The 57,671-nt window shown below is 34.5% G+C and carries 40 protein-coding genes and 1 other RNA gene (1 of these 41 only partly in view); 22 read left to right on the top strand and 19 right to left on the bottom strand.

Annotation, left to right across the window (positions count from 1 at the left end; all coding sequences use genetic code 11):
• Positions 1-17: 17 nt before the first annotated feature.
• Positions 18-2,204, top strand: a complete 2,187-nt coding sequence (locus EV145_RS20155; RefSeq protein WP_133526990.1) for a response regulator — start codon at positions 18-20, stop codon at positions 2,202-2,204.
• Here EV145_RS20155 and EV145_RS20150 read toward each other — a convergent pair.
• Both EV145_RS20150 and EV145_RS20145 read right to left on the bottom strand, forming a co-directional pair.
• The gene (locus EV145_RS20150) at positions 2,201-3,448 is read right to left on the bottom strand and encodes a DEAD/DEAH box helicase (RefSeq protein ID WP_133526989.1); all 1,248 of its coding nucleotides are present in this window, start codon (positions 3,446-3,448) and stop codon (positions 2,201-2,203) included. The genes EV145_RS20155 and EV145_RS20150 overlap by 4 nt on opposite strands.
• Before the next feature lie 125 nt (positions 3,449-3,573).
• Positions 3,574-4,620 (bottom strand): formimidoylglutamase, encoded by a 1,047-nt coding sequence (locus tag EV145_RS20145; protein ID WP_133526988.1) that lies wholly within the window; start codon positions 4,618-4,620, stop codon positions 3,574-3,576.
• A gap of 97 nt (positions 4,621-4,717) precedes the next feature.
• Here EV145_RS20145 and EV145_RS20140 point away from each other — a divergent pair, with 97 nt between their 5' ends.
• The gene (locus EV145_RS20140) at positions 4,718-5,596 is read left to right on the top strand and encodes a hypothetical protein (RefSeq protein WP_133526987.1); all 879 of its coding nucleotides are present in this window, start codon (positions 4,718-4,720) and stop codon (positions 5,594-5,596) included.
• 75 nt (positions 5,597-5,671) lie between these two features.
• Here EV145_RS20140 and hutI read toward each other — a convergent pair whose 3' ends face one another.
• Both hutI and EV145_RS20130 read right to left on the bottom strand, forming a co-directional pair.
• Positions 5,672-6,910 carry an imidazolonepropionase gene (hutI, locus tag EV145_RS20135; protein ID WP_133526986.1) on the bottom strand — a complete coding sequence of 413 codons (1,239 nt, stop codon included), beginning with the start codon at positions 6,908-6,910 and terminating at the stop codon, positions 5,672-5,674.
• A gap of 138 nt (positions 6,911-7,048) precedes the next feature.
• The gene (locus EV145_RS20130; RefSeq protein ID WP_133526985.1) at positions 7,049-8,101 is read right to left on the bottom strand and encodes a glutaminyl-peptide cyclotransferase; all 1,053 of its coding nucleotides are present in this window, start codon (positions 8,099-8,101) and stop codon (positions 7,049-7,051) included.
• An 88-nt stretch (positions 8,102-8,189) separates the two neighbouring features.
• Between EV145_RS20130 and ffs the strand changes: the two genes are divergently transcribed.
• The 5 genes from ffs to EV145_RS20105 all read left to right on the top strand — a co-directional run bounded on the left by ffs (position 8,190) and on the right by EV145_RS20105 (position 11,797).
• Positions 8,190-8,287: signal recognition particle sRNA small type (gene ffs / locus EV145_RS20125), an RNA gene on the top strand.
• Positions 8,288-8,487: 200 nt separating this feature from the next.
• Complete coding sequence (locus tag EV145_RS20120) at positions 8,488-9,291, top strand: SDR family oxidoreductase (protein WP_133526984.1); 804 nt, start codon at positions 8,488-8,490, stop codon at positions 9,289-9,291.
• A gap of 17 nt (positions 9,292-9,308) precedes the next feature.
• Positions 9,309-10,382, top strand: coding sequence for a hypothetical protein (locus EV145_RS20115; RefSeq protein WP_133526983.1), 1,074 nt, complete (start codon positions 9,309-9,311; stop codon positions 10,380-10,382).
• Between the two features lie 170 nt (positions 10,383-10,552).
• Entirely contained in the window at positions 10,553-11,209 is a 657-nt protein-coding gene (gene fsa / locus EV145_RS20110; RefSeq protein WP_133526982.1) for a fructose-6-phosphate aldolase, read from the top strand.
• Between the two features lie 90 nt (positions 11,210-11,299).
• Positions 11,300-11,797 carry a hypothetical protein gene (locus EV145_RS20105; protein WP_133526981.1) on the top strand — a complete coding sequence of 166 codons (498 nt, stop codon included), beginning with the start codon at positions 11,300-11,302 and terminating at the stop codon, positions 11,795-11,797.
• A 73-nt stretch (positions 11,798-11,870) separates the two neighbouring features.
• On the opposite strand, the gene EV145_RS20100 is transcribed toward EV145_RS20105, so the two are convergent.
• The 3 genes from EV145_RS20100 to EV145_RS20090 form a co-directional block, all read right to left on the bottom strand.
• Positions 11,871-13,325 (bottom strand): MFS transporter, encoded by a 1,455-nt coding sequence (locus EV145_RS20100; RefSeq protein ID WP_133526980.1) that lies wholly within the window; start codon positions 13,323-13,325, stop codon positions 11,871-11,873.
• A 177-nt stretch (positions 13,326-13,502) separates the two neighbouring features.
• Positions 13,503-14,204 (bottom strand): LytR/AlgR family response regulator transcription factor, encoded by a 702-nt coding sequence (locus EV145_RS20095; protein WP_133526979.1) that lies wholly within the window; start codon positions 14,202-14,204, stop codon positions 13,503-13,505.
• On the bottom strand, positions 14,194-14,988 hold the full coding sequence (locus tag EV145_RS20090) for a sensor histidine kinase (protein WP_243739295.1): 795 nt from the start codon (positions 14,986-14,988) through the stop codon (positions 14,194-14,196). The genes EV145_RS20095 and EV145_RS20090 overlap by 11 nt, the downstream gene beginning before the upstream one ends.
• 528 nt (positions 14,989-15,516) lie before the next feature.
• Between EV145_RS20090 and EV145_RS20085 the strand changes: the two genes are divergently transcribed.
• From EV145_RS20085 to EV145_RS20055, 7 genes are all read left to right on the top strand, one after another.
• Positions 15,517-18,705 (top strand): SusC/RagA family TonB-linked outer membrane protein, encoded by a 3,189-nt coding sequence (locus tag EV145_RS20085; protein ID WP_133526977.1) that lies wholly within the window; start codon positions 15,517-15,519, stop codon positions 18,703-18,705.
• A gap of 11 nt (positions 18,706-18,716) precedes the next feature.
• Positions 18,717-20,231: a SusD/RagB family nutrient-binding outer membrane lipoprotein gene (locus EV145_RS20080; protein WP_133526976.1), complete on the top strand. Its 1,515-nt coding sequence runs from the start codon at positions 18,717-18,719 to the stop codon at positions 20,229-20,231.
• A 93-nt stretch (positions 20,232-20,324) separates the two neighbouring features.
• On the top strand, positions 20,325-21,347 hold the full coding sequence (locus EV145_RS20075) for a glycosyl hydrolase family 18 protein (protein ID WP_133526975.1): 1,023 nt from the start codon (positions 20,325-20,327) through the stop codon (positions 21,345-21,347).
• A 357-nt stretch (positions 21,348-21,704) separates the two neighbouring features.
• Complete coding sequence (locus EV145_RS20070; RefSeq protein ID WP_133526974.1) at positions 21,705-24,740, top strand: SusC/RagA family TonB-linked outer membrane protein; 3,036 nt, start codon at positions 21,705-21,707, stop codon at positions 24,738-24,740.
• Positions 24,741-24,893: 153 nt separating this feature from the next.
• Entirely contained in the window at positions 24,894-26,477 is a 1,584-nt protein-coding gene (locus EV145_RS20065; RefSeq protein WP_133526973.1) for a SusD/RagB family nutrient-binding outer membrane lipoprotein, read from the top strand.
• 118 nt (positions 26,478-26,595) lie between these two features.
• Positions 26,596-28,536 (top strand): glucosamine-6-phosphate deaminase, encoded by a 1,941-nt coding sequence (gene nagB / locus EV145_RS20060; RefSeq protein WP_133526972.1) that lies wholly within the window; start codon positions 26,596-26,598, stop codon positions 28,534-28,536.
• A gap of 158 nt (positions 28,537-28,694) precedes the next feature.
• Positions 28,695-30,761 carry a beta-N-acetylhexosaminidase gene (locus tag EV145_RS20055; protein ID WP_133526971.1) on the top strand — a complete coding sequence of 689 codons (2,067 nt, stop codon included), beginning with the start codon at positions 28,695-28,697 and terminating at the stop codon, positions 30,759-30,761.
• 292 nt (positions 30,762-31,053) lie between these two features.
• On the opposite strand, the gene EV145_RS20050 is transcribed toward EV145_RS20055, so the two are convergent.
• The gene (locus EV145_RS20050; protein WP_133526970.1) at positions 31,054-31,980 is read right to left on the bottom strand and encodes a WG repeat-containing protein; all 927 of its coding nucleotides are present in this window, start codon (positions 31,978-31,980) and stop codon (positions 31,054-31,056) included.
• 117 nt (positions 31,981-32,097) lie between these two features.
• Here EV145_RS20050 and EV145_RS20045 point away from each other — a divergent pair, with 117 nt between their 5' ends.
• Positions 32,098-32,871: a TlpA family protein disulfide reductase gene (locus EV145_RS20045; RefSeq protein WP_133526969.1), complete on the top strand. Its 774-nt coding sequence runs from the start codon at positions 32,098-32,100 to the stop codon at positions 32,869-32,871.
• Between the two features lie 313 nt (positions 32,872-33,184).
• Positions 33,185-34,804, top strand: coding sequence for an ABC-F family ATP-binding cassette domain-containing protein (locus EV145_RS20040; RefSeq protein ID WP_133526968.1), 1,620 nt, complete (start codon positions 33,185-33,187; stop codon positions 34,802-34,804).
• A gap of 130 nt (positions 34,805-34,934) precedes the next feature.
• Here EV145_RS20040 and EV145_RS22495 read toward each other — a convergent pair whose 3' ends face one another.
• The 8 genes from EV145_RS22495 to EV145_RS20005 all read right to left on the bottom strand — a co-directional run bounded on the left by EV145_RS22495 (position 34,935) and on the right by EV145_RS20005 (position 40,385).
• The gene (locus EV145_RS22495; protein ID WP_166638495.1) at positions 34,935-35,108 is read right to left on the bottom strand and encodes a hypothetical protein; all 174 of its coding nucleotides are present in this window, start codon (positions 35,106-35,108) and stop codon (positions 34,935-34,937) included.
• A gap of 79 nt (positions 35,109-35,187) precedes the next feature.
• On the bottom strand, positions 35,188-35,586 hold the full coding sequence (locus tag EV145_RS20035) for a hypothetical protein (RefSeq protein WP_133526967.1): 399 nt from the start codon (positions 35,584-35,586) through the stop codon (positions 35,188-35,190).
• Positions 35,587-36,060, bottom strand: a complete 474-nt coding sequence (locus EV145_RS20030; RefSeq protein ID WP_133526966.1) for a hypothetical protein — start codon at positions 36,058-36,060, stop codon at positions 35,587-35,589.
• A gap of 63 nt (positions 36,061-36,123) precedes the next feature.
• Entirely contained in the window at positions 36,124-36,765 is a 642-nt protein-coding gene (locus EV145_RS20025; RefSeq protein ID WP_133526965.1) for a class I SAM-dependent methyltransferase, read from the bottom strand.
• Complete coding sequence (locus EV145_RS20020) at positions 36,740-37,300, bottom strand: hypothetical protein (protein ID WP_133526964.1); 561 nt, start codon at positions 37,298-37,300, stop codon at positions 36,740-36,742. Before EV145_RS20020 ends, EV145_RS20025 begins: the two co-directional genes overlap by 26 nt.
• 59 nt (positions 37,301-37,359) lie before the next feature.
• Positions 37,360-37,953, bottom strand: a complete 594-nt coding sequence (locus EV145_RS20015; protein ID WP_133526963.1) for a dihydrofolate reductase family protein — start codon at positions 37,951-37,953, stop codon at positions 37,360-37,362.
• A gap of 45 nt (positions 37,954-37,998) precedes the next feature.
• Positions 37,999-39,246, bottom strand: a complete 1,248-nt coding sequence (locus EV145_RS20010) for a hypothetical protein (protein ID WP_133526962.1) — start codon at positions 39,244-39,246, stop codon at positions 37,999-38,001.
• Positions 39,247-39,308: 62 nt separating this feature from the next.
• A complete protein-coding gene (locus EV145_RS20005; RefSeq protein WP_133526961.1) occupies positions 39,309-40,385 on the bottom strand; it encodes a topoisomerase II in 1,077 nt (358 codons plus the stop codon).
• Between the two features lie 265 nt (positions 40,386-40,650).
• On the opposite strand from EV145_RS20005, the gene pyrR reads away from it, so the two are divergent.
• From pyrR to EV145_RS19975, 6 genes are all read left to right on the top strand, one after another.
• A complete protein-coding gene (pyrR, locus tag EV145_RS20000) occupies positions 40,651-41,190 on the top strand; it encodes a bifunctional pyr operon transcriptional regulator/uracil phosphoribosyltransferase PyrR (RefSeq protein ID WP_133526960.1) in 540 nt (179 codons plus the stop codon).
• A 98-nt stretch (positions 41,191-41,288) separates the two neighbouring features.
• Positions 41,289-42,215 (top strand): aspartate carbamoyltransferase catalytic subunit, encoded by a 927-nt coding sequence (locus tag EV145_RS19995; RefSeq protein WP_007805228.1) that lies wholly within the window; start codon positions 41,289-41,291, stop codon positions 42,213-42,215.
• Between the two features lie 120 nt (positions 42,216-42,335).
• Positions 42,336-42,668, top strand: coding sequence for a ribonuclease Z (locus EV145_RS19990; RefSeq protein WP_133526959.1), 333 nt, complete (start codon positions 42,336-42,338; stop codon positions 42,666-42,668).
• A gap of 98 nt (positions 42,669-42,766) precedes the next feature.
• Positions 42,767-43,672, top strand: a complete 906-nt coding sequence (locus EV145_RS19985; RefSeq protein ID WP_133526958.1) for a ribonuclease Z — start codon at positions 42,767-42,769, stop codon at positions 43,670-43,672.
• 157 nt (positions 43,673-43,829) lie between these two features.
• Positions 43,830-44,474, top strand: a complete 645-nt coding sequence (gene pdxH, locus EV145_RS19980) for a pyridoxamine 5'-phosphate oxidase (RefSeq protein ID WP_133526957.1) — start codon at positions 43,830-43,832, stop codon at positions 44,472-44,474.
• A 175-nt stretch (positions 44,475-44,649) separates the two neighbouring features.
• Positions 44,650-45,153 carry a CAP domain-containing protein gene (locus tag EV145_RS19975; RefSeq protein WP_166638494.1) on the top strand — a complete coding sequence of 168 codons (504 nt, stop codon included), beginning with the start codon at positions 44,650-44,652 and terminating at the stop codon, positions 45,151-45,153.
• Positions 45,154-45,286: 133 nt separating this feature from the next.
• On the opposite strand, the gene EV145_RS19970 is transcribed toward EV145_RS19975, so the two are convergent.
• The 3 genes from EV145_RS19970 to EV145_RS19960 form a co-directional block, all read right to left on the bottom strand.
• Positions 45,287-47,227, bottom strand: coding sequence for an OmpA family protein (locus EV145_RS19970; RefSeq protein WP_133526956.1), 1,941 nt, complete (start codon positions 47,225-47,227; stop codon positions 45,287-45,289).
• Between the two features lie 11 nt (positions 47,228-47,238).
• On the bottom strand, positions 47,239-48,156 hold the full coding sequence (locus EV145_RS19965) for a type IX secretion system membrane protein PorP/SprF (RefSeq protein ID WP_133526955.1): 918 nt from the start codon (positions 48,154-48,156) through the stop codon (positions 47,239-47,241).
• A gap of 149 nt (positions 48,157-48,305) precedes the next feature.
• Positions 48,306-57,671 carry the 3' portion of a gliding motility-associated C-terminal domain-containing protein gene (locus EV145_RS19960; protein ID WP_133526954.1) on the bottom strand. It continues 1,653 nt past the right edge of the window, so 9,366 of the gene's 11,019 nt are visible here — the last part of the coding sequence; its start codon lies off the right edge, out of view — the gene reads right to left on this strand; its stop codon occupies positions 48,306-48,308.

Below are 57,671 nucleotides of genomic sequence, written 5' to 3'. Positions count from 1 at the left end.
GGTAAAACTAGCCGTTTATGCCCCGAATGCGGATTTTTCTTCTTCTGATCGTTTTTCTGAATTGTGGTATCAGTTCAGCATTGGCACAGTCTGAACCCATCTCGGATGCTAAAATTAATAAGCTTGTCAAAGAAGCTTGGGATGATTTTAAGGAATCAAATTTCGAAAAATCATTAATTACTTCGCGCGTTGCTTTAAATTACGCCACATCTTCAAAAAATAACTACTTAATATCAAAAGCTTATAAAATAATTGCAGGCAACTACAGTGAATTGTCAGAATTTGATAAAGCCGTTTTTTTCTACAATAAAAGTTTGTTTTATGCTAATAAAACAAATAATGATTCATTAAAATATAGCCTTCATAACAACTTAGGAAATATTTATTGTTTCGAAAAAAAGCAGTTCGATAAAGGAATTTCATATTATAAAAAATCAATAGCATATAGTTTAAAAATTAATGCTATCGATCAGGTTTATTTTACGAATGTAAATATTGCTTGGGCTTATTTTGATGTTGGAAAGTTTAAAGAAGGGTATCCTTATTTAAAATTTGTTGGCAATAATATTGAAAAATATGGTGATGCATCAACTGAGATTGTCGTCAATATGCTCAACGGAATGTATTCGTCTTTCAAAAATGAAAATGATACTGCAAATGCTTATTTTTTGAGTGCCATTGCGGCTGGAAAAAACAGTGAGGAAAGGTCAGATTTGTCATATGCACATTTGGAATATTCTAAGTTTTTGATGAAAATCAAAAAATATAAGGAAGCATATGAAAACCTTACTTTATATAATCAAATTACAGAAGAACTATATAGTCAGGAAAAACTGAAAAAAGCTTCTATTGCAGGTTTTAATCTTGAATTGGACGAGTATAAAAGGCAGATTGATAAAATTGAGAATGAAAAAATCTCCCAATATCAAAGTCTTAAAAAATCCCGAATTATTGTAATTCTGTTTGTGCTGGTTTCTCTTATTCTGCTGATTTTGATTATTACTTTAGTTAAAAATATCAGATTCAAAAAGAAACACAATTTAGAGCTTTTAAAAGCCAAAGAAATAGCTGAAGAAGCTTCCTTGTTAAAAACACAGTTTATTTCAACGATAAGCCATGAATTACGTACACCGCTTTATGGAGTGGTTGGTATTACAAATATGCTTTTAGAAGAACATAAGGAATTATCAAGAAGCCAGCATTTAAGTTCGCTGAAATTTTCGGCTAGATATTTATTGTCGCTTGTAAATGATATTTTGCAGATTAATAAAATTGAAGAAAATAAAGTAGTATTAGAAAATCTGACATTCAATATTTCTGATGAAATTATGATGATCAAAAATTCGCTTTCTTTTTTATCTCAAAAAAATAATAACAAGATCAATATTGATATCGATCCAGATATTCCTGAATATTTAATTGGCGATAAACTCAGACTAGCTCAAATTTTGATGAACTTAGTCAGCAATGCTTTGAAATTTACAAAGAATGGAGAAGTTGAAGTGAAGGTTGATCTTTTGAAGACAGAAGGAAAAAATCATTTCTTAAGTTTTCTTATAAAAGATAATGGTATCGGAATTGCAACCGTTGATCAAAATAAGATTTTTGAAAAATTTGTTCAGGTTGGGAGGAAAGATGAGGATTATCAAGGAACTGGTTTAGGTTTGAGTATTGTTAAACGATTATTAGGCTTATTTGGCAGTACAATTACACTAGAAAGCGATTTGGGTCAAGGAACTTCTTTTTCGTTTGTTATTCCGTTTGAACATGATCCAGAGAAAACAAAAAAAATAATAGCTGAAATTGAGGTTGATTTGACCTCAAATGAAGTTCATAAAATTTTAATTGTAGAAGATAATCTTATCAATCAGCTGGTTACGAAGAAAATTATTGAGAAAAATAATTATATCTGTAAAGTGGTTGATGATGGTTTTGGCGCGTTGGAGATTTTAGAAAAAGAGACTTTTGATCTTATTTTAATGGACATTAATATGCCATTAATGAACGGATTTGAAACCAGTAAAAGAATTCGATTACAGAATATCAAAACGCCAATTGTTGCTTTAACTGCTTTTGATAAAGACGAAATAACAGATGAGGCAATTTCATCTGGAATAAATGATATTATTATTAAACCGTTTGAACCTGTTAAGCTGTTTAAAATTATTAGTTACTTAATAGAAGAAGCTAAAAACGCTGGTTAATACCAGCGTTTTTTATTTTGCTTAGAAGCATTTGATTTTCTTGATTTGTGCCCTCCTCCGCTTCGGTTCGAATTTTTTGGTTTCTCGCCAGCTTCGGGACTTCCAGAATGCCATTGATACGGATGTTCTGTAATTATTTTGACATCAACTTTGATAAGTTTCTTGATGTCTTTCCAGTAAGGCTCTTCATCTTTGCCACAAAATGAAATTGCAATTCCGCCATTTCCTGCACGGCCCGTACGACCAATTCGGTGCACATAGGTTTCAGGAATATTCGGCAAATCAAAATTAATTACATAAGGCAATTGTTCAATGTCAATTCCTCTTGCAGCGATATCTGTAGCAACAAGAACACCAACTTCTTTATTTTTAAAAGCATCTAAAACGCGCTGTCTTGCATTTTGCGATTTGTCCCCGTGAATAGCCTCAGCAGGAATATCTTTTTTGCGAAGAGCTTTTACAACATTGTCAGCACCATGTTTTGTTCTTGAAAAAACAAGTACGTTTGATAAATTTTCTTCTTTAATTAAATGATAAAGCAAATTTCTTTTTTCTGTTTTATCAACAAAATAAATACGCTGTTCTACATTTTCGGCCGTTGAGGATACTGGAGAAACTTCTACTTTTTCAGGATCTTTTAAAAACATTTCGGCTAATTCGCGAATAGCAATCGGCATTGTTGCAGAAAATAGTAAGGTTTGGCGATTTTTTGGCGTTAATTTTACGATCTTTTTTACATCGTTAATAAAACCCATATCCAACATTTGATCGGCTTCGTCTAAAACCAAAGTATGCAGATGGTCAAGATCTAGAAATCCTTGTTTGTGCAAATCCAACAATCTTCCTGGAGTTGCCACCAAAATATCAACTCCTTTTTTTAAGGTTTCAACTTGAGGATTTTGCGAAACGCCTCCAAAAATGGTTAATTGTGTTAAGTTGGTATATTTGGCATAAGTGTCAAAACTTTCTCCAATTTGTACTGCAAGTTCGCGCGTTGGCGTAACTATAAGCGCACGAATTTGTTTGGCTTTTTTTGATGAACCTACAATTCGGTGTAATTGATGTATAATTGGGATAGCAAATGCTGCTGTTTTTCCAGTTCCTGTTTGTGCGCACCCAATTAAATCTCGTCCTGACAAAACGATCGGGATAGATTGTTCCTGAATTGGAGTAGGGTTTAGATAGCCTTCTTCAAATACGGCTTTTTGTATACTTTTTGAGAGTGATAAATCTTCGAATAACATATCTTAGGTATTAAGAATTTAGTTTTAAGCACTAAAAATTCTGTGCAAAGATAGGTTTAATCGGTCAATCCTTTATTTGAATCTTGTATTATTTGAAAAATGTGTGGTTTTAAGCCAGTTGAGCTTCAGTTAGATTTTTCTTTTTCGTTATTTGCTTTTATGAAATCAGTAATCAGATAGCCAATCAATTTTCCAATTAAATTATTATTTGGAGAATCGGCTAAATCTGGAGCGCCTTCGCAAATATGAAGATAAGCGGCATTTTTATTCTGACCAAAAAAGGACACAAACTGACGCAGTTCTTCTACCGAAAATCCACTTATTGTCATGGCACTGCTGGCAATGTTTGGGATAGCATCTAAATCAATTTCAATTCCAAAAGAATCATTTTTAATAAACTCTAGAGCCAAAGCCATTTCTCGGGTAAAATCTTTTTCCTTTCGGATATTTACACTGTCGTATGTATTATAACGTACACGATCTTCTAGTTTTTTGATAACATCCAAAACGCTTTTTGAAGTGTAATTTTCGTGTAATCCGAAGATGAAATATTTTTTAAGGAAACCCTCTTCATATGCGTATGAAAATCCATTGCCGCTATGACGGCCTTCAAGAATTCTGAAATCGGAATGCGCGTCAAAGTTGATTGCATTGATAGGTTTTCCTTTGGCAAGAGCCGAACCTTTAATATTTCCGTATGCATTATTATGGCCTCCGCCAATGATAATTGGAGTTTTTCCGGCTTTTATGATTGTGAATATAATATGTGAAACTTCTTTGTCTATTTTTTCAACCAGCTGGCTCAATTTTGAGCGGTCGTCAATGTCGTTAAAATCTAGATTTTCAACATCACGCATTTCCTGCGAAACATTTATTTGACCTAAAACAATTATTTGGCTGCCTTTTGAAAAACGATTGTGCTGAATATTGGCAATGCTTTTTATGGCACTTTCCCACGCCGATGCAGCGCCAGGACGGCCGTAATTTGCACGCACGCCAATATCTTCAGGAATTCCTAAAAGTACATATTTAGCCTCGCTTTCGGTCAAGAATTTTACTTTGTCGGCTTCTTTTGGAATGACAATCATCTTCTCGCCAAATTTAATTTCACCACTTCGGTGGTTGGTAACTTTAGCTAAATCATTAATAGTAAAAGGAATTAATTTCTCCATATAAAAAAAATATTGCTCAAAAATAATATAATTGTGACAACTTACGTTATTACGATATATTAATTCTTAAATTTGTTAATAAAGAAAATTATTAAATATGGAAAACCCAAAGAACAACAACTCAAGTCTAAAAGCGGTAATCGCTGTTTTAGCAGTCCTACTGATTGGTAGTTTAGTGTATATTTTTAAATTGTCTTCTGATACAGAAGTAGTTAAAACTGAGCTTACCACTACAATGACAGAAAAAGAATCTGTTATGAAAGATTTACAAGAATTGAAAGCAACTTATGATGCTGCAATTGCTGAAAATACTTCAATGTCTGATGAATTGATTCAAGAGAGAGATAAAGTAGTAGCTCTTATGGATGATTTGAATAAATCAAAAGGAGATGTCTCTAAATACAGATCTCAAGTTCAGGCGATGCAGGGCAAAATGAAAACTTTAGTTGCTGAAAATGATGAGTTGAAAAAACAAAATGGTGTTTTAACAAATCAGAGAGATAGTACTATTGTAGTATTAGGAGAGTCTAAAAAGTACAACGAAGTATTAGTAGGTCAAAACGAAGAATTGGCTAAAACTGTTGAAAAAGGATCTAAATTATCTGTTTTAAATACTAAAACTATTGCTTATAAAGTAAAAGGTTCTGGTAAACAAATTGAAACTGATAAAGCAAGCCGTGCTGATGTATTGAAAGTAAGTTTTACAATTGCTGAAAATTCAATCGCAAAATCTGGTGACAAAACGTATTATGTTCAAGTTATTGATAGCAAAAACAATGTTTTGGGCGAGAAGAAAACTGAAAATTTTGGTGATAACTCTTTAACTTACAGTTTTAAAACTACAGTAAAATACGAAAATAAAACAGTTCAGGTTTCTGAAGATTTACTTGGTAAAGATTTTGAAAAAGGTGCTTATTTTATCAATGTATTTGATAACGATGAATTAGTTTCTAAAACTAGCTTCAACTTAAGATAATATTTGCCAAAGGATAATACCACTTTGATATTAAAGGTCTGTGAGTTTTCACAGACCTTTTTTTATGGATAATTTTTATTCTAAAATTTTGCCGTCAAGAAAAACACTTTCAATTAAATTACTGCCAAAAGCATACGGAATTTGGTAATAAGAAGAAATTGGTTTTGTCAAAATTAAATTAGCCTTTTTGCCTTTTGTAATACTTCCATGAGTTTCTGAAAGCCCCATTGCATATGCGCCATTGATTGTTGCGGCGTTTATTGCTTCTTCTGGCGTCATTTTCATTTTGATGCAAGCTGTAGCAACGACAAAGTTCATATTTCCGGATGGAGTAGAGCCCGGATTGAAATCTGTGGCTAATGCTAGAGGTAATCCCGCTTTTATCATTTCACGAGCCGGCGTGTACGGAATGCTTAAAAAATAAGAACATGATGGCAATGCAACAGGCATTGTTTCTGTGCCTTTTAAGGCTTCAATGTCTTCTGGGTTCATTATTTCAAGATGATCGACAGAAAGAGCGTTAAATTTGATTCCTGACTGAATACCTCCAATAGAATTAAATTGGTTTACATGAATTTTTGGTTTTAAACCAAATTGAATTCCGGCTTCCATAATTTTTTCTGTTTCTTCAAGAGAAAAATAACCAGTTTCGCAGAAAACATCAACATAATCGGCTAGTTTGTTTTTGGTAATTTCTGGAAGCATTTTCGTGATGATTTCGTCAATATAGCCTGTTTTGTTTTCTTTATAGTGCGTAGGGAAAGCATGTGCGCCTAGAAAAGTAGCTTTTATTGCAATCGGATAATTTTCGGCCAGTTTTTTTATAACACGAAGCATTTTTAATTCGCCTTCAACTGTTAATCCGTATCCTGATTTTATTTCGACTGCGCCAGTTCCTAAATGCATTACTTCTTCTAAACGAATTTTAGATTGCTTGTAAATTTCTTCTTCAGACGTTTCGTTTAGTTTTTTAGCTGAGTTTAAAATACCGCCGCCGCGATTGGCAATTTCTTCATAAGATAATCCGTTGATGCGGTCGACAAATTCCTGCTCGCGATTTCCTGCATATACAATATGCGTGTGGCTGTCACACCAAGAAGGTAAAACTACTCTTCCGGTCGCGTCTATAATTTTATCTGCTTTGATTTCTGGAAGATTTTCCATTGTTCCAAAATCTTCAATCAAATTATCTTTTAGGAATAAAAAGGCATTTTTTATTGTAGGAAGTTGTGCCATTTCAGCTCCTGAAACTTTAGAAATTGAAGTTTCACGTACTTGAAGCAGTTCCTGTATGTTTGTAATTAATGTTGTCATTATTGGTATTGTTATAAAACACAAATTTGCTTCGCCTGTTCCCATACGGTCGAGTCACAAATTATCACGAACTAATCCGTGAAATCTGTGTCAAGATATTGGAATTTGGAATTTAAAAATTTGAATATTGCTTTATTGTTATTCTGAAACTGTAATTTCAAACATTTTGCTCCAGTTTTTACCAGTAACAAAAATAGTTTTTGTTTTAGGATTGTAAGCTATTCCGTTTAGAACATCATCTTTAGTGATATCGGTCATAAACTTGCGTAAGCCTGACATATCTAAAATTCCTTCAACTGCTCCAGAAGTAGGATTTACAACTGCAATGGCGTCTTTGAACCATACATTTGAATAGATTTTGCCATCTATCCATTCAATTTCATTAACAGCTTTAATTTTAGATTCTCCTGAATAAACGTTGATATAATCAATCATTTTTTGAGTTGAAGGATCAACTTTCCAAATTTTTTCAGTTCCATCGGTTTGATAAATGTATTTTCCGTCATTTGTCATTCCCCAGCCTTCAATATCTTTTTCGTAATCAAAAGTTTTTTCGAGTTTTAATGTTTTAGCATTATAGATAAACCCTTTTTTATTTTTGTACGTTAACTGAAATAATTTACCATTTATAAAGGTGATTCCTTCTCCAAAATATTGTTGGTCAAGATCAATTTGCTTGAAAATTTTTCCAGTTTTGTAATCGTATTTTTTTATGAATGAAGCACCTTCTTGTCCTGTGCTTTCATATAAAGTATCATTATAGAATTCGAAGCCTTCTGTGAAAGATTTTTTATCGTGTGCGTAAGTATTTACAACTTTATACTTTAATAATTTCGGTTGAATATCAGAAACTAATTCAATTCTTTTGGTCGCATCTGATGAATCTGAACCAAAATAAACAACAGCTTTTAAGTATTGGTAGCCTAGTTTTTGATCTTTTAATTCAAATTTAAATTTTTCAGCAGCTTTTGTGCTTCCCACTTTTTTGTCATTTACAAAGTAGGCAATGCTATCGATTTCTTTCGATTTTGGGTTTAAAATTCCAATTGAAATGGCTTCTTTTTGCGTAAAATGCGCTGGAAAAGCAGTATCATCAATATTAAATAAAGAATTTTCACCTTTATTTTTATCTCCACATCCAATTAATGTGATTCCTAATAAAATGACAGTTAGGAAGTTATATTTTTTCATAGTTTAAAATTTGAATAAGCCAATATACGACGATATTTTTATAGCAACAAAGCTCTTGCAAAAATATAAAAAGATTGTATATTTGCACCGGCAAGTCCTACACGACCAGCTCCTGCAGACTCCCCCAGGATGGGAACATAGCAAGGGTACGTGGTTGAGCGGTGCGATGTAGGTCGCTTGCCATTTTTTTTAATCTGAATTTTTATTCAGATTTTTTTTTAGAATTAATTTAAATGTAGTCTTCCTTCGGGAGGATTTTTTTATTTTTGGAACTTTCCTAGAGTGAGAAGTTATATGTTAGAGGTAAAATGTTTTTAACTACTGCATTAGTTTCTATTTTATGATACATCATATTTAACTTATAATATTTAACATCTAACCAGCAAATGAGTAAAGTCGTTTTAATTACCGGAGGATCCTCAGGGATTGGAAAATCAATTGGAGAATTTTTACACAAAAAAGGTTTTGTAGTTTATGGAACCAGCAGGAATCCTGAAAAAGTGCTGAATTCTATTTTTCCATTAGTGGCTTTAGATGTTCGAAATGCCGATTCTATTAAAACTGCCGTTTCAAAAATCATTGAAATCTCAGGACGATTAGATATTGTCATCAATAATGCTGGCGTTGGAATTACTGGTCCTTTAGAAGAAATTCCGATGGAGGAAATCAAAAATAATTTTGAAACCAATTTTTTTGGACCAATTGAGGTAATGAAAGCGGTTTTGCCACAAATGCGTGAGCAAAAATCGGGTTTGATTATAAATATTACTTCGATTGCCGCTTATATGGGATTGCCTTATAGAAGTGTTTATTCGGCTTCAAAAGGAGCTTTGGAGTTAATTACTGAGGCTTTGAGAATGGAAGTAAAGCAATTTGGAGTTGAAATTACAAACGTTGCTCCGGGAGATTTTGCAACCAATATCGCATCAGGACGTTATCATGCGCCAGTTATAAAAGGTTCTGCTTATGAAAAAGTGTACGGAGATACGCTTGCAACAATGAATGAGCATGTTGATGCAGGAAGCAACCCAAATGAAATGGCCGAAGCTATTTACAAAATCATTCAAAAAGACAAGCCTAAAGTGCATTATAAAGTAGGTGTTTTTATGCAGAAGTTTTCGATTGTTTTGAAACGTGCACTTCCGGATAAAGTGTACGAGAAAATGTTAATGAACCACTATAAATTATAAAATTATTTAACCCCAAAATGAAATACCTTTTACTGCTTGTTACGATTGCTTTTTGTTCTTGCTCTCCAAAAATCAGAACTTCTGTTGCTGAAAAACATGAAAAATTAAATGAAACTGATAAAGTTGTCGTTTTTAATGCTAAATCGGAGCTTCCTTCAACTTATAGCAAAATTGGAACTACAAAAATTGGAGACACTGGTTTTACTACAAATTGTGATTTAAATACAGTGCTTGAAAAGGCAAAAAGCGAAGCTCGTAAAAATGGTGCTAATGCGTTATTGATTACAGAACATTTGTATCCTAGTACATTTGGTAGTACTTGCCATCGAATTAATGCTGATTTGCTGCGTATTGAAAATACTGCTGATTATAATCAGCCTAAAATTACGAAAGATACTGTTCAGCCAATTTCGAGTTCGAAAGTTGTTACAGCTAATGAGGTTGTTTATGGTCCGGGTTATGGGTTTAAAACTTCTAAATTTTTAATAACAGCTAATGTTGGACAAAGTTTTAGAGTTGCTTCGTCGCCAGACGGATTAAATTCGGAGCAAAAAGAGTATTATAGAAAATTAAAATCGGGATTGAGTTATGATGTAAGTGCTTATTATCTTAAAGAAGGCAAAAGAGGATTTGGTTTGAAATATAACGTTTATAAATCTTCAGGGACAATTTATGACCAGATAGTTACTATTGGAGATGGATCAAATGTTCAAGGAGATTTTAGTGATGATATCACAATTTCGTTTATTGGACCTTCTTTTATAATGACTGAAGATCAGCGTGCGAGAGTTGGTGAGGCCAATTTGGAGTTAGCGATAGGATATTTGGCTTATAAAAATAATGCTGGCGTTGCTGGTTATCCGGTAAAAATAACAGGGTCTAATTTGGGTATGATTGCCGGAATGGGATATCATTTTAGAATAACGCCTCATTTTTTATTAGGACCGCAGGTTAGTTTCGTTGGTGGAACATTGAAGAAATTAAAGTATACGTATGCAGATGGTACGACATATACTGAGAAGCTTGATAAAGAAGAATTAGAAAATTTATGGCGAATTGATTTGGCTATTGGTGCTAAGTTTAGATTCTAAGTTGTAATTTTGCAGCTGAGTTTGCGTGAGGGATAGAAGCTAACTACCGAAGTAGTGCGTATAGCCCGACCTTATTTGCAGAAGGCGCGTATAAGCTGCTTGCTGAGTGCGCCTTTTGTAAATAAGGTCACGCCCTGATAATGTTCAACACAATTATAAATATATAAATTATGAAATTTTTTATTGATACAGCTAATTTAGCTCAAATTAAAGAAGCACAAGCTTTAGGTGTTTTGGATGGTGTAACAACAAATCCATCGTTGATGGCTAAAGAAGGGATTACTGGTAAGAACAACATTTTAAAGCATTATGTTGACATTTGTAATCTTGTGGAAGGTGATGTAAGTGCTGAAGTTAATGCATTGGATTTTGATGGAATGATCAAAGAAGGTGAAGAATTAGCTGAATTGCACGATCAAATCGTAGTAAAATTGCCGATGACCAAAGAAGGTGTTATGGCTGCAAAATATTTTTCGGATAAAGGAATTAAAACAAATGTAACGCTTGTTTTTTCTGCAGGACAGGCTTTATTGGCTGCAAAAGCAGGAGCAACTTATGTTTCTCCGTTTGTTGGACGTTTAGATGATATCTCGACTGATGGTTTGAATTTAATTCAGGAAATTAGAGAGATTTATGATAACTATGGTTACGAGACTCAAATCTTGGCAGCTTCTGTGCGTCACACAATGCATATTGTAAACTGTGCAAAAATCGGTGCCGATGTTATGACTGGACCATTATCTGCAATTACTGGTTTATTGAAACATCCTTTAACTGATATAGGATTAGCTCAGTTTGTAGCTGATTTCGAAAAAGGAAATAAGTAATAATCAGATTCTTATAAATATTAAATCGTCTTTTTTTAATAAAAAAGGCGATTTTTTTTTACTTTTATGTAAACGTAAAAAGAAATATTTATGAAAATCATCTTAGTTTTAGTTTCGTTTTTTGCTGTAACTTTATCTATAAATGCCCAAGCAGCCAAAGTTTTGACCAGTGTTAATGAGGCTGGCGACGTAGCCACTTATGAACTGGATTGTACGACCGAATTTCAGACTCTGGCAAAAGGTCTGCGTTATAATATTACCAGGCATGAGTTCAAAGGGCCAGAACTTAAAAATTCATATCGTTTATTACTGGTAATGGATGGTTTTTATTCGAAGACGCTGAATAAAGAAATGACCATTTCGGCTGTGTTGAATGATGGAACTATTATTGAAGCAAAAAAAATAATTGAGGATGATGGTTTTTTTGATGGCGCCTGTACTTTGAAAATTAAAGATCCTAAAGCGCTTTTAGAAGCTAATATTGATAAAATTATTGTACATGCAGACAAAGATGTTGTTTACAAATTATCGGATCAGAATAAAGCAATTTTTAAAAAGAATTTAAATGCGATTATTACAGCGAAATAAAAATTGTGATTAAATAAAAAAGTCCCGTTTTAAATTATAAAACGGGACTTTTTTTATTTAAAATTTCTGAATTTTAGTGACCACCAGAAAGTTTTTTGTCAAAACTGATTCCTTGTTTTTTAAGGATTGAACTAACGCTCCATGCATAAAATGCTAAGTATGCAAAACATAAAACTCCTACTACATAACTAGCGTGGATACCGATAGACTCAGAAACAAAACCTTGTAACCAGCTGACAACACCACCACCCATAATCATCATAATTAAGAAGCTGCTTCCTTGGCTTGTATTTTTTCCTAATCCGCTTACTGCTAAAGTAAAGATACACGGCCAAAGCGTACTACAGAATAATCCAACACTTGTAAAAGCATATATACTAACGATTCCGCTAGTTGACATTCCAACAGCTAAAGCTACGATTCCTAATACTGAAAAGATAAGCAACATTCTAGCAGGATTTCCTTTACTAGCAATATCTGCGGCAATTAATACTAAAATGATTAAACCATAGATGTAAAATGGCGTTAAATCGTGTTTTGCAATAGCATTTACAGCTAAGAAAACTCCAAAAGCCAAATAAGGTGCAACGAAACGCAATATTTGCTGTAAACTTGCTTTGTCTGTAAAAGCTTCGATAGCTCCTGTCCAACGGCCGATCATTAAACTCGCCCAGTAAAGAGATATGTAAGGAGAAATTTCTTGTAATGTATAAAGAACGCCTGTTTTTAAGTTGATGATAGATTCCATGTAAGCAGGTAAATTACTTGCTGTTGAAACTTCAACACCAACATAAAGGAAGATTGCGATCATTCCCATTACTAATTGCGGATATTGTAATGCAGATTTTTTTGCGTTTGAGCCTTCTGCAGCAATTTCTTCTTCAATTAAAGCAGGTTTGTCTGGCAATGAAGAGAATTTTAATAAAATAGCAACTAATAAAAATGCTAAACCAAGTATTAAATAAGGAATTTTTACACTTTCAATGCTTAAAGTAGATGCTCCAGTGCTTGATCCGAAAATTGCAAAAGTTACAATTAATGGTCCAATGGTGGTTCCTAAATTGTTAATTCCTCCAGCTAATGTTAATCTTTGAGATCCTGTTGCGATTGGTCCTAAAGCAATTGCTAATGGATTTGCAACAGTTTGCTGTAATGAGAAACCAAGTGCTACAATGAATAATCCTGATAACATTAAAGGAAAAGATCCTGTGTTTGCTGCAGGATAAAATAATAATGTTCCAAATGCAGAAATTAGCAAACCTAATGAAAGACCATTTTTGTATCCTATTTTATTTACTAAGTCTTCTTTGATTAAAACTGAAATTCCCATGTAGATCAAGGATCCAACTGTATACGCAATGTAAAAAGCTAACGATACTAATTGACTTTCACCTTGTGATAAATGAAATGCTGTTTTAAAAACGGGAATTAAGATATCATTGCTGGCTGCAACAAATCCCCAAAAGAAGAATACGATTACCAATGGGATAAACTGTCCCCACTTGGTTTGTAGATTTTCTGAACTCATAACTGTAATAAGGTTAATTTTTTATTATATTGTTTTTTGAAGACCGTAAATATATTTGTTACGAATAGCAAAAAAAAATAAAAAGACACAAATAATGTTAAATTTAAACAAACAGCATCATTTTTTCAACAATGTGTTAGTTTTAACTTAGTTAGAAAATGAAATGTGAAGTAGGATTTATTCCAATATTTTGTTTTTTACATCCTTACTGTAGTTTCTGCCAATTGGAATAGTATAGGATTGTATTTGAATACGGTTTCCTTCGATCGATTTTACCTTGTTTAAGGCAATAACGTATGATTTATGTATACGTAAAAAGCGGTCGGCGGGTAATTCTTCAGATAAAGAAGTTAATGATTTATGGGTAATATAGGTTTTGTCTGGAGTTACTACTTTTATGTATTCTTTCATTCCCTCGACAAATAATATTTCTTCGATATTAATTTTCATCATCTTTTTATCGACTTTGATAAAAATATGTGAATCACCTTTTGTTGTTTCAACTTTAATATTGTTTTTAAGGTTGAACTCAGTAGTGATTTTATTAATACATTTTATGAATCTAGGAAGCGGAATTGGTTTTACTAAATAATCTAGAACATCAAGATCATAACTTTCGGCAGCAAATTCTCTAAAAGCGGTTGTGATAATTACTTTGGTTTTGTTCTCGATAAGACTGATCAATTCAAATCCGGTCATCATTGGCATATTGATGTCTAAAAACACAGCATCGACAGGGGTACTGTTTATAAAATCGAGTGCCTCTAAAGAATTATTGAATGTAGCAACAACTTCAAAATCTGTAAAATTACTAAAGTAATTTTGCAGGACTTTGATAGCTAATGGTTCATCGTCGATCAAAACGCATTTAATCTTCATTATGAATAGGTATTTGCAAACGGATTATATAGTAGTTTAGTTTTGTTGACTGTTTTATGCTAAAGTTATTCTTGTAAATCAACTTTAATCTTTTCTTAGTATTGATTAAACCAATCCCTCCTTTTTGATTAAGATTTTGTGAAATTACAAAATTATTTAGGATTTCAAAATCTAACAATTTATTGTCGATAACTTTACAATTGATCTTAATTTTTAAGTTTCGATTGTTTAAACCGCCATGTTTAAAGGCGTTCTCAACCAATGAAATAAATATTAACGGTGGTACAACAATGTCCTCAATATTTGATTCTAAATTTATGGTAACTTCCACATTTTCAAAACGAAGCTTTTCGATTTCGATGTAATTTTGAATATAATCTATTTCTTTTATAAGTGGAACAAATTTGGTTCCTTTTACATCATATAAAACATATTCCATCAAATTTGATAATTTAATGATAACATCTGGAACTTTATTTGAAGATTCTAGCGATAAAGCGTATAGGTTGTTTAAAGTGTTAAAAAAGAAATGTGGCTGAATTTGATTTTCAAGATACTTTAATTTGATTTTGAATTGATTTTCTCTTAACGATCTGTTTCTTTCACGCTCTCTCAGCCAAGTTAAAGTAAGGTAAACCGATGAAGCCATTGCTAAAACGTAAAGTTCTCCAATACAAACGGCTACAATATGATTAATCTCAAACGGGTGGTATTCTCGATTGGCTTCGGGCCAAATATTTTCGGATATAATATAATAGGTAAGAGCGGTCTTGCATAAATACATTGCAAATAAGCTTAGCAAAAGCAAAAGCGTATATAGGATGTATTTTTGTTTGAGGACAAATCGCGGGACTAAGACAAACAAATTGAAATATACTAAAGGTATGACTAATGAAAACTCAATGAGGTTTGATTTGAAGGAATAAGGGTAATCATTAAAATAAGCACCCCACCTTAAAAAGTTTAAAGTAAAATAGATGCCCCAAAACCAAATATGATTTTGAAGTTTGATGTCAAATTTTAATTTTTGAATTTCGTTCAACTTAGTTTCTTGGGGTTTAGCTTTTGTTGCGCAACTTTGTAATTCTTGTGCAACTTTAAACAATTAGAAGTTAAAACGCAATTCTTTTGAATAAAAAAATGTAAAAAAAGTAAAATGATATTTTATTTCATTGGTACAACGTTTTCGTAAAACATAATGTTGAATGATTTGTGTCGTTTGTTTAAAGTTTCATGCTGTTTGTTTAAATTGTTTTATTTATGTTAAAATTAACAATAAATTTATCGCATAACTAAAAAAAACCATGAAAAAATGAAACAATTTGTATTAATCTTTGTGATTTTTCTCACTACGCAGTTTATGGATGCACAGGTGAAAACTATCAAAGGTTTGGTAAGCGATGAGAATGGAATGCCACTGCCAGGAGTGAGTGTTGTCATTCAGGGTACAAAAACTGCGACCCAAACTGATTATGACGGTAACTATACGATTCAAGCATCTTCAGGAAATGTGCTTGTATTTTCGTATATTGGTATTAAGACTAAAACTGTGACAGTTGCTGGAGCAGCTACGGTAAATGTAGTACTGACTCAAGACGCACAAAACTTAAATGAAGTAGTTGTTACTGCATTAGGTATCAAGAGACAAAAGAAAGAGCTGGGATATGCAGTTCAGGATGTTAAAGGAGATCAATTAAACAAAGTAATTACAACTAACGTAGCAACAGCACTTTCAGGTAAAGTTGCTGGTGTTGATGTATCTATTCCTGCAACAGGTGTGGGAGGGAGTACAAGAGTTATTATTAGAGGTATATCTAGTATAGGTGAGAGTAACCAGCCACTATATGTTGTAGATGGTGTTCCTATTGATAACTCTGGTTTGAATAATGATCAGGCGGCAACCAGTAAATGGTTTGATGGAAGAGACAGTGGAGATGGTATTTCGAGTATCAACCCAAATGATATTGAGAGTTTGACAGTGCTTAAAGGTGCTGCGGCTGCGGCTCTTTATGGTTCTAGAGCGTTAAACGGTGTAATCTTGGTTACGACTAAAAAAGGAAGTAAAGGAAAATTACAGGTAGAATTAACAAGTGGTGTGAGCTTTGACAGAGTAAATGCAAAATACAATGATTATCAGACTGAATATGGTACTGGTACAAACGGAATTTTGCCAGATCCAACAAAAGCGCCTACTGAAATATACGGATACACTACTAATGCGTGGGGTCCAAAATTCTCAGAAACGGTAGGACAGCAGGTTAAAATATTTGATGGTTCTATGAGACCGTATGCTAAAGTAGACAATAATATTCAAGATTTCTTTAAAACGGGAGTTACAATATCAAATGGTATTGCGCTTTCGGCAGGAAGTGATAATGCATTTGTTCGTTTTGGATTTAATAGTCTTAAAAATGATGACGTGATTCCAGAGTCAGGTTTAGAAAGAAATAACGCTACCTTGAATGGTACTATTAAATCGGATAAATTTACTTTGGATGCTAATGTAAATTATATTGCTGAAAATACTAATAACAGACCAGGTTTGGGAGATTCACCAAATAACGTTGGATATTCATTAAGCGGTTTAGCACCTAATATTGATCAGGCGTGGCTTAAAAATTCTGTAAATCCGGCAGATGGTTCAATGTATCAGTGGAATAACAATGTGTATTTATTGAATCCGTATTGGGTTGTAAACGAAAATCATAATGCCAGTACAAAAAACCGTTTTATTGGTAATGTTACAGGAACTTACCAAGTTAAAAATTGGCTAGGATTAACTTTCAGAACTGGTTTAGACACTTATGATTTTAATTCTAAAGATTTTATGGCTAAAGGAAGTACTTGGCCAGGAAGAGACCTTGGTTATCTTGGATTAGAAAACATTACAGTTTCGGAAATGAATACTGACTTTATTGCAACTTTCAGTGATATAAAATTAGCTACAGATTTGACATTTTCTGGAATTTTAGGAACGGGAAGAAGAGATTTTAGAAGACAGCAAAATTCTAGATTCGGAACAAATATTATTGAACCGGGTACAGAGTATATCAGCAACTTCTCTAACCAAACAGAAAATGCGCCATCTGATATTAAAACAAGAACAAATTCTGTTTATGGTTCTGCTAAGTTTGACTATAAAGGCTATTTATATGCAGAGTTTACTGGAAGAAACGACTGGTTCAGCGTAATCAATAAAGATGCTTTTTATCCAGCTGCTTCTTTAGGTTTTGTTTTCTCTGATGCATTTGATATTCAAAGTGACACTTTCTCTTATGGAAAATTTAGAGCATCTTGGGCACAAGTTTCAAATGCGCCGGGAGCTTACAAAAATGCTTTAAATTATACTACCTATTCTTCTTATAACGGAGGAAGTGTTGTCAATATTAAAAATACTGCAGCGCCAAATCCTAATTTGACTTATCAGTCTAAAACAGGAGTCGAGTTTGGACTTGAGACGGCTTTCTTCAAAAATAGATTAAAAGCTGATATTACAGTTTATCGTGAAGATACTTCAGATCAAACAATTGATTTGCCTTCTTCTGCAACATCTGGATATGAATATATTTCAGTAAATGCTGGTAAACTTCGTAATGAAGGTATTGAGATTTTCTTGTCAGGAACACCTGTAAAAACGAAAGATTTTGAATGGGGAATTGATTTGAACTTTTCAAAAAACAAAAACTCAATTATCTCTTTGCATCCAGATATTGATACTTACACTATTTCTGAAGCTCGTTGGGCTGGTGCCGCAATTGTTGCACAAGTTGGAGGACAATACGGAACTATAATTGGTAAAGATTTCCAAAAAACAGCTTCTGGAGAAATGATCGTTGGAGCAAATGGTTTACCTTTATATACAGATACTAAAGTTGCCTTAGGAAAAGGTCTTCCAGACTGGGCAGCAGGTTTAACAAATCGTTTTTCTTATAAAGGAATTACATTACAATTCTTAATTGATATGAAATTTGGAATGGATGTTTATTCTATGACCAATTCACTTGCAGCACAAAAAGGACTTCTTGATGTTACTACAGAAGGCAGGGATGCATATAATGCAGCAAGAGCTCAGGCAGTTGCAAATGATCCTAACTTCAGTCAGGCAACTTGGGTTCCTACAGGAGGTTATGTAGCTAACGGTGTTGTAAATACAGGAACTGAAGCTAATCCAGTTTATGTAAAAAATACAACTCCTGTAAATCCGCAAGATTACTGGACTTCAGTTTTCAATAACACTCCTGCGCCATTTATATATGATGCATCTTATGTGAAATTGAGAGAGGTAAGTTTAGGATATCAAATACCAAAAAGTGTTTTTGGCGGCGCAAAAATCAACTCAATCTACGTTTCGGCTTTTGCAAGAAACTTATTCACTTTCAACAAAGATTTGCCAAACATTGATCCAGAGTCTATGTATACTTCAGGAAATGGACAAGGTTTTGAATATGGTTCGTTGCCATTTAGAAGATCATATGGTTTTAATCTTAAAGTTACATTCTAAAAAAAGAAATTATGAAATTTAAACAAATAATAGCCCTGCTGGCAATATTTACGCTGGTTGGCTGTACCGAAAATTTTGACGAACTGGAAAAAGATCCAGTTGCGTTATCTGCAAATCCTGCAGGACAGCTTACATTTTCTCAATTATGTATGTCTGGTGATGGATATTATCAGTGGAGAGCTAACTTAATTTATTCTGGCGGATTTGTACAGCATTATGCAGGTGCATGGAACGTAACAGAATTTGGAAGCAAATTCAAAAAAAATGATGACTACGCAACAGCAATATGGAGAAATGGCTATGCTAATGAATTAAAATGCGTTGTTGATATTATCGAAAAAACAAGTGGAGATGCTGCAGCTGTTAATATGAACGCCGTAGCCAAAATCATGAGAGTAATGGTGGTACAGCGTATTACCGATCTTTATGGCGATTGTCCTTATTCTGAAGCAGGTTTAGGTTATTCTAAAGGAATTGTAACACCTAAATATGATAAGCAACAAGATATTTATAATGCCTTTTTTAAAGAATTAGAAGAAGCGTTTGTGCAATTGAATGCTGGCGGAGGTGCTGTAAAAGGAGATTTGTTTTATAACGGAGATATTTCGAAATGGAAGAAATTGGCTAATACATTACGTTTGCGTCTTGCAATGAGAATATCTGAAGTAAGTCCTGCAGAAGCTGAAAAACAGGCAAAAGCTGCACTTCAAAATGGTGTTTTTGAAAGCAATGCTGATAACTGTGTGATGAAGCATTTAGATTTCCCTTTTAATGATACGCCGGGTGCACTTGATTTTAGAGGAAATGGATTATCATATGCTTTTATTGGAAACGAAAATGGAGATCATTTCAGTTCTTTAATGATTGATTTTTTAAGAAACAACGGCGATCCAAGATTAAAAATGCTAGCTACTCCTAAAACGGGAGGTGCAAGTGGAGGAGCTCCTGCTCCGGGTGAGGAATTATATGTTGGTAACACTCCGGGAGTATTTCAGTGGGATATGCCAGGTGGATCTACTGCAATTTCAGGTATTCAGCCTTATTTGAAACTAAAAACTACTCCTTTTTTGCATGTTAGTTATTCAGAGTCTCAATTATTGCTTGCTGAGGCAGCTTTTAGAGGATGGGTTACTGGTTCAGCTGCGACTTATTATAAAAAAGGCGTTGAAGCAGGTATCAGACAACTTGAGGTTTACGGTGCTGCTCCAGCAACTCAGTCTGCTATTGATACGTACTTAACAGCTAAACCTTTAGTAGCTGGAAAAGAAAAAGAACAAATCGCGACACAGCTGTGGGTTACTTATTTATTAAATAGTATTGAAGCATATTCAAACTGGAGAAGAACTGGATTTCCAAAATTATTGGCAATTACAAATCCGGATTCTGAAACTGGCGGTGTTGTACCAACACGTTTATACTATCCAAATGATGAAGCACAGAAGAATGGTGTGAATTTCGAAGAAGCTTTGTCAAGAATGGGCGGTAAGAATGAATGGACAAATAAAGTTTGGTGGGATGTAAACTAAAAATAAAATCCTAGAAAAATATAGAGTTATGCCTAATAAGGTGTTATTTTAATCTAATTAAAATTAAAAACAAATCTGTTTAAATTCAAAATTATGATCAATAATAAAGCCTTATTAGGCATTCTTTTCTTTATTGCTTCACTTGCGTCAGTTTACAGCTGCACATCTCAAAAAGAATTGGATGATAGGACACAGCCAAAAACCGCTCGAGTTGTAGGTTATTTATCTTCGGATAATTTTAATAAGATGACTTCTATACAGTTTTGTAAATTAACTCATCTGAATGTAGCATTTGCAAATCCGGATAAAAATGGAAATATCATTTTTACTGGAGATATTGATGCACTTGTTAAATATGCAAAATCTGCCAATCCTAATATTATAATAAGTATTTCTCTAGCAGGAGGTGTAATTTCAGCAGAACAAGCTTCAAATTGGTCTTGGCTAATTGATAAACCTGAGAATAGGCCGGCTTTAATTCAGAATATAATAAATTTTGTAGAACTTCATCATTTAGATGGAGTAGATGTTGATCTCGAATGGGATGCTGTAACAACTGGCTACAGCGGATTTGTTATAGAATTAAAAAAGAGTCTCTCTGAACATAAGAAACTTATGACTGCGGCCTTGCCTAATACTACTCGTTTTGAAAATATTAGTACCGCCGCTTTAAATGCATTTGATTTTTTAAATATTATGGCTTATGATAGTACTGGACCTTGGACACCAAATAATCCGGGACAGCATAGCTCTGTTGATTTTGCAAAAAACGGAATTGATTTTTGGCATAAACAGCAAAATGTTCCAAGTGAAAAACTGACTCTTGGAGTACCTTTTTATGGTTATAATTTTACTGATCCAAATGTTACAAGTTCAACTTACAGCCAAATTGTTGAAGCAGGAAAACAATTTGCAGAACTTGATGAATTAGGAAAGATATATTATAACGGGAGGCCAACTATTTCGAAAAAGGTTGAATATGCAGCTCAAAACACCGGAGGAATTATGATTTGGGAACTTGCTCAAGATTCCTTTGATGAATATTCGTTGTTAGATGTTATTCATAAAAAGTTTGGTGCGTTAAAAATTAAAACTACAGGTCTTTGCGGCAATTAAATAATGTTCATGATTTTGCTTTTTAAATTTTGAACTAAAATAAAAATCGCTACAAAGCTTAATATTTTGTTAAAAAACATGCTTTGAAAAAGTTTTAAAAATGATTTTTGCGTTTAATGTATTGTTTTTTAAATAGTTGAAATATTTCGTATTATTTACTGAATCTGCAAATTTTTTGCACATAATGCGAAAAATTATTAATAATGTGTTGGTATTTTTACTTGAAAACGTTTTCGAAAAACGCATTATTGAATGTTTTATGTCGTTTGTTTAAAATTTATTGTTGTTTGTATAATTTATTTTTTTTAACAATACCTTAAGAATAATTTTACGCCATAACTAACAAAATAAATAAACATGAAAAAAATTTTCTTAATCTTTATGATTGTTTTTACGGCGCAAGTTTCGCTTGCTCAGGTAAAAAATGTTAAAGGTGCGATTACAGATTCTAATGGAATGCCGTTGCCAGGGGCGTCTATTTTAGTACAAGGAAGTCAAAAGGGAGCTACTACCGATTTCGACGGATTGTACACAATCGAAGCACAAAAAGGACAGACATTAGTTTTTAGCTATGTTGGCCTTGAATCACAAAGTATTGTTGTAGGAGATGCGACTACTATCAATATAAAAATGGTTACTGCATCTACAAACGCTTTAAATGAAGTTGTAGTAACTTCATTAGGACTTAAAAGATCAAAAAAGACTCTTACTTATGCTGCGCAGGAAGTAAAAGGTGATGAGGTAACAAGAGTTAAAGATGCCAACTTAATGAACAGCTTATCTGGAAAAGTTGCTGGTTTAATTGTTGGAAAAAGTTCTTCGGGAGCAGGTGGATCAGTTAAAGTAACTATCCGTGGTAACTCTTCTGCTACGAACAACCAGCCTTTATATGTTATTGATGGAGTTCCATTGTTGAATAATTCTTCTGCTCAAGGAAATAGTGTTTTTGGTGATACAGCTGGTGGAAATAGAGATGGAGGAGATGCAATTTCTTTAATGAATCCTGATGATGTTGAGTCTATGACGGTTCTTAAAGGTGCTTCGGCAGCTGCTTTATATGGATCTCAAGGAGCTAATGGTGTTATTTTGGTAACTACTAAAAAAGGTAAAGAAGGAAAAGTAACAGCAAACTATAATGCAAGTGTTTTTGTTGACAATGTAGTTTCTCTTCCTGAATTTCAAACTACTTATGGTGCAGCACCTGATGCTACAAAAACATGGGGAGCTAAAAAAAGTTCTCCTGATCATGTAAAAGATTTTTATAATACAGGTATGACATATATCAACTCTGTTGCTTTGAATGGAGGAACTGATAAAGCGTCTACAAGTTTTACTTTTGCTAATACAAGTGTTAGCGGTGTTTTGCCAACAAACGAATTAAAGAAAAATAATATTGCACTTCGTCAAAGTGTAAAAATGTTTGATGATAAATTAACAATTGATGCTTCGTTATCTTTTGCTGATCAAAAAATCGTTAATAAACCAACAAACGGATTATATTTTAATCCAATAACTGGAGCGTATTTATTTCCAAGAGGAAATGATTTCAACTACTATAAAGAAAATTTTGAAGTATTTGATCCAGTTAGAAACTTAATGACTCAAAACTGGGCTTCAGGAGTAAGTGATATTATTCAAAACCCTTATTGGCTTCAAAACAGAGATCAGTCAATTGATAGAAATCAATCATTGATTACTTCTGTTGCTTTAAATTACAAAGCAAATAGCTGGTTAAGTTTCAAATCAAGAATAGGGTATAATAAACTATACAATACATTTGATAAAAAAATGTATGCAGGTACAAACTTAACTCTAGCTGCTGCAACTGGTAGATATATTTACACTGACAGTGAAAGTTCTCAATCTTATGCTGACTTGATTGCAACAATTAATACAAAATTTAGCGATGATTTTAGTTTTGTAGCAAATATTGGTGGAAGTGATACTAAATCAACTGTTAATAGAGCATTCACAAATGATTCAGGTTTAGATGGTTTGATTTATACAAACTGGTTTAATACAGGGAACTTTAAAACTCCTTTAAAAAATTCACAAACTATTGGAGCTAAAAAAGATGTACAATCTCTTTTTGCAAGTGCTACTTTTGGATATAAAGACATGCTTTATGTTGATGTAACAGGAAGAAATGATTGGTCTTCAACTTTGGTTAACACAGATAATTTAAGTTTCTTTTACCCTTCTGTAGGTGTTACTGGAATTTTAAGCCAAATGGTTACTTTGCCAGAGGCAATCAGTTTTGCAAAAGTTAGAGCATCTTATGCGCAAGTAGGTAATGATATTACTGCTTTCTTAACGTCTCCTTTAAATACGCTTGTTAATCAGCAAGTAACTGATCCATTAGTTGGGCCTCAGCCAGGAACATCTTTGAAACCAGAAAAACAAAATTCATTCGAAATTGGTACTGAGTGGAGATTCGTTAATAACAGAATTGGATTTGATTTCACATACTATCAAAACGAAACAAAAAACCAGTTAATTACAGCTCCGGCTCCAATTCCTAATACTTCAGGATATTTGAACTATGCTTTCAATGCAGGAAGTATTGAAAATAAAGGTTTTGAGATTACTTTATCTGCAAAAGCTATTGTAACAGATAATTTCTCTTGGGATACAGCTCTTAACTATGCATCAAACAAAAACACAGTTAAATCTTTAGGTGTTAATTCAAATGGTGAAACAAATTCAGTTATTTTAACAAACGGAGATCCAAACAGTTATAGATATATTTTAGAAGTTGGGAAGCCATTTGGTGAAATCCAAGGAAAAAACATCGTAAGAAATGATCAAGGACAAATCTTACTTGATAAAGACGGACGTATTCAAAAAACGGACTGGGTTGATTTAGGAAGTTCTAATCCTGATTTTATGTTAGGATTCTCAAATACGTTCAAATACAAAAAATTATTCTTAAATGTACTTATCGACGGTAGATTTGGTGGTCATGTAATGAGTATGACTGAAGCAATGTTAGATAACTATGGTGTTTCTAAAAAATCTGGAGAAGCAAGAGATGCTGGCGGAGTTAAAATCAATGCTGTTGATATAAATGGCGCTGCAGTTACTACAATGCCAGCTGAAGATTATTATTCTCAAGTTGGTGACAGAAGTGGTGCAACTGGAGAGTATATGTACAAAGCAACAAATATTAAGTTAGGTGAGCTTTCTTTAGGATATACTTTTGATTTGAAAAAACGTACAGTATTCAATGCTATAAATCTATCTCTTGTTGGTAAAAACTTATTTTTCTTCTACAAAGATGCTCCGTTTGATTCAAACGTAACATTGAGTTCAGGTGAAGGTTTGCAAGGTGTTGATATTTTTGGTGCTCCTTCAACAAGAAGTATTGGTGTTAATTTAAATTTAACTTTCTAATAATAAATAATATAAAGGACAAAACCTTTTGGTTGTTGTAAGATGTTTTTGTTTGTTAATAAATGTAGGATGCTGAAAATTAACAACAATTGACCTTAAATGAGGTGGCTTATAAGTCAAAAAAATGATTTTAATTAACAAAAAAATTCACAGATGAAAAATAAATTATTAATGTTCAGTACAATTTTAGCCCTTTCTTTAGGCGGTTGTACAAACAACTTTGAGGATATAAATACTAACGAGACTGGCTTTAGCAATGAACAGTTAGAACAAGACTTTAACCAAGTAAAAGCGCCTATTAAGGCAATGGAAAGAGGAATGTATGTTTTGGTTGCTGATGATTGGGTAGGAGATATTCAGTTTAACTTAAATGCTGATATTTTTTCAGGATACATGGGTACACCTCATAATTTTGAAGGAAATGCAAACAACTCAACTTATGCATTGTTAGATGGCTGGAATTATGCTGAGTGGGACCAGAAATATAATAAAGAAATGGTAAATGCCTACAAGCTTCAGTTATTAACAAAAGATAAATTTCCTCAGTTTTATGCTTGGTCTTTGATTTTAAAAGTTTATGCTATGCATAAAACTACTGATTACTACGGGCCAATTGTTTATTCTGGTTTTGGTAATGCCGACGGAACTACACCTTATGATTCTCAAAAAGCAGTTTACGATCAGTTTTTCTCTGAATTAAAATTTGCTGTTGATGCTTTAACGGTGCAGGCTAAACTTACACCAACATTCTTTGCGAATCCTAAAGATGAAACTGATGGAACAACAGCTGGTGGAGATATTGTGAAGTGGATTAAGTTTGCGAATTCTTTACGTCTGCGTTTGGCTATGCGTATTTCTAATGTTGATCCAGTAAAAGCGAAAGCTGAAGCTGAAGCTGCAGTAGCCGGTTATGGCGTTATTACTTCAAATGATGATAATGTTCTTTATAAAGCTGATCACCCAGTTGCAACGTATAGTGGAAAAGATAATTGGGCAGATATCAATGCGGGTGCAGCTATTTGTTCTGTAATGAATGGCTACAATGATCCAAGAAGAGACAAGTTTTTTGGTAAAAGTTCTGCAGGTACTTTCCAAGGTATCCGAATGGGATCTTTAGTTGATGATAATTATAGATTTGCAAAAGCAGACCAGTTTTCTATAATTGGTGATGTGGTTAGAAATAGCACAATTCCTTGGTTCTGTGCTTCTGAAGCTCATTTCTTATTGGCAGAAGCGGCGCTAAAAGGATGGGATGTTGGCGGATCTGCACAGTCTTTTTATGAGTCAGGAATTGCAACTTCTTTTGCGCAATTTGGAGTAGGAAGTGCTACTGCTTATACGAATGATGATGTTGCAATGGCAGCTAATTTTACAGATCCATTAAATGCAGCAAACAATATAGCTGGAGCAAATTTAGTAACGGTTAAATGGTCTAACGCTGCATCTAATGAAGTGAAATTGCAAAAAATTATTACTCAAAAATGGATTGCAATTTTTCCTGACGGACAAGAAGCTTGGGCTGAAACAAGAAGAACAGGTTATCCAAAATTATTCTTGCCAACAAATAATCTTTCAGGAGGAAAAATTCCAGCGGGAACTTTTGTAAGAAGATTAAATTTTGCAGTAAAACAAAAAACTGCAAATCCAGCAGGTTATGCACAAGGTGTTCAGCTTTTAGGAGGTGTTGACACTGGAGCAACAAGACTTTGGTGGGATACTGGAGTTAACAAGTTCTAGAAAAACATAAAGATTAAAAGGATTTAAGTTTGGTTAGTATTTGCAAATGGTATAAGTGATGAGAGTTACTTATACCATTTCAATAACCAAAATTGTACATACCAAAAAAAGAAAAAAAATGAAAAGTGCTTTAGAAATAATACCTGATATCAGCTATAAAAGCGCCGGTAAATTTGAAGAAACAAGATTTGAAAAAATTCATAACGAAATCTTCAAAAGTTCTGCCGAAGCATCAGTAATTGTAGCGCAGGAAATCGCGCAGCTAATCAGATCTAAGCAAGAAAAAAACAAATCTTGTGTGTTGGGTTTGGCAACAGGTTCTTCTCCTATAAAAGTATATGAGGAACTAGTGAGAATGCACAGAGAAGAAGGATTAAGTTTTAGTAATGTGATTACTTTCAACTTGGACGAATATTATCCAATGTCAAAAGAAAATAATCAGAGTTATCATTACTTCATGCATCAGCATCTTTTTAACCACATTGATATTAAGCCTGAAAATGTTAATATTCCTGACGGTACAGTTGCAATAGATGAATTAAATCAATATTGCATCGATTACGAAATGAATATCAAACAAGCCGGCGGACTTGATTTTCAGTTGTTAGGAATCGGGCGTACGGGACACGTTGGTTTCAACGAACCGGGATCGCACATCAATTCTGGAACTCGAATCATCACGTTGGATCATATCACCAGAGTCGATGCTTCATCTGATTTCAATGGAATTGACAACGTTCCCAAACGTGCGATCACAATGGGAGTTTCGACCATTATGAGATCAAAGCGAATCGTATTGATGGCGTGGGGACAAAACAAAGCCCATATCATCAAAAGAACGATTCAAGGCGATATCAGTTCTGAAGTTCCTGCTACATTTCTGCAGAATCATCCAAATGCAACTTTTGTATTGGACCAGTCTGCAGCATCAGAGTTGACGCGTTTCAAAACGCCTTGGCTGGTTGGGGAATGCATCTGGACTCAGGAATTAAAAAGCAAAGCGATTGTTTGGCTGTGCCAAAAAACGAAACAGTCGATATTGAAATTGACAGACCGTGACTACAACAACAACGGAATGTCAGATCTTTTGGCGCAGGAAGGTTCTGCCTACGATTTGAACATCAATATGTTCAACGTTCTGCAGCATACCATTACGGGATGGCCTGGAGGAAAACCAAATACAGATGATTCGCATCGTCCGGAAAGAGCCAATCCGGCTAAAAAACGAGTGATCCTTTTCAGTCCGCATCCAGATGATGACGTGATTTCGATGGGAGGAACTTTTTCAAAATTGATCAAACAAGGTCATGATGTGCATGTTGTATATCAAACCTCTGGAAATATTGCCGTTACAGACGATGAAGCACTGAAATTTGCGGAAGTCTGCAACGATTTTGTTGGAGATAATCTTCCAAAAGACATCAACTTCAAATCGGTAATCGAGTTTTTGAACAGCAAATCTGAAAATCAGATAGATTCTTTGGAAGTCCGAAAATTAAAAGGATTGATCAGAAGAAGAGAATCGTATGCAGCAACAAGATACATCGGACTGAAAGATGAGAATACGCACTTTTTGGATCTTCCGTTTTATGAAACAGGACAGGTCAAAAAGAATCCGTTGGGACCTGAAGATATTGCGATTGTAAAAGATATTATTGCCAAAATAAAACCGCATCAGGTATTTGCCGCCGGAGATCTGGCAGATCCGCATGGAACGCATGAAGTATGTCTGAACGCGATTTTTGCAGCAATGAAGGAATTGAAGCCAGAAAAATACATGGATGACTGCTGGTTGTGGCTTTACCGAGGCGCTTGGCACGAATGGGACATTCACGAAATTGATATGGCCGTTCCGCTTTCTCCATCAGAAGTATTGCTGAAACGCCATGCAATCTTGTATCACCAGTCTCAAAAAGACCGCGTTATGTTCCAAGGAAATGATTCACGAGAATTTTGGGTTAGGGCAGAAGACCGAAATAAAAACACAGCCATTCTGTATGATGAATTAGGTTTGGCAGAATATGAAGCAATCGAAGCTTTTAAACGTTTTGATTACTAAAATAAAATTTAAGATTCGTCTTTAGAGCGAGTCGAATTACAAAATTCAGATTGGTTTCATAGCGATTAGTGAGGTTCAATAGAGATCATTCTGAGTTTTGTTTCTTTTATCTATTTATTAATGTTTCCTTCGGGCAACATCATTTCAAAAAAATTAAAATGAAGTATTTATTAGTCCTACTATTTGCAGGTTTAACATCTACTGCTCAAATTCAAAAAGAGCAGCTAAATCTTATGCCTTGGCCTCAGAGTGTTGTTGTAAACGACGGAAATTTTGCTTTAACCAAAAGTTTTAAAGTAAATATTACCGGAAATCCAAACCCAAGAGTTTTTGGCGGAGTAACTCGTTTTTTACGTCGTTTAGATGGCAGGACTGGTTTATTTTTTCAGCAAGGTTTTGTTACGAAATTAAATGAAGTTCCAACTGCTGAACTTCAGATAAACTGTAGTAAAAGTGGAAAAATTGGTTTATATGAAGATGAAAGTTATCACTTAGATGTCAAACAAAATAAAATCACAATTAACGCAACAAGCGATTTAGGCGCACTTCATGGCCTTGAAACCTTATTGCAATTATTGCAAAATAATAACAACTCATTTTATTTTCCGAACTCTCAAATTTCAGATTTTCCAAGATTTACTTGGAGAGGCTTGATGATTGATGCTTCAAGACATTTTCAGCCTGTTGATGTTATCAAAAGAAATATTGACGGACTAGCTGCAATGAAAATGAACGTTTTTCATTGGCATTTGGTTGATGATCAAGGCTGGAGAATTGAAATGAAAAAGCATCCAAAACTAATTGAAGTTGCTTCGGATGGATTATATTACACACAAGAGGAAATTAAAAATATCGTAAAATATGCTGATGAGCGCGGTATTTTAATAGTTCCAGAAATAGATGTTCCAGGTCACGGATCTTCGATTTTAACAGCGTATCCAGAAATTGGAAGCAAAGTAATTACGTTGACAGGAGGAACTTCTGAAAAAAATATTCAGGGAACAGCAATTGCGACCTATGGAATTGAAAGAAATGCTGGTATTTTTTCACCAACATTAGATCCTTCAAATCCTAAAACATATCAAATTTTAAGTGAACTTTTTGATGAGGTTTGCCCGTTATTTCCTGGAGCTTATTTTCACATTGGGGGAGATGAAAATGAAGGGAAAGACTGGGATGCAAATCCGAAAATTCAAGAGTTTAAAAAGAAACATAATTTAAAAACAAATCACGAATTACAAACTTATTTCACCATGCAATTGGCTCCAATGCTTAAAAAGCATGGAAAACAATTAATGGGATGGGAAGAAATTCTAACCAAAGATCTTTCAAAAGAAGCGATCGTTCATTCTTGGAGAGGTGCAAATGAAGGAATGACTGCAGGGCAATCTTTAGTTGATGCGGTAAAAAAAGGGTACAAAACGGTATTGTCAAATGGTTATTATATTGATTTAATGTATCCGGTTGAAAGCCATTATTTGAATGACCCGATGCCAAAAGGTGCTGTATTGACAGCAGAAGAAAAAGCCAGGATTTTAGGAGGTGAAGCAACGATGTGGACAGAGCTTGCATCTGAAACTACTATCGATTCAAGAGTTTGGCCAAGAACAGCTGCGATTGCAGAAAGACTTTGGTCGGCAGAAGATATTACAGATGTGTCAAATATGCGCAAACGTTTAGATGTTGTTTCTTTTAGGCTTGAAGAATTAGGATTGACTCATATTCGTAATAAAGCGGTAATCTTAAGAAATATTGCAAACAATCAAGATATCAGTTTGTTAAATGAATTTTCAAATGTTTGTGAACCATTAAAAGGATACACACGCAACAAAGGTGGAACGGAATACCAAATGTATTCTCCACTAACACTTTTTGCAGATGCATGTACACCTGACGCAAAAGATGCTTTAACGTTTAATGAAGCAGTAACGCAATATGTAGCAAATAAAACGCCTGAAAATAAAGCTAAAGTGACAGCATTTTTAACGAAATGGATTGCCCTTAATAAAGGATTGAATGAATTAAGTGCAAATGCACCATTAGTGCAACCATTTCTTCCTTTAGCAAAAAAATTAAGCGATGCATCAGAACAAGTTTTATTGGTTTTAGATAATAAATCGACTTTAAAATCAGAAGATTTGAAAAAATTAATCGAAGACTGTAGTACAAAAGAGTATGCAGATGTTGAGCTGGCAGTTTATGCAGGCTTAAAGAAATTAATATAAAAATTTGGTTTGAATTAGTATTGTTTAGTAATGTTTGTTGCCATTGATTATTTAGTAATTTAATTTATCTCTGCTGGAGATTTCAGCAGAGATAATTATGACAAATTAGCGAACTGATTCAAAAAAAAAAGAATAGAAATAGAATATTGGGACGGTTAAAATTGAGTTTGGTTATTTATTTTTTAATCTAAAATTTTATTTCAAATAATGATCAAATTTGAGTGATTTGTTATTTGGTTTTCACTTAAATGCGAGCATTATAAACCTGGCAAATCTCTATTGCCAGGTTTTTTTATTTTTTAGACTTTTTAAGATTTTTCTTGATCCATTTGTCAATAGGGATTTTGCGTTCTACGTATTCTGAATATTTTTTGTGATCTACTAATTCCAAATAAGTTGTGTAGAATTGTTTGCCGTCTTCAGAGACTTTAAAATTCTTGAAATCATCATAATTTTCAAATCCTCTAATATAACCATTGCACAATTCAAATGTCTTTATTTTGTAAAAAGGATCAAACGTTGTTGGTTTTTCAATGATTTCAAAATAAATGATTTTAGCATCACAATCATAACCATTGATTTGGGCGATTTGTTCTTTTCGTTTTTCAAAAAAATCAAGGATTTCTTTTTCCTTTTCATTGTATTCAAATTGATACGGAATAAATTGATGCTTTTCTGTTTCAAAATCTTTAGGATGATTTCGCTTGTTTGTTGGTTGTATTTCGATTCCGTTTTTACCAACAAAACCCCACATTCCTCCAATCAAAGAAGGATGCTCCGGATCTTTAGAAAAATCAAAATGACAGCCAATGCAAAATTGTGCAAAGCCAAAGTTTATTTGTGACATCCAATCATATTTAGCCGGAATAATTATTTGACCTTTTTCATTAAATAAACCCACTTTTTTGTTTTCGCTATACCGAATAAAACCTTCCTGAAAATAATCTGGTCCTTCGCCAGTTGGGTAAGGCGTAAATATGAAATTGCCATTTCGATCGTAATACTTCATGAAGTCAACAAAAAAAATCATACTTTTTATTTCTTGCCCATCAACTGATGCATCTGTATTCATAGAAGGTTGTGCTGGAATAATGATTTTTCCATTTTGATTTTTTACTCCCAACAAACTATCTTTTTCTACAAAATAAAAAAGCCTTTCGCTTTGCGAAAAACTGATAAAGGAAGACGACAGGAAGATGAAGGCTAATAATTTTCTCATTTTAAATGATTTTAAAATTGAAAACGAAATTTAGGATAAGGATATTGCAATCAAAAATAGCTAATAAAGTCATTAGATTTTTAAGTAATTTTGAGGCCAAATTATTACCCACATTTCATGAAGAAATCGTTCCCTCTTTTATTCTTATTTTTAGTTTTTGCTTCAGGTTTCAGTCAAAACAAATTTGGAAATCCAGAAATCGATCCTGTCCAAATTCAGAAAAATTTTACCGATTGGTCAAATTATCAAAGTAAAAAGATAATGCTTTCAAGAGATTTTACAGCATTTGATTTTGATTCGAAAGAAATTTCAAAAGAGGTATTTTTAGATCAGCTGGCAAAAGGAAATTTCATTCCAATCCGATTAAAATCAGAAGGAAGTGAATATGCTTATAAACTTTTCAAGATTCTGCCAAAAACAGATACAAGCATAAAAGCAACCATTAATCAAATTAGTTTTGATGCTCATAAAAATTACAAAATGGAAGGAACAGCTTTTCCTGTTTTTTCGTTTAAAGATTTAGACGGAAATTTGGTTACAAACGAATCCATGAAAGGAAAAATTATTGTGATAAAATGCTGGTACATTCACTGCACGCCTTGCATTAGAGAATTTCCGCAAGTCAATAAACTAGTGGAAGAATACAAAAACCGAAAAGATATTCTTTTTATAAGTTTTGCCGAAGATTCACCAGAACAATTAAAAACTTTCTTAGCGAGAAAACCGCTTTCGTATTCAGTAATTCCTGACATGAAAGATTATATGAATGAAAGTTTACAATTGAATTCTTTTCCAACGCATTTTATTCTGAACAAAGAAGGTTTGATTGCTAAGGTCCTGCCGAATTTTGAGAGTTTAGAAGTAGCTTTAGCAAAGGAAAGTAAGCTGTAGTTGAAATAATTTCGCAAAGTAATCTCATTTTTGTCATTTCGAATGAGAAATCTTCGCGAGTAGCTCTACAAAGATTGGCGATAATAGGATTGGAGTTTCTCGTGGAGATTTACTTCGTCTATTCGCTAGTGCTCGAGTCTCCTCCGTCGAAATGACAAGATTGCGTGACAATCAGCTGTATAAAATAAAACTTGGCGCCTTTGCGACTCTGCGAGAAATCATCGTTCGCATAAAAAAAACTTAGTCCCTTTGTCTCTTTGCAACTCTGAACCTTTTTCCGTACTTTTGCACCAAATTAATTAAAAAGACATTCATGTTAACAGTCAATAATTTATCAGTTCAATTTGGCAAACGAATTTTGTTTGACGAAGTAAATACCACATTCACTCACGGAAATATTTACGGCGTTATTGGAGCCAATGGTGCTGGAAAATCTACATTTCTTAAAATTATCTCAGGCGATATGGACCCAACTTCAGGGCATATTCATTTAGAGCCAGGAAAACGTATGTCGGTTTTAAATCAAAATCACAACATGTTCGATGAGCATACTGTTTTGGAAACCGTTTTAATGGGAAATAAAGTTCTGTACGCTGTTAAAAAAGAAATGGATGAACTTTATTTAGACTACAACGATAAAAATGCAGATAGAATAGGGGAGCTTCAAGTTCAATTTGAAGAAATGAACGGATGGAACGCTGATTCTGATGCAGCATCAATGTTGTCTAACTTAGGAATTAACGAAGAGCATCATTATACATTAATGGGCGATATGGAAGGAAAAATGAAAGTTCGTGTGCTTTTGGCGCAGGCGCTTTTTGGAAACCCAGACGTATTGATTATGGATGAGCCTACCAACGACTTGGATTTTGAGACCATCGCTTGGTTAGAAAACTTCTTGGCAAACTACGAAAACACTGTAATCGTTGTATCTCACGACCGTCACTTTTTAGATGCGGTTTGTACACATATATCTGATATTGATTTCGGAAAAATAAATCACTATTCAGGTAACTACACATTCTGGTACGAGTCTAGCCAATTAGCGGCAAAACAGCGTGCACAGCAAAACAAAAAAGCAGAAGAGAAGAAACAAGAATTAGAAGAATTTATTCGTCGTTTTAGTGCGAACGTTGCAAAATCTAAACAAGCAACTTCTCGTAAAAAAATGATTTCTAAATTGAATATTTCAGAAATCAAACCATCTAGCCGTCGTTACCCTGCGATTATTTTTGATCAGGATCGTGAAGCTGGAGATCAGATTTTGAATGTAGAAAACTTAGCGGCTTCTGTAGATGGAGAAGTTTTATTTAAAGATATTAATCTGAATATGGCAAAAGGCGACAAAATCGTTCTTTTCTCTAAAGATTCGCGTGCAACAACTGCCTTCTATGAAATCTTAAACAACGAACAAAAAGCAGATTCTGGTTCTTTTGAGTGGGGAATTACAACCAATCAGGCTTATTTACCAGCTGAAAACCACGATTACTTTGAAAACGATTTGAGTTTAGTTGATTGGCTTCGTCAATACGCTAAAACTGAAGAAGAGCGTGACGAAGTATTTATTAGAGGTTTCCTTGGGAAAATGATTTTCTCTGGAGAAGAAGCTTTAAAAACAAGTAGAGTTTTGTCTGGAGGAGAAAAAGTACGTTGTATGTTGTCTAGAATGATGATGGAACGCGCTAATATCTTAATGTTAGACGAACCAACAAACCACTTAGACTTGGAGTCTATTACAGCTTTCAACAACTCGTTGAAAAACTTTAAAGGATCTGTAATTTTCACTACGCATGACCATGAGTTTGCACAAACTGTTGGTAATAGAATAGTAGAATTAACACCAAACGGAGTAATCGATCGTTACATGACATTTGATGAATATCTTGATGATGAAAAAATTCAAGAGCAAAGAAAAAAGATGTACAATCTTTAAATAATATAAAACAAGAAGCTATGTTTTTTGCAAAAAGGTGAAATGCCTTTTTTAAGCTCAAAAAACAATGTGTCTATGTGTTTTAAAAACAAAATCCCCGTTATGAAAATAACGGGGATTTTTTTATGTCTTATTTACTGCCGAACATTTTTGCAAAAATCCAGATAATAATCGCAACAACAAAAATTACGATAAATATCCCGAATCCCATTCCAGCTTTAAAAATGTCTCCAATAACTTCGCAGCTTGTAAATGAAAATAGTATAACGAATACCATTAACATTCTTGTAATTTTATTTTGCATGACTCTGAGTTTTTAAATTTCTATATTAAAATTACTTCAGGAATCAGGAAAATGTGTTATAGAATTTTTTGGAAATGTTTTAGGATTTGGATTTAATTGCTTTTATCTCAAGTAATACAAGTCCACTTATAACAGCGATTTCTCCTATAAAGTAAACTAAACCAAATATAGAAATGCTTTTATAATTGTATATCAAAATGCCAAATGTCAAAATACAATAGAGTATGTTAGCTGTGCAGATTATTTTTAAATATAATTTCCAATTATTTTTTGCTAGAAAAAAACAGGCAAATGAATAAAATGAAAAAAATAATGCCAATAAAGAAAGATACTTGAAAGTGGTTTTTGATAAACCAAAAAGGGAATTGAAAGTTCTAAGAACGAAAAAAAGTATAGCGAATGTGAGCAACGCCCCAACGGCATCTATCAGAAATATGGTTTTTGGTTTTGCTATAAATTTTTGGATGCTTTCTTTCATTTAATTGGTTATTTTTCTACGCCCATATTCATTTTTTATATCTATTAATTTTAATTCCATGCAATCATCCAAAGTCAGAAAATGAATCGACTTTGTTGTTTTTCCCTGTTTGTATTCGTTTAATAAATCTTTCCATATCGAGGGATAAAATGTACCTAAAGAAAAGAATATTAAACAAGGAAAAGTAAAGTTGCCATTTCCAATTAGATAAGCTTGCATTCTGATTTCATCTTTCATTGACATTTCATATTCTAACACGATATGTTTTAGATCATGATTTTCAAATTTCGGAATTAATCTATATTGTTTACTGTCGAGCATTTCTGCAACTTCACGTCCAACAGTTCCAAGTTGTAAAGTTCTTAAATAGTTTAGTTTTGGAGTTAAATAATTTTTGCCATGAATGAATTCTAAAAGCCAAATAATACCTCCTGTTACTTTTAGAGTTTTTAATTGTTGAATTATGCTGATCATTTAAAGTTATTATAGATTGCAGGCACGGAAAAAATTTTGTGATATCGTTTATATAATGAATTCTTAAATTGATTGCTCAATTTTCTTAGCAATTATTATACTGTGAATTTCTATATCTTCCGCTTTTGGATAGTTTACGTTGAATAGTTTAATTACTTCAAAATTTTTCATTAAAAGTTGATTGGTTATATCTTCTAAAGTATGATAATAAAAATAAGTGCGATCGCCAGTGCTTCCAGAAATAAAACCGGATTCGGAAGGTTTTCCCTGAACAAAACTTAAATATAAAACGCCATTGTTATAAAGTATTTTCTCTGAATCGACTATTAATTGAGAACAATCTTCGTCAGATAAATAAGGTAAACAAAAGCCACACATAATGGCATCAAATTTTTTATTTAAGGAACTAAGTTCTCTTGTGTCCTGTACTTCAAAGTTGGCAGAAGGATTGTTTGCTCTTGCCAATTCAATCATTTTTGGAGCAATGTCAATACCTGTAATTTTTAGATTAGGATTTTTGGATAATAAATATTTTGTAATGTTTCCTGGTCCGCAGCCAATTTCAAATAGGTTTATTTGTTCTTGTTTTAGAGTGTTGCAAAAGAAGTCATAAGTCTCGTCGTACAAGCTTAAATTCATAAACTTATCTTCATAGAGATTTGCAATTTTATTCCACGTTTTAAAAGTTTCTTGGTATTTGTCCATTGGTTTTTATCTGTGGTTTTTTATTTTGACTTATCCATTGATCAAAACTTTTTGTTCGAATCCAATGTCCATTCTTTTTCTCGTATAAATCTTTTCCTCCTTGTCCGCCTAACATGCAATTGCAATCTTCTTGAAATTCAATAAGCACTTTTTTTCTATCCGCTGAAATAACAGGAAACGAAATGTGATATAAAATTCCCTGATCGCAAATGGTATCAACTGACGTGAATTCAAATGCTTTTTGCCTTTTTTGATACCACTTCAATTTGTTTGGTTGTATTTTCAAATCCTTGAAAATTTCATTTTGTTCATCAATGAATTCCAAATCTTCTTCGGTAAATTCTTTTTTATAATTCTCAGTTAACTTTATATTTCTGAATTTCCAGCAGGCCTGATAAATTGGTAAACTGTCGTCAACTATAATTTCATTTATGATCGTATAAACTTCATCTTCTGTCAAATCTGGTGTTGATTTGCAAGAACTAAGAAAGATTGTAGCTAAAATAGAAAAGATGAGAAATGTTTTTTTCTTCATAATAATTGAATGGCTTAGATTTACTTAAAATGATTAATAGCGTTATAGTTTCGGAAAATTTATTCCCCAATAGTTCCAGTCTTAACATCTCCAGCTCGTTTGTAACTCACCGCAATCACACCGCTTGGTGTAATCGTGCTTTCTGTTAAAGTAAAGCCTGACGGAGTTGAGCTATCATCAAACAATTTTTTCCCTTTGCCCAAAATTATAGGATAAACTAATAGTCCAAGTTCATCGACTAAATCATGTTGAAGTAAAAGCTGCACAAGTGTTGCGCTTCCCCAAACTTTAATGTCTCCGCCTTCTGAATTTTTGAGTTTTTTGATGTCTTCTATAGTGGAGAGGAATTCGGTATTTTGCCAATCAGAGTTATTTCTTGTGGAAGATAAAACGTATTTGGTAACTTCATTAATTCCCGGCCAGCCTTCTGCATGTTTGGGCCAATAGTCTTCAAAAATATCAAATGTTTTTCTGCCCAAAAGAATATCGGCAGGTTTCATTTGTTCCTGCATGACATTGCCATATTCTTCATCTCCAAAAGGCGCCACCCAGCCTCCATGTTCAAAACCGCCCGAAGTATCTTCTTCAGGGCCACCAGGTGCCTGCATTACGCCATCGATTGTAATCATGGTTATGACGATTAGTTTTCTCATGATGTTTGGTGTTTGTTTGTTCTCAAATTTAATGAGAAGATAGATTTATTTTATAATTTCTCTTTTTAAATGATTTGGCTGTCGTGAATACCATCTTATAGCTTGTGAACTTGCTGATTTCATAAAATAATTTAAATTTTCAAATTCGTTATTTTGAATTTCTTCTCCATCTGGAATAAAGTTTGATTTTGCATGAACAACCTTATTACGAGTTTTATATATAATTTTTGCTGCAATATTGCTTGCTGTTGTTAATTGTTGTCTATCTCCGCCATATTCTAATTTTTTAATTTTCAAATGACTAGTTATTTTTTTTTGTATTGATGTAGGAAGTTCTTCAAATAACCCAATAAAATCAAAGCATGTATTAAATGCAGCTTTAATTAAATCTTCATCATTATATCTATCGCGCATAGAATTAGCCAATTGAAAAATTGATCTAATAAAGTCTCCATCCTCGAATGAATTTTTTGGAGCATCTAATTTTTTTCTCATTAGCTCATTAGCTTCAATATTTACAGCAATTGGTGCAAAATGTTCTAGAACTTTATAAAAATTAAGAAATTTTAATTCAGAATCTTTTATCTGTACAGCAGAAACAAAAAGTTTCATTCCTTCATTAAACGGTTCTAATTCTCTAAGCGTTTGAGTTACATTTACGGACTCATCATATTCATAATAATCATCCATGGGATTATTAATTTCTGATAAATTTAAAGCAATCCCTGTGGTATCAGCAACTTCAAATATAAAAGCATTTAGTAAGTCAATTTCCTTTTCTTGTGATAAAACGTTTTCTTTATTACTATAAATAATTTCAATTGAAAAATATTGACTAAACGTACCCCAATAATCTTTATCGTATTCATCAAGTTTTGTTGCTGCTAAGCCAATAATTATTGATTCAGTTAAGATATTTATTTCAGTTCCGTTTATCGAAGTTGTTTTAATATCGCTGTATTCACTCAAAACATGTGTTTCTTCGGAATCTGTTGCAGCGACAATATAATAACTTCGTAAATTAGTTTTTATATGAGATTTGTTGATTACTTTTATCGATTTAATTTCATCTCCAAGTTTTAGAAATTCAGATGTTTCAATGGATGCGCTCTCATGCTCACCAGGAAAATCTATATGTATATAATCAATATCTTCTTCATTGCTAATTATTTCTTCTATTCTTTCTTCTGAATAAAGTAGATCATCTTCAAAATCAGTAAAATAATCAGATAATTTAATTATGTATCTGCCAATTTCGTTTATTTCAAGTAATTGTTCTTTTGTTAATTGCATTTGTATATAAATATTATTTTAAATATAGAGTTTTCAGTAAAGATGATTGAATTATTAAAAGGTTATATATTTTCTAATCGAGCTATTTGTTCATCTAAATTAACTTTGGTTTTGGGTCTGATAGATAAATAATGTTTCATTGTTTCAAAGCAATTAGCAATATTTAGTAGGTTTTCATCTGTAAACGTTACTGTAGTAATTCCGAAATTTGAAAAATATTTATTTCTTTTCATCATTTCTTTGTTCCATTTAATACTTAATTCTGAATTTACATCTTTTTGAAGCTTGTCTTTAATTTTTGAAACTGCCATATGTGTAGAGTGGGGACTAAACTCAAATCCGACCATGTCCATTGTGTGCGAATTTAAAATTGTAAAATCTAGTCGATGTTCATGGTCAACTTCTAATCCAGCATATCTTAATTCTGGAATTAAAAATGGCTCCGAAAATGGATCTTCCGAACATTTTAGATATTCTACATAATGATCAAAAATTTCTTTTTCATATTGTGAGTTAGAAACCCTTTTCAAAATACTCCTATAAAAATTTAGTAAATCATCAAGTTTATCAAATTTGTATGATCCATTATTTTCAGGATCAATTAAACCAGTTTCCATTACATGCCCCACAGTCCAATACATATAATTTGCTCTTCTAATTTCACTCACATCATTTGTCCAAATCTTTTCTCTAAATGTTGGAGCAATTATTAAACCCCAAAAGAATTTTCCTCCACCAAACCAAATTTTCCACAGACTTTCATTAGGTTTTATTCTGGTTCGTGCTAAAAGATTTCTATAAAAATTGCGTTCAAGAAAAGTTAATGTATAGTTTCTAAAAGTTTTATCTTTCATAAGATTTCTTAATGGTGAATATGATTTATCTCCAATGTAAGCTATAAATCCTTCAAGCCATTTCGCTTTAAAATCATTTGGATCACTAAATTGAGTACGGATGCTATCAACATAAGTATTATTTTTTCCCCCAATTGTACCATGTAATGAATGAACAGAACATGCTCGTCCTTTTTCTTTACTAAAATTATGCAATACTTCTGGTAGCATAGCTTCTAATTCTGAAGTCATTTCTTCATCAAGTTGTTTTAAACTTTCAATTTCTTGTTGTGAATATATACTCATGGTTTATCTGATAAATCTTAAGGATATTAATTGATTTACTTCTTTTATATTTATACAATATTTGATTTGAAAATATTCTTTTACTTAGCTAAAATATGATTTTATACTATAGTGATTATAAAAAGTAAGATTATTATGTGAAAAAATAACTTCTAAAGAAAAATGATTCATCGATTTTAATTTCAAAAAAATATTTCACCACTCAACACCCCAACAAATAAATTCTGATTTCGTATATTTGCCCAACCAAACATCACACTTAATTATGAGCCAAAAAGTATTACTTAATTCAAAAGAAGTTACTATCATACTCCATCGTTTGGCTTGTCAGTTAATCGAAAAACATCTTGATTTCTCCGATACTATTTTAGTCGGGATTCAGCCAAGAGGCGTTTTTTTAGCTGAACGTTTAAAACAAATATTAGAAGACGAATATAAAGTTCCTGAAATTTCTTTGGGATATCTTGACATCACTTTTTTTAGAGATGACTTTCGCCGTACTGATAAACCGCTTGAAGCCAATAAAACACAAATCAATTTTATAGTCGAAGACAAAAAAGTCATTTTTATCGATGACGTTTTGTTTACCGGACGAAGCATTCGTTCTGCCTTAACCGCAATTCAGTCTTTCGGGAGACCGTCAGAAATCGAATTGTTAGTGTTAATCGACAGACGTTTTAGTCGTAACCTGCCAATTCAGCCCGATTATCGCGGTCGTCAGGTAGATGCCATTAATGATGAAAAGGTAAAAGTAAGCTGGAAAGAAAATGAAGGCGAAGACGCTGTTTACCTGATAACAAATTAAAATGTTTAATCGTTAAAATCGGTTAATTGTTTAATCGATTTAAAAGTTTAGAAAATAATAGTTAAACGATTAAACAAATAAACAAATAAACAAACACAATGAAAGAATTAAGCGTAAATCATTTATTAGGAATTAAATACATCAACGAGAATGATATTAACCTAATTTTTGAAACGGCAGATCATTTTAAAGAAGTCATTAATCGACCGATTAAAAAAGTTCCTTCATTACGTGATATTACTATTGCTAACATTTTCTTCGAAAACAGTACCCGAACAAAACTTTCGTTTGAGTTAGCCCAAAAAAGATTATCGGCAGATGTGATTAGTTTTTCTGCGGCTCAGTCTTCGGTTAAAAAAGGAGAGACACTTATTGATACTGTAAACAATATCCTTTCGATGAAAGTAGATATGGTTGTAATGCGCCACTCCAATCCCGGAGCGGCTTATTTTTTATCTAAGAATGTCAAAGCAAGTATCGTAAACGCTGGCGACGGCGCGCACGAGCATCCAACGCAGGCTTTGTTAGACAGTTATTCAATCAGAGAAAAACTGGGCGATGTTGCCGGAAAAAAAGTAGTTATTGTAGGTGATATTCTGCATTCAAGAGTAGCCTTATCCAATATATATGCTTTGAAAATGCAAGGTGCGGAAGTAAAAGTATGCGGACCAAAAACGTTAATTCCGAGATATATTGAATCGCTTGGAGTTACGGTTGAACCGAATTTAAGGAAAGCTTTAGAATGGTGTGATGTTGCCAATATGCTTCGTGTACAAAACGAACGTATGGATGTGAACTTTTTCCCATCAACAAGAGAATACGCACAGCAATACGGAGTTGATAAACCGCTTTTGGATTCTCTTGGAAAAGAAATCGTAATCATGCACCCGGGACCAATCAACAGGGGAGTAGAGATTACTTCTGAAGTTGCCGATTCTGATCATTCTGTAATCCTGAATCAGGTAGAGAATGGAGTAGCAATTAGAATGGCAGTTATTTATCTTTTAGCGTCTAAAATACAGTAAATTTTAGTTTATTTTGTTTCAAGTTTCAGGTTTCAAGTCGGCAAACTGAACGTTCCAGAACTTGAAACCTGAAACTTGAAACCTGAAACAACAATTAAAAAAACTTCGTACCTTAGTAAAATGAAAGTAGATCAAAAAGGACATACCGTTACGATTAAAGATACCCAAGGAGATTTTAATTCTTTTTTGGAGAAAGTAACGCAACAATTTAAAACCTTTGAAAAGCATAATGTTATAATCGATTTGTCATCGGATGCTGATTTATCTGAAAATGATTTAAAACTATTTTTGCCGTTGGCAAAGTCGCAGAAGAAAATAAAAAAATCGTTTGTGATTGTGGCTTCAGATCTTGATTTTAATGCCATTTCAGATAAACTACTTGTCGTTCCTTCTCTTTTAGAAGCGCACGATATTATCGAAATGGAAGAAATTGAACGCGATCTAGGGTTTTAAAAATAGGTTAATCGTTTATTTGTTTAACTGTTTAATCGATTAATTTTTAGATTATAATTTTGTACGATTAAACGATTTACCAAATAAACGAATATACATTGAAGTTAACTATACTTGGCTGTTATGCCGCAACTCCCAGAACCATTACCAATCCGACTTCGCAGGTTTTAGAGATTAAAAACCGATTGTTTTTAATTGACTGCGGTGAGGGAACTCAGGTACAGCTTCGGAAGAATAAGATTAAATTCTCCAAAATAAATCACATTTTTATTTCGCATCTTCATGGCGATCATCTTTATGGATTGATTGGGACAATTTCTACTTTTTCTCTTTTAGGACGAACGACCGATTTACATATTTACGGACCAAAAGGAATTAAAGAACTTATTCTTCTTCAATTAAAACTGACAGAATCCTGGACAACTTATAATTTGTTTTTCCATGAACTGGAGTCTAAGCAAAGCGAAGTTATTTTTGAAGATAAACGTGTTATTGTAAAAACGATTCCGTTAAGACATCGTGTTTATACAAATGGTTATCTTTTTGAAGAAAAGCCAGATGAAAGAAAATTAAATGTTGAAGCGGTTCAAAAATATGATATTCACGTTGCTTATTATCAAAAAATAAAAAACGGAAGCGATATCACGCTTGATAACGGAACGGTAATCGAAAATGAGAAATTATCATTTGATCCGGCCCCAACAATGCGTTATGCTTTTTGTTCTGATACGGTTTATCACGAAGATATTATTCCGATAATAAAAAATGCAGATGTTTTGTATCATGAATCTACTTTTTTAGAATCTGAAGCCTCTTTGGCACAAAAAACTTTGCATTCAACAGCAAAAGAAGCGGCACAAATTGCATTAAAAGCAAATGTAAAACAATTGGTTTTAGGTCATTATTCTACAAGGTATGACGGAATTGACCGTTTTAAAGAAGAAGCTCAAGAAATTTTCCCGAATGTGCTTTTGGGAGATGATGGAGTTTCATTTGAGTTTTAAATTAAGATACTAAGTTACTAAGGTTCTGAGCTGCTAAGATTTTGTGTTGTTGTCACCCTGAGCGAAGTCGAAGGGCTTTTGTAATAGGAGAGGGCTTCGACTTCGCTCAGCCTGACAAACTTGAAACTTGAAACCTGAAACAAAAAAACAAAAAACTATGAACGATTTAAGCAATTATAGAAAGTCTTACGAGAAAAGTGAATTATTGGAAACCAATATTCCTGAAGATCCAATTAATCTATTCAATAGATGGTTTCACGAAGTGGAAGATTTTGGTGGAAGCGGAGAAGTAAACGCTATGACGGTTTCTACAATCGGTCTGGATGGTTTTCCGAAATCGAGAGTTGTTTTGCTGAAGAAATTCTCTGAAGAAGGATTTATATTTTATACCAATTATAATTCGGAAAAAGGAAAAGCGATTGAAGCAAACCCAAATGTTTGTCTATCATTTTTTTGGCAGGAAATGGAGCGACAGGTAATTATAAAAGGAATTGCACAAAAAACTTCTGAAAATATTTCTGACAACTATTTTGATTCAAGACCCGATGGAAGCAAGCTGGGCGCGATTGTTTCGCATCAAAGTGAAGTGATTCCGTCGAGAAGTTTTTTAGAAGAAAATTTAAAGAAATTAGAAGCTGAATTTGTAGGACAACCGATTCCTAGACCTGAAAATTGGGGTGGTTATTTAATAAGTCCGTTGCAGGTAGAATTTTGGCAAGGGAGACCTAATCGACTGCATGACAGGATCCGATATACAAGTCAATCTGATTTTTCATGGAAAATTGAGCGATTATCGTCTTAGTTGTAGGAAAATTACGGTGTAAAATAAAAATATAATGCATTTCGTCGATTAATTTTGTAGTTTAACGATAATTTGAATACGTTTGGTATAAGAAAATGAAACAATTTATTCAAATTATAAAAATTTAAAGGATTTGCCCCAACATTTACTTTAAGCATTAAACTACTGTATGATTATGAAGAAGATAATGCGCATCATGACGTTCATTGCAATACTTTTTGCAATGAACGCATGTTCTGCTGACACTGCCGAGGGAGCTGAAAACAGTACTTCAACTGAGATTCTGATTACGAACTACTCGTACAACGATTCAGAATTAGAAACCATTAAATTGATTAACGATTACCGTGTTAGTATTGGTCTAAATACCTTAGAACCAATTAATCATATTTCAGCTAAATGTGAAGAACACAACAAATATATGATCGAAAAAAATGTTGTTGATCATAACGATTTTGTAGCGCGTTCTGAAAATCTTGAAAAAGTTCTGGGTGCAAAAAAAGTAGGAGAGAATGTGGCCTACAATTATAAAACTTCTGAAGCCGCGTTAAGAGCATGGTTGGAAAGTCCAGGGCATAAAGAAAACATCGAAGGAAATTATACTCATTTTGGAATTGCAGTAACTACTGATGCCAAAACGGGCAAAAAATATTACACTAACATTTTTGTTAGAATATAAGTTTAATTAAAAACTGGTTGGTTTTTTGGTGATCGTTGCAGTTTTTTTAAGCTGTGACGATTTTTTTTTATGTAAAAAAAGCTGCCTGAAACAGACAGCTTTTTTTTCAAAACATATAACAATAAACTAATAACTAAAGTGCTGTAATAATAAATTCGCTTCGTCTGTTCATTTGATGTTCTTCTTCAGTACAAGGAACACCGTCTGAGCATTTATTGACAAGCTGTGTTTCGCCATATCCTTTTCCGGTTAAGCGATTTGCATTTATACCGTTTTTAATTAACCACTGAATAGTAGATTTTGCTCTTCTGTCAGATAAGGCTTCATTATATTGGTGCGTTGCACGGCTGTCTGTATGTGAGCGAATATCGAGTTTCATTGCTGGATAGTCGTTTAATACAGCAAGTATTTTTTCTAAATCCAATGCAGCTTCGGGTCTGATGTTTGATTTATCCAAATCGAAATAAATCATTTTGATGCCAAAGCATTTTCCTAAATCATCTCCAACAGTAACACGGCACATGCGTTTGTTTAAAGCAATCGGCAAATCGGTTTTTCCGCTTACTTTGTCGATTGTTATGCTGACTTCTTTAGTATCGTAATCTTGTTTTTCAGCACGAACATTGTATGTTTTTTTACATTCAACAGGAAGTTTGTATAAACCAGTTTCATCTGCCGTTGCAGTAGCTTTAATAACTTGATTTTCGTATAAAGTAACTTTTGTTCCAGGCAATATTTCTTTAGTTTCAATATCAGTAATAATACCACTAAGCTCTTGAATACATTTTAGTCTTCTTGTTTCTAGAAACTTATAAATATCGTCTGATCCTTCTCCACCGTCTTTATTGGAACTAAAATACCCCAATCTGCTGACTGGATCAATAAAGTAGGCAAAATCATCTTTAGGAGAATTGACATCGGCACCAAGATTCTGAATATTGCTGACAGTACCGTCGCTATCTATATCACCAACAAAAACATCTAATCCGCCTAGTCCGGGATGTCCATCTGAAGCGAAATAAATCTCGTTGTCATCCGTAACAAATGGGAATGTTTCTTTTCCTTCCGTATTAATGCTTTTTCCTAAATTCTCTGGAGTTCCATAGCTTCCGTCGCCATTTATGCTTACTTTATATATATCAGATTGGCCTACTGTTCCTGGCATATCAGATGCAAAGTACAGCGTTTTTCCGTCAGGGCTAAGTGCCGGATGTGCCGTGCTGTAGTTGTCACTTGTAAATGACAGTGGTACGATATTCGTCCATTGTCCTTTACTGTCAAGTGTAGCTTTATATAGTTTTACTAAAGTAACTTTATTGGCATCTTTTCCTTTTTTGCCGTCTACAAAATTGTTTCGTGTGAAGTATGCTGTTTTTCCATCTTTAGTAAAAACAGGAGTCGCTTCATTGAACTTGCTATTTAAAGCATTTTTAAATTTATTGACTTTACCAGCACTGTAAGTTGCAGGATCAACATCGGCATCATAAATATTTGTAAAATATTCGCCTGTCCATTTGTGTTTTCTCTGCGAAAAATTTCCAGTATCTCTGGCAGAAGCAAAATATAATTTGTTGTTGTAAACGAAAGATCCATAATCAGAATATTTGCTGTTGATTCCGGCATTTTCAATTTTATATCGGCCTGAGTTTGCTTTAATTTGATCGAGATAATTTACATCGTTTTTATAAAGTTTTGCTCTGTTGTCGTTTTTGTTTTTGGCATCAAATTCATCCAGAATTTTATTTGCTTTGGCAGTTTCTCCTATTGATTTTAAAGATTGGGCATATCGGTAATAATATTCAGGCTCTACATTAGAATTCATTGCGAACAACTCGCCATACCATTTAGCAGCACCGGTAAAATCTGAATTAAAGTAATAAGAATTACCAAGTTTCTTGAACATTTCTTCAGACTTATATCCTTTATCTGCTACTTTTTCATACGTCTTTATTGCATCAACATAAGCGTAATTATTGTATTTTTTATCACCAGAATTTAGTTTTGACTGCTGTGAATAACTGTCCAATGAAAAAACGCTTACAAATGTTAGGCAAAGGAAAATATAATTTTTCATAGTACTTATTTTTAGAAGAAACGAGGAGTTGTTATTTTACCATTTTTAGTAAAGAATTCATAACGCAGGAAAATTTCATGTGATCCTGAGTTGTAATTATTCAGGTTTGTGGTTTCACGATCGTAACCATATCCTAAATAAAGACCATCTGTGATTTGGAACCCAACCATAGCGCTTAAGGAAGCACTCCATCTATAAGCGACACCAACCATAAATCTGTCATAGAACAAAAAGTTTGCAGAAAGATCAACTTGAAGCGGCGCACCTTCAACCATTTTTGTAAGTACAGCTGGTTTGAATTTGAAGTATTGGTATTTGTCAAGATCAAATACATAACCTGCCATTAAATAGTAATTGATTTTGTCTTTGAAAATGGCAACATCATTATCATCGTAACGATTTGTTTCAATAAAATTTGGGATTGAAAAACCAATATAAGCTTTATCTGAGTGCCAATAAACTCCGGCTCCTACGTTAGGAGTAAATTTATTATCCAAATCCTGAAATTGTGGATCTCCTGCAACGTCAGGATTCAGTTTGCTCACATCCAAATTGAATATATTTGCTGTTCCCTTGATACCAAATGAAAGTTTGAAATTTGCTGAGGTCTGTACGGTGTACGAAACGTCAACAGAAATATTATTTTCATTTGTAGGACCAATTTTATCATTAACAAGTGAACCTCCAATTCCGAGATTGCTGTTGTTTATTGGTGTATTTATTGAGAAACTGCTTGTTTCAGGAGCACCATCCAAACCAACCCATTGTGTACGGTACAAACCGAAAATGCTTAAGGCTCCACGAGAACCTGCATAGGCAGGGTTTATGTTTATAGTGTTGTACATGTATTGCGTATATTGAGAATCTTGCTGCGCGTGACCTGCAATAGTTACAAACAGAATGACGAAGTAAAATAATTTTGTTCTCATAGTAGCTATTTATTATTTCAATTTTACTATTGATTATTAATGAAATCCCCTAAAAAATCCATGATATTATTCTTTCAATTCCCGGATTTTTAATGTTCTCTGCTGTATCAGGCTGCTATAGTATTTATAGCAGCCTTTGCAGCCTGGGTTTATTTTGAAAGATATAGGTATCCGTCTTTTTTGTTATACTGAATTACATTATTTCCGTCTAGAGATTTGTAAGTAACAATGTAGAAGTAGGTTCCTGTTGGCAATCCTTCCGATTTATTAACAGTAGTTCTTCCTCTCGAAGTTCCATCAAATGCATTCGTTGAATTATTATAGTCTGTCGTTTCAAAGACTAATATTCCCCAACGATTATAGATCTCGACTGTATTGCCTGGATAACAGGTCAAGTCGCCAATACCATCAATTACAAACACATCATTTATACCGTCTCCGTTTGGAGAGAAAGCATTGTGTACAAGTATGTTTTCACATGGCAGTACTTTGCAATCATCATTAACTTCCATTGAAAGCAATATTGTTCTTGGGCAACTTTGATCAGCTATTTTATACTCAAATACATAATTGCCTAGCGCAAGACCAAATGGGTTAAGAACACTTCCTTGCAATGCGTTACTACCATTTGTATCAACCCATGTACCGTTTACCGGTGTGTTTGCTGGTAATAAAGAAAGCAAATCAATAGGAGTAGAATCATCGGCACAAGCCTCACTTGCAAGGTTGGTTACATTTGGAACAACAGTTATCGTAATTGTTCTTGTTGTACACACCTGAGGATAATTTTTAAGACATATTTGATAGTCATAATTATAGGTTCCCGGAGGGGTTGTTGTTGCCACATTTACATTTCCTGAACCATCAACGCTAATTCCAGCGTTGCCATTAGTACTAGGCAGTAAAGTAAAGTTTAACAAGCTTATCAATGCTGGTGAAAGATCTATAGTATCATTACTTAAAACATTTCCAACATTTCCGTAACCATTACAATTAACACTATATGTGTCTGCCAGTGCATTAATTACAGGCGGTATATTGACAACAGTTACTGTTACTATTGCTGTGTCACAGTTTCCAAAATCAGCATTTTCACAAATTTGATAAGTCAATACATAAGTTCCGGTTGGCGTATTAGCAGCAACGTTTACAGATCCGTCAGGATTTAAGGTTAATGCTCCCGTTGGGTCAGGCGTTACAACTGTAAGTGTTATATCAGCCGGATTAAGTGCATTTCCATTTAATGTGTCGTTCGTATAAACGTTCACTACGTTTGTGCCTCCGGTATTTCCTTTTATTGGTCCTGCAGTATCATCATTAGCTACAATTGCAAATGTTGGTCTGGCAATACAATAAGGATCTGCCGGTGGATAGTTTACCACAATGGTTTGCGACGGATTAACAGATATTGTTAAAGTAGCTGTTGGTCGTAATGTTTCGAAACCATCGGCACCTTCAATCCATTGATTATTTTGGAATAACCACCCTGGCCAATCTACACCGTTACCAGCCTGATCTACCACAGCTCCTGGCCATAATACTCTACCGCTAAGTGGTAAATTGTTCATTGTAGTAACAACATTGTTATTGCTGTCGGCCCATGAAATTGTTACGCCATTTACAGGAGTGAAATTTCCAGGGGTAACTACATAATCTACATACGGAACATCGTTTACACAAATTGGTGTAGCAGTTACCGTCATTACTGGAGCTTCAATTGTAATAGTTACAATTGCAGTATCACAATTTGAAGTTTGATCGGCCTCGCAAATTTGATATACCATTGTTAGTGTACCCGCAGGTGCATTTGGCAAAATATCTACTGAACCGTCAGGATTCAATTGCAAGAATTCATTTGGTGTTACAGTTGTGATAACAACATCTGAAGCCGTTACAGGTACACCTTCAAGTGTATCATTTGTTAATACATTCAATACATTTGGTGTTGTAGTATTAACTCCAGGGAATGGCCCTCCATTGTCATCATTAGCAACAATGTCTTGGTATTCTTTACAATTAACTCCAAAGTCAATATCTAGGTGAACCAAATCTTCAGGAGTTACATTTACAATGTATCCATCGGCACTTGTAGTGGTACAAACGGTATGCATTTGTGATTTGCCCGTTTTAGATGTAGCTTTTTTATTGGTATTAGATGTTGATGAAGGCAATACTTTTACTAATCCTGTTGCTCCTAAAGCAGCAGCGACTGCGTCTAAGTTTGCATCTCTTACAAGTTTAACTTTGTATTCTCCGTAAGGATTCGCACTTTCTGGTCTGTTTCTCCAGAAACCTTGAATTCCAATAATTACTTCATCGTGATATCCGTTTGGACCATCAATTAAAATATTTGAGCTTTGCGCATTTCCAAAACCTGCAGCATTTAGCTCACCAGCATTTTGAGGTCCAACATAGCTTCCGTCTCCATTAAAGTCAATCCATTCCCATAAGCTGTAGTCGATAGCACCGTTGCTGTCTGGAATGTTTTTAGTTACAACGCCATCATTATTAGCGTCATACCACTCATCCTGCATTCCATTGCTGTTAACATCATACCAAACATAATCTCCTAAAACCGGAAGGTTTGATTTTCCATATAAGAAATTGTGAACTTGGAATTTACATTCTTCAAGTGTTGTAAAGAACAAACTTGAATCTACAGGATATAATTGATAGGCACTGTTTAAGTTAGCATCTTGAACTTGAACCAAATAACTTCCGGCCACCATTCCAGCAAAAGTATATTCACCATTGGCATTAGTGATTCGTATTAAAGTTGGACCAGGTGTTGTGCCTTGTGGTATTAATGTAACTGGTACATTCGCAATAGGAGTATTGGTGTCTACATTAATAATTTGTCCAGATATTTTAACTTTATAATTAGGTTGCGTAATTGTTACTGTAGCCGTTGCAGTACAAATCTGACCTTCACCATTTACCGGAGCAGTGGCAGTAAGAGTGTAAGTTCCAGCTGGTAAATTAGTATTTCCAACCACTTCATTATTTGCATTAGTAATTATAACTGTTGCGCCTGGACTGCTTGTCACTGCTATAGAACCATCAGTTCCATCAAGACAGCTTACGTTCGTAGGAACCCCAGATACAGATACTTTGTTTTCAACAGTAAATGTTTGAACTAATTCAGTTTTGTTTCCAGCACAGTCTGTCAAAGTGTAAGTTCTAGTTAAGATGTATGCATTTCCATCACAGCCATTTGCTCCATTGTTAGAATCACTTACAGTGATGTTCACATTTCCGCCACAATTATCAGCAGCATCAGTAATATCACTTGGGCTTCCAGCCGGAATAGCTGCAGTATTTTGTAAACCTGCTACATCTGCTGGAGCAGTTCCTGTTGGCGGTGTTGTGTCACGAACGGTTATAATTTGAGTAAATGAAGTTGTATTTCCTGAGCAATCGCTGGTTGTCCATTTACGAGTCAAAGTATATTCAGTACCACATTCGTTTTTAATATCAGTTTTAGTTTCCGCTAATACAATTGGTAAATCTCCACCACAATTATCTGAAGCTTCAATGTTAGCTGGTTCTGGAACTGCATCACATAAAACTGTAATATCAGTTGGAAGATCACCGCTAAAGATTGGAGTAGTAGTATCTTGAATGGTTATCACTTGAGTGAAAGTATCAGAAATATTGCCACAATCATCTTTTACTGTCCAAGTATTGGTGTAAGTTCCAGCATTTGAACATCCTTCAGAAGCTACAAACTGTCCGCTTACTTTTTCAATATTGGAAACATCATTATCACAAGCGTCAGTTGCTACAGGGAATAAGGCTTGCGCCGATGTCAAAGCTTGTTGATTACTGCATTCGATAGTTTTGTTTAAAGAAGCAGTTTGTGTAGTCCAAGTTGGAGCAGTTGTATCTTGAATTGTAATCACCTGAGTGAAAGTTTCAGAAGTATTTCCGCAGGCATCTTTTACTGTCCAAGTATTGGTGTAAGTTCCAGCATTTGAACATCCTTCAGAAGCTAAAAACTGTCCGCTTACTTTTTCAATATTGGAAACATCAGTATCACAAGCGTCAGTTGCTACAGGGAATAAGGCTTGCGCCGATGTCAAATCTTGTTGATTACTGCATTCGATAGTTTTGTTTAAAGAAGCAGTTTGTGTAGTCCAAGTTGGAGCAGTTGTATCTTGAATTGTAATCACCTGATTGAAAGTTTCAGAAGTATTTCCGCAGGCATCTTTTACGGTCCAAGTGTTGGTATAAGTTCCAGCATTTGAACATCCTTCAGAAGCTACAAACTGTCCGCTTACTTTTACGATATTGGAAACATCAGTATCACATAAATCTGAAGCTACAGGAAATAAGGCTTGCGCCGATGTCAAAGCTTGTTGATTACTGCATTCGATAGTTCTGTTTAAAGAAGCAATTTGTGTAGTCCAAGTTGGAGCTGTGATATCTTGTACAATAATCGTTTGGCTAACTGGCAGAGAAACATTTCCACAAGCATCTTTGGCTATCCAAGTTCTTGTTTTAGTGTATGATCCTGCACAATTGCCTTGTGTTACTGTGTCCTCATAAGTCAATGAAGAAATAGTTCCATTTAAATCGCTTGCAGTAGCTTGTGCAAATACAGGTTCTGCCGGACAATTAATAGTTGAAGTCACAGGTAGGGGATTAATAACTGGAATCACAGAATCTCCGTCAATAATTTCGAATGATTCGCTGTATTTACATCCTTTAGAGTCTGTAATTATTACGGTGTAATTTCCAGCAGCAAGATTACTTGCAGTTGCTGTAGTCTGCACCGGATTTGTATTCCAAGAATAAGTATATGGAGCTGTTCCGCCAGAAGCAACAACTGTAGCTGATCCAGTAGCAGCGCCACCACAACCTGGATTTATTTGTGATTTTGTCGCAGTTAAAGGAGCGCTTGGCTGTCCGATAGTTACTGTACAAGTTGTTTTATAACCTAATTTGTCGGTTACCGTTACGGTATGAGTTCCTGCATTTAGACCAGTTGCCTGAGCAGTAGTTTCGCCGTTATCCCATAAGTAAGTGTAATCTCCGTTTCCTCCAACTGGAGTTACAGTAGCTTTACCGTTGCTGTCTCCGTAACATTTAGCAGGATCGTTCTGAACCACACTGCAGGATAAAACATCCGGCTGTGTAATTAGTACAGTACAAGTTGTTTTACATCCTTTAGAATCCGTAACTGTTACGGTATGCGTTCCTGCATTAAGTCCAGTAGCCTGAGCAGTTATCTCGCCATTGTCCCAAGCATAAGTATAGCCTCCGTTTCCTCCAAGAGGCGTTACAGTTGCTTCTCCATTGCTTAGTCCGTTTGCTGTTACAGGTTTGTTTTGAATTACTGAACAAGTCAATGCTGACTGAGGCTGTCCGATAATTACAGTACAAGTAGTTTTGTAACCTAATTTATCAGTAACAGTAACAGTATGCGTTACTGCGTTTAGGCCAGTTGCCTGCGCAGTTGTTTCGCCATTGTCCCAAGCATAAGTATAGTCTCCGTTTCCTCCGATTGCTAAAACAGTAGCCTTACCGTTGCTGTCTCCGTAACATTTAGCAGGATCGTTTTGCACCACACTGCAGGATAGAACATCAGGCTGTGTAATTAGTACAGTACAAGTTGTTTTACATCCTTTAGAATCTGTTACGGTTACAGTATGCGTTCCTGCATTTAGGCCAGTAGCCTGAGCAGTTATCTCGCCATTGTCCCAAGCATAAGTATAGCCTCCGTTTCCTCCAATTGGCGTTACAGTTGCTTCCCCATTGCTTAGTCCGTTAGCTGTAACAGCTTTATTTTGAACTACTGAACATGTCAATGCAGACTGAGGCTGACCGATAAGTACCGTACAAGTAGTTTTATAACCTAATTTGTCAGTTACTGTTACGGTATGAGTTCCTGCGTTTAGGCCAGTCGCCTGCGCAGTTGTTTCGCCATTATCCCATAAGTAAGTGTAATCTCCGTTTCCTCCGATTGCTAAAACAGTAGCCTTACCGTTGCTGTCTCCGTAACATTTAGCTGGATCATCCTGAGTAATACTACAAGAAAGAACATTCGGCTCACTAATTGTAACAGAACAAGTTGTTTTACATCCTTTAGAGTCTGTTACGGTTACCGTATGAATGCCTGCGTTTAATCCAACCGCTTTTTGAGTTGTTTCGCCGTTGTCCCAAGCGTAAGTATAGCCTCCGTTTCCTCCAATTGGCGTAACAGTTGCTTCTCCGTTGCTTAGCCCGTTAGCTGTAACGGCTTTATTTTGAACTACTGAACATGTCAATGCAGACTGAGGCTGTCCGATAAGTACCGTACAAGTAGTTTTATAACCTAATTTGTCAGTTACTGTTACGGTATGAGTTCCTGCATTAAGTCCAGTTGCCTGAGCAGTAGTTTCGCCATTGTCCCAAGCATAAGTATAGTCTCCGTTTCCACCTACTGGCGTTACAGTAGCTGTACCGTTGCTGTCTCCGTAACATTTAGCTGGATCGTTCTGAACCACACTGCAGGATAGAACATCCGGCTGTGTAATTAATACAGTACAAGTTGTTTTGCATCCTTTAGAATCGGTTACTGTTACAGTATGCGTTCCTGCATTTAGTCCAGTTGCCTGAGCAGTTGTCTCGCCGTTATCCCAAGCATAAGTGTAGCCTCCATTTCCTCCAAGAGGCGTTACAGTTGCTTCTCCGTTGCTTAGTCCGTTTGCTGTTACAGGTTTATTTTGAATTACTGAACAGGTCAATGCTGACTGAGGCTGTCCGATAAGTACCGTACAAGTAGTTTTATAGCCTAATTTGTCAGTAACAGTAACAGTATGAGTTCCTGCGTTTAGACCAGTTGCCTGAGCAGTAGTTTCGCCATTGTCCCAAGCATAAGTATAGTCTCCGTTTCCACCTACTGGCGTTACAGTAGCTTTACCGTTGCTGTCTCCGTAACATTTAGCTGGATCGTTCTCAACCACACTGCAGGATAGAACACCTGGTTGCGTAATTAATACAGTACAAGTTGTTTTGCATCCTTTAGAATCGGTTACTGTTACAGTATGCGTTCCTGCATTTAGTCCAGTTGCCTGAGCAGTTGTCTCGCCGTTATCCCAAGCATAAGTGTAGCCTCCATTTCCTCCAAGAGGCGTTACAGTTGCTTCTCCGTTGCTTAGTCCGTTTGCTGTTACAGGTTTATTTTGAATTACTGAACAGGTCAATGCTGACTGAGGCTGTCCGATAAGTACCGTACAAGTAGTTTTATAGCCTAATTTGTCAGTTACCGTTACGTTATGAGTTCCTGCGTTTAGGCCAGTTGCCTGAGCAGTTGTTTCGCCGTTGTCCCATAAGTAAGTGTAATCTCCGTTTCCTCCAACAGGCGTTACAGTAGCTTTACCGTTGCTGTCTCCGTAACATTTAGCTGGATCGTTCTCAACCACACTGCAGGATAAAACAGCTGGCTGTGTAATTAGTACAGTACAAGTTGTTTTACATCCTTTAGAATCGGTTACGGTTACAGTATGCGTTCCTGCATTTAGTCCAGTTGCCTGAGCAGTTATCTCTCCATTATCCCAAGCATAAGTATAGCCTCCATTTCCTCCAAGAGGCGTTACAGTTGCTTCTCCATTGCTTAGTCCGTTTGCTGTAACGGGTTTATCTTGAACTACAGAACAGGTCAATGCTGACTGAGGCTGTCCGATAAGTACAGTACAAGTAGTTTTATATCCTAATTTATCAGTAACAGTAACAGTATGCGTTCCTGCGTTTAGACCAGTCGCCTGAGCAGTTGTTTCGCCATTGTCCCAAGCATAAGTATAGTCTCCGTTTCCACCTACTGGCGTTACAGTAGCTTTACCGTTGCTGTCTCCGTAACATTTAGCTGGATCGTTCTCAACCACACTGCAGGATAAAACAGCTGGCTGTGTAATTAGTACAGTACAAGTTGTTTTACATCCTTTAGAATCGGTTACGGTTACAGTATGTGTTCCTGCATTAAGGCTTAATGCTTTTTGAGTTGTTTCACCGTTATCCCAAGCGTAAGAATACCCGCCATTTCCTCCAATTGGCGTTACAGTTGCTTCTCCATTGCTTAGTCCGTTTGCTGTAACGGGTTTATCTTGAACTACTGAACAGGTCAATGCTGACTGAGGCTGTCCGATAAGTACAGTACAAGTAGTTTTATATCCTAATTTATCAGTAACAGTAACAGTATGCGTTCCCGCATTAAGACCAGTTGCTTGAGCAGTTGTTTCTCCGTTGTCCCAAGCATAAGTATAGTCTCCGTTTCCTCCAACTGGAGTTACGGTAGCTTTACCGTTGCTGTCTCCATAACATTTAGCAGGATCGTTCTCAACCACACTGCAGGATAAAACAGCTGGTTGCGTAATTAATACAGTACAAGTTGTTTTACATCCTTTAGAATCGGTTACGGTTACAGTATGTGTTCCTGCATTAAGGCTTAATGCTTTTTGAGTTGTTTCACCGTTATCCCAAGCGTAAGAATACCCGCCATTTCCTCCAATTGGCGTTACAGTTGCTTCTCCATTGCTTAGTCCGTTTGCTGTAACGGGTTTATCTTGAACTACTGAACAAGTCAATGCAGACTGAGGTTCATTAATTGTAATTTCTTCCGTATCTGTACAGCCTTTTTGATCTGTTACCTTTACGGTATAAGTTCCTGCAATTAAATTTGTGGCAGTTGCTGTAGCTTGTACTGGATTCGTATTCCAAGAATAGTAATACGTTTCTGTTCCTCCAGTCGCAGAAGCTGTGGCTGAACCAGTTGCATTTCCTTTACAGTCTACATCTGTTTTTGTATTGATCGAAGCAACTAAGGCAGCAGTTGGCTGTCCAATAGTTACTGTATCAGTTTTACTAGAACAAAAATCCGTTACCGTCAAAGTGTAAGTTCCGGCAGGAAGATTAGATACAGAAGCAGTTGTTCCTACGACAACATCGGAAGCATTTTTCCATGTATATGTTACAGTTCCAACTGAGTTGCTAACAGTTCCGGCAGTCACACTTCCTGTGCTTGTTTGGTAGCACGATGCATCGGTTTTTGAAGAAGCTCCAAGTGTTAAGGCTGCTGCTGGCTGTCCAATATTCACTGTATCAGTTTTACTAGAACATGAGTCCGTTACAGTTAAAGTATAAGTTCCAGTAGGAAGATTAGATACAGAAGCAGTTGTTCCTACGACAACATCGGAAGCATTTTTCCAAGTGTACGTTACAGTTCCAACTGAATTGCTAACAGTTCCAGCGGTCACACTTCCTGTACTTGCTCCATAACAAGAAGCATCGGTTTTCGAAGAAGTTGCAAGAGTTAAAGCGGCGGCTGGCTGTCCAATAGTCACTGTATCCGTTTTACTAGAACAAGAATCTGTCACTGTCAAAGTATAAGTTCCAGTAGGAAGATTTGATACCGAAGCAGTTGTTCCTACGACAACGTCAGAAGCATTTTTCCAAGTGTACGTTACAGTTCCGACTGAATTGGTAACAGCTCCCGCAGTCACACTTCCTGTACTTGCTCCATAGCAGGAAGCATCAGT

Origin of the sequence: Flavobacterium sp. 245, from assembly GCF_004362055.1 — a bacterium.
Lineage (GTDB): Bacteria > Bacteroidota > Bacteroidia > Flavobacteriales > Flavobacteriaceae > Flavobacterium.
The sequence above is the reverse complement of the archived record's forward strand: the minus strand, read 5'-3'. Positions and strand labels throughout refer to the sequence as shown.

What these genes read in the sequence shown, in the direction of transcription:
- EV145_RS20100 (WP_133526980.1), bottom strand. Translation starts at nt 13,325, where the DNA reads ATGAGTTCAGAAAATCTACAAACCAAGTGGGGACAGTTTATCCCATTG.
- EV145_RS20145 (WP_133526988.1), bottom strand. Translation starts at nt 4,620, where the DNA reads ATGGAGAAATTAATTCCTTTTACTATTAATGATTTAGCTAAAGTTACC.
- EV145_RS20040 (WP_133526968.1), top strand. Translation starts at nt 33,185, where the DNA reads ATGTTAACAGTCAATAATTTATCAGTTCAATTTGGCAAACGAATTTTG.
- EV145_RS20010 (WP_133526962.1), bottom strand. Translation starts at nt 39,246, where the DNA reads ATGCAATTAACAAAAGAACAATTACTTGAAATAAACGAAATTGGCAGA.
- EV145_RS20090 (WP_243739295.1), bottom strand. Translation starts at nt 14,988, where the DNA reads ATGTATTTATGCAAGACCGCTCTTACCTATTATATTATATCCGAAAAT.
- EV145_RS20080 (WP_133526976.1), top strand. Translation starts at nt 18,717, where the DNA reads ATGAAATTTAAACAAATAATAGCCCTGCTGGCAATATTTACGCTGGTT.
- fsa (WP_133526982.1), top strand. Translation starts at nt 10,553, where the DNA reads ATGAAATTTTTTATTGATACAGCTAATTTAGCTCAAATTAAAGAAGCA.
- pdxH (WP_133526957.1), top strand. Translation starts at nt 43,830, where the DNA reads ATGAACGATTTAAGCAATTATAGAAAGTCTTACGAGAAAAGTGAATTA.
- EV145_RS19975 (WP_166638494.1), top strand. Translation starts at nt 44,650, where the DNA reads ATGAAGAAGATAATGCGCATCATGACGTTCATTGCAATACTTTTTGCA.
- EV145_RS20030 (WP_133526966.1), bottom strand. Translation starts at nt 36,060, where the DNA reads ATGATCAGCATAATTCAACAATTAAAAACTCTAAAAGTAACAGGAGGT.
- EV145_RS19965 (WP_133526955.1), bottom strand. Translation starts at nt 48,156, where the DNA reads ATGAGAACAAAATTATTTTACTTCGTCATTCTGTTTGTAACTATTGCA.
- EV145_RS20095 (WP_133526979.1), bottom strand. Translation starts at nt 14,204, where the DNA reads ATGAAGATTAAATGCGTTTTGATCGACGATGAACCATTAGCTATCAAA.
- EV145_RS22495 (WP_166638495.1), bottom strand. Translation starts at nt 35,108, where the DNA reads ATGCAAAATAAAATTACAAGAATGTTAATGGTATTCGTTATACTATTT.
- EV145_RS20130 (WP_133526985.1), bottom strand. Translation starts at nt 8,101, where the DNA reads ATGAAAAAATATAACTTCCTAACTGTCATTTTATTAGGAATCACATTA.
- EV145_RS19995 (WP_007805228.1), top strand. Translation starts at nt 41,289, where the DNA reads ATGAAAGAATTAAGCGTAAATCATTTATTAGGAATTAAATACATCAAC.
- EV145_RS20150 (WP_133526989.1), bottom strand. Translation starts at nt 3,448, where the DNA reads ATGTTATTCGAAGATTTATCACTCTCAAAAAGTATACAAAAAGCCGTA.
- EV145_RS20085 (WP_133526977.1), top strand. Translation starts at nt 15,517, where the DNA reads ATGAAACAATTTGTATTAATCTTTGTGATTTTTCTCACTACGCAGTTT.
- EV145_RS20055 (WP_133526971.1), top strand. Translation starts at nt 28,695, where the DNA reads ATGAAGTATTTATTAGTCCTACTATTTGCAGGTTTAACATCTACTGCT.
- EV145_RS20065 (WP_133526973.1), top strand. Translation starts at nt 24,894, where the DNA reads ATGAAAAATAAATTATTAATGTTCAGTACAATTTTAGCCCTTTCTTTA.
- EV145_RS20140 (WP_133526987.1), top strand. Translation starts at nt 4,718, where the DNA reads ATGGAAAACCCAAAGAACAACAACTCAAGTCTAAAAGCGGTAATCGCT.
- EV145_RS20045 (WP_133526969.1), top strand. Translation starts at nt 32,098, where the DNA reads ATGAAGAAATCGTTCCCTCTTTTATTCTTATTTTTAGTTTTTGCTTCA.
- EV145_RS20035 (WP_133526967.1), bottom strand. Translation starts at nt 35,586, where the DNA reads ATGAAAGAAAGCATCCAAAAATTTATAGCAAAACCAAAAACCATATTT.
- hutI (WP_133526986.1), bottom strand. Translation starts at nt 6,910, where the DNA reads ATGACAACATTAATTACAAACATACAGGAACTGCTTCAAGTACGTGAA.
- EV145_RS20005 (WP_133526961.1), bottom strand. Translation starts at nt 40,385, where the DNA reads ATGAGTATATATTCACAACAAGAAATTGAAAGTTTAAAACAACTTGAT.
- EV145_RS19990 (WP_133526959.1), top strand. Translation starts at nt 42,336, where the DNA reads ATGAAAGTAGATCAAAAAGGACATACCGTTACGATTAAAGATACCCAA.
- EV145_RS20105 (WP_133526981.1), top strand. Translation starts at nt 11,300, where the DNA reads ATGAAAATCATCTTAGTTTTAGTTTCGTTTTTTGCTGTAACTTTATCT.
- EV145_RS20120 (WP_133526984.1), top strand. Translation starts at nt 8,488, where the DNA reads ATGAGTAAAGTCGTTTTAATTACCGGAGGATCCTCAGGGATTGGAAAA.
- EV145_RS20070 (WP_133526974.1), top strand. Translation starts at nt 21,705, where the DNA reads ATGAAAAAAATTTTCTTAATCTTTATGATTGTTTTTACGGCGCAAGTT.
- EV145_RS20050 (WP_133526970.1), bottom strand. Translation starts at nt 31,980, where the DNA reads ATGAGAAAATTATTAGCCTTCATCTTCCTGTCGTCTTCCTTTATCAGT.
- EV145_RS20025 (WP_133526965.1), bottom strand. Translation starts at nt 36,765, where the DNA reads ATGGACAAATACCAAGAAACTTTTAAAACGTGGAATAAAATTGCAAAT.
- EV145_RS20155 (WP_133526990.1), top strand. Translation starts at nt 18, where the DNA reads ATGCCCCGAATGCGGATTTTTCTTCTTCTGATCGTTTTTCTGAATTGT.
- EV145_RS20115 (WP_133526983.1), top strand. Translation starts at nt 9,309, where the DNA reads ATGAAATACCTTTTACTGCTTGTTACGATTGCTTTTTGTTCTTGCTCT.
- nagB (WP_133526972.1), top strand. Translation starts at nt 26,596, where the DNA reads ATGAAAAGTGCTTTAGAAATAATACCTGATATCAGCTATAAAAGCGCC.
- EV145_RS20075 (WP_133526975.1), top strand. Translation starts at nt 20,325, where the DNA reads ATGATCAATAATAAAGCCTTATTAGGCATTCTTTTCTTTATTGCTTCA.
- pyrR (WP_133526960.1), top strand. Translation starts at nt 40,651, where the DNA reads ATGAGCCAAAAAGTATTACTTAATTCAAAAGAAGTTACTATCATACTC.
- EV145_RS20015 (WP_133526963.1), bottom strand. Translation starts at nt 37,953, where the DNA reads ATGAGAAAACTAATCGTCATAACCATGATTACAATCGATGGCGTAATG.
- EV145_RS20020 (WP_133526964.1), bottom strand. Translation starts at nt 37,300, where the DNA reads ATGAAGAAAAAAACATTTCTCATCTTTTCTATTTTAGCTACAATCTTT.
- EV145_RS19970 (WP_133526956.1), bottom strand. Translation starts at nt 47,227, where the DNA reads ATGAAAAATTATATTTTCCTTTGCCTAACATTTGTAAGCGTTTTTTCA.